Source organism: Bacillus sp. FJAT-50079 (assembly GCF_018343515.1).
Lineage (GTDB): Bacteria > Bacillota > Bacilli > Bacillales > Bacillaceae_C > Lederbergia.
Window position 1 is genome coordinate 230,686 of record NZ_JAGYPD010000007.1, and the last position, 57,671, is coordinate 288,356.

The window sequence follows — 57,671 nt, forward strand, 5'->3', positions numbered from 1 at the left end:
GAACTCGATAAAAAAGGACTAATGATGTACGGACAAATGACAGCGGGAAGCTGGATCTATATTGGATCCCAAGGAATTGTTCAAGGTACGTATGAAACGTTTGCCGAGCTTGCAAAACAGCATTTCAGTACTACGTTAAGAGGGACAATTACCGTGACGGCAGGCTTAGGAGGCATGGGTGGTGCCCAGCCACTGGCAGTGACGATGAACGGAGGTGTCTGCATCGCGATTGAGGTAGATGAAACACGGATTGATCGTCGGATTGAAACGCGTTATACGGATGTAAAAGCCACTTCCCTTGATGACGCGATTCGACTTGCTCAGGAGGCAAAACAAACGGGGAGAGCATTATCAATCGGTTTATTGGGTAATGCTGCTGATATTTTACCAGAGATGATCGCTCGTCAATTTATTCCAGATGTGCTGACAGATCAGACTTCGGCGCATGATCCACTAAATGGCTATATTCCATCAAAAATGTCATTAGAGGAAGCAAATCTGCTTCGCCAATCGAACCCAAGTGAGTATGTCAAACGATCAAAAGCATCGATGGCACAACATGTTCAAGCGATGCTTGCCATGATGGAAAAAGGAGCCGTCACATTTGATTACGGCAATAATATCCGACAAGTTGCTAAAGACGAAGGAATTGAAAATGCGTTTGATTTCCCGGGCTTCGTCCCTGCTTATATTCGTCCGCAGTTTTGCGAGGGGAAAGGACCTTTTCGCTGGGTCGCACTCTCAGGTGATCCCGAGGATATTTATAAAACGGATGAAGTCATATTACGGGAATTTAGTTATAATACGCACCTATGCAATTGGATTCGAATGGCTCGAGAAAAAATACAGTTCCAAGGGCTGCCTTCTCGTATTTGTTGGCTCGGATATGGTGAACGTGCCCGCTTTGGAAAAATCATTAATGATATGGTTGCAAGCGGTGAGCTAAAAGCACCGATCGTCATCGGTCGTGACCATTTAGATTCCGGCTCGGTCGCTTCGCCTAATAGAGAAACGGAAGCGATGAAGGATGGTTCCGATGTCGTCGCAGACTGGCCGATTCTTAATGCGATGATCAATGCAGTTGGGGGTGCGACATGGGTATCGGTACATCATGGGGGAGGAGTCGGTATGGGCTATTCCTTACATGCAGGCATGGTCATTGTCGCAGATGGAACGAAGGAAGCGGAAGTGCGGCTGGAGCGTGTGTTAACGACGGACCCTGGCATGGGCGTAGTAAGGCATGTCGATGCAGGCTATGAATTAGCGAAAAAGACGGCGAGGGAAAAAGGGATCAATATTCCAATGATGAATCAAAGGAATGATCAAGTATGACAAAACCTATATGGATTAAACATGCAAGCGAGTTAGCGACGTTAGATACAGTTGTGAAAACTGCCCGGACGAGGGAAGCAATGTCAGATCTCGGGCTAATAAAAGATGGAAGCTTATGGATGGAGAATGGCGTTATTCAGGCAGTCGGTACAACACTTGAATTAGAAAATAAGTACTCGACACGCGCGAAGGAAGCAGACATCATTGATGCTTCTGGTCATCTTGTTACACCGGGTTTAGTCGATCCTCATACTCACGTTGTGTACGGTGGAAGCAGGGAAAGAGAATTTGAAATGCGCCTTGAGGGCGCAACTTACATGGAGATTATGAATGCAGGCGGCGGGATTCATGCAACGACTCGCATGACAAGGGAAGCATCGGAGGAAGATTTGTTCATGCAAGCTTCGCGTCGTTTAGATTCTTTTTTACAGCATGGGGTAACGACGGTCGAAGGAAAAAGCGGATATGGGATGAATTTAGAAACAGAGTTAAAGCAACTTCGTGTCATGAAAAAGCTGCAAGAGAGTCATCCCATTGACCTTGTATCCACTTTTATGGGCGCTCATGCTGTTCCGGCAGAATTTAAGGGACGGGAAGATGAATACGTTGATTTTTTGATTGAGGAAATGTTGCCAGTCGTTGCTGAAGAAAAGCTGGCCGAGTTTAATGATGTTTTTTGTGAAAAAGGAGTGTTTACGCCCGAGCAGTCAGAAAGAATTTTAGAAGCGGGTAAGCGGTACGGGTTGATTCCTAAAATTCATGCTGATGAGATTGAGCCGTATGGCGGAGCGGAACTTTCCGCTAAAATTGGAGCGATTTCAGCAGAGCATTTATTAAAAGCATCCGAAGAGGGCATTCAAGCGATGGCGAAAGCCGGCACAATCGCCTGCTTGCTTCCTGCGACAGCACTTTATTTGCGTGAGGAGGCGGCTCGCGGTCGGCGCATGATTGATCAAGGAGTAGCCGTGGCAATTTCCACAGATTGCAACCCGGGGTCATCACCGACCACTTCGATGCCGCTTGTGATGAATTTAGCTTGTATATCTATGCGACTCACACCGGCAGAGGCATTAACTGCCGCCACTTATAATGCTGCATGTGCAATTAAACGTCAGGATCGCATTGGCTCTCTTGAAGTAGGAAAGCAGGCTGATGTCGTTTTATGGAATAGTAAAAACTATCAGCAATTACAATATTTATTTGGTGTAAACCATGTGAAATCCGTATGGAAAAAAGGGATTCAGGTGGTGGGATAAATGGAGAATCATTGGCTTAAACCACCTGAGTGGTCATGGAATCTAGAAGGGGAGCGTGATTTTGTACATCAATGGGTGCGCCCATTTGAAAAGGTAGAAAGACCCGATCTGATTCTATATGGGGCACCACTTTCTCGCTCTTCAATCAGTGTATCAGGCGCTTCCTTATATCCAAGCGAATTTCGCCGGATGTGGAAAGGGTTTGCCACATACAATCTCGATGAGGATACAGACTTGTCTACTTATCAAGTGGCAGATGCCGGTGATGTTGTCATGCACACGACGGATATTTTGGAATCACATCGGCGGATTGAGGAGGCAACAGCATTTCTCGTGAAAAAATTCGCTAGTCATGTCACATGTATGATGGGTGGTGATCATTCAACGACTGCGTGCGCTGTCCGTGGTATTAAACAAATTTTCCGAGAAGAGACGATTGGTCTTTTACAGCTCGATACACATCTCGATGTTAGGGACCCAGCTGAACTAGGGCCCGCAAATGGGACGCCGATTCGGCAGCTTGTTGATGGCGGTATTGTGAAGGGAGAGCATGTGCATAACATTGGTTTACATGGTTATTTTAATGCCAAACCATTAATCGCATATGCGAAAGAACATCGCATCAATATGGTGACATTAAGGCAGGCACGTAAGAAAGGGATCGTTAAAACAGTTAATGATGCGCTTGCCTGTTTAAAAGAGGAAGTCGATCGGATTTATGTAACGGTCGATATGGATGTGCTCGATATTTCTAGCGCCCCAGGAGTTCCTGCCTCTACTCCGGGTGGAATGACTGCGACTGAGCTATTCGATCTTTTGCTTGAAATCGGAAAGCATAAATTTGTCCGGCATATTGATTTCGTTTGTCTTGATCCGACAAAGGATTCAGCTGCTTCTGAAACGGTAAAAATCGGTGTATATGCATGGTTGCAATTTATCACTGGTCAAGTCGTTCAACAGGCAAAGAAGTAATAGATGTGTACGACATCCGGATCTTATTATCGTCACAAATAACAAAAACCGGAAGCTGGTGCTTTCGGTTTTTTAAAATGTGAAAAATGATTCAGCCTTTTCTATAACATTCTTCATATGTTTTAATATAAAACCCCTTGGCAGAGGACCATTCTGCAAAAAATATTTCTTCTATATTCGAGTGTCCAGCTTTTTTAAGCTCGTTCTTCAGCCATTCGCTCGTTTTTCCCGCGAAGTGAAGAATTTCTATTTTTATTTTACCCTCATCAATAAGGAGAACAGTTGGATCTTCATCCTTCACATGATGCTTAAGCATTTCCGCAGTAGGCGGTTCAGCGCTTATATGTTTCTTTATGCTTATATTGCCACCTGGTTCAAGATAAAGATCACGTACTTCCTCCAAGGAAAAAACACCTTGTTGCCGAACCATTGTCCGAAGCTGCTCCATATCTAGGTGATTCTTCTTCATTGCTTCTAGATCGAGCTGACCGTCCCTTATAATGAGGGACGGTTTACCTTTAAGCAGTGTTTTTATTTTTTCGTTTTTGATTGCGACGACTTCGATCATATAAATAAGTACAGCCCAAATAATAAAAGCAAATAGCAACCTTCCAATTGTTGCTTTTGGATCGTATAAGCTTTCCTCTAAAATGCCGCCTAAAACGAGCGCGTAGACAAAATCAAATGGGGTAAATTGTCCCATCTCCTTTTTCCCGAGCAATCTTGTCACGATAAGGAGAGAAGCAAGACCCAGTATTAATTTTATTCCCGTATCGACGTATAACATACGACATCCTCCTTCTTAAGATAATTGATATTTACCACAGAAAAGCAATTGCTAAGCCTTTTCTTTTGCGAATGGGCGGTCACGGCTCAAAGATGTGTGTATGATCAGAAGGCGTGATATGATAATGACAAGATAAAACAAGGGGAGGATTTCCAATGTCCCAATTAAGTAGAAAAGCGCTGGCGAGCAGACACTTAGAAGAATACGCTCATTTTTTCAGATGCCCGCTATGCCATCAATCGATGTCTTTTGATAATCAATCAATCGTTTGTAGCGAGGGGCATAGTTATGACTTGGCTAAAAAGGGCTATATACATATGCTGGCACAATCGGTTCAAACGAAATATGATAAAGAATTATTTCAGTCACGCAGAAGAATCGCTGAGAGTGGCTTTTTTACTCCGTTAATTGAAGCAATCGGTAATGTGATCAATCAAAGCCAGGAGCAAACACCGATCGCTGTTTTTGATGCTGGCTGTGGCGAAGGTTCGCATTTAGCGCAAATTCAAGAATTCGTTTCATTTGATACGATCGGATTTGGGGCAGACATTTCCAAAGAGGGAGTGCAGCTAGCAGCTAATAATGAATCCAAGAGCATATGGCTTGTCGCTGACCTAGCTAATTGTCCACTTGCGAGTGAAAAATTTCCATATATCCTCAATATTCTATCGCCATCTAATTATTCGGAGTTTAGCAGGATGCTAACGGATGACGGATTGTTAATGAAAGTTGTTCCAAATCAAGATTATCTGAAGGAACTGCGTGAGTTTTTCTATGAAGAGAGAGAAGCGTTTGACAATGAAAAAACAATCGGGCGTTTTGAAGAGAATTTCGACCTTATCAAGATTGAAAATATTAATTATCGTTTAACTTTACAACAACCGCTCTTGTCTGATTTAGTGAAAATGACCCCTTTATCTTGGTCGGCAAATGAAAAAGAACTAAAAGAAATCCATGCGCGTTCAGGAATGGATATTACGGTAGATGTATCCGTGTTGATCGGCAGAAAAAAGTCCAAGAAATAATTTAAAAATGTAACCTTCTTTCGAAATGTTCCGTCAAACAAGTAAAGAGATAGGGGGCATTCAAATGAAGAGAAGGATATTGGTACTCTTTTTTTCTGTTCTATTATTGGTTGCATGTAGTGCAAAGCATTCCAATGACAGTAAGAGTAGTGATTCATCACAAGGTGTAATGGATATTGCGAGAGAATCACAGTCAGATTATGCGGTCGGAGTGGGTGAGAAGGAAGAAATAGCAGTCGCACCAGATGTACAGATAGATGAAGATACAGCCTCAACTTTAACTTCAGCGGATCGGATGATTATCCATCGAGCATATATGCAAATGAAGGTGAAAAAACTCGATCAGGCTCAACAGGCATTCGAAAAAAAGATTCACGAATATGGTGGGTACATTGTTGAGTCAAATGTGTATCGAGAGAGTGATAAAACGATGAGTGGACGGCTTAGTGTACGAATTCCGGAAAAGCATTTTCAATCCTTTTTAAGCTTTGCGGAAGAAGAAGCAGTCGAAGTCGTAGAACGTAATGTCAGCGGACAGGATGTCACGGAAGAATATGTAGATTTAGAATCTCGTCTAAAATCGAAGCGTGTAGTCGAGGAACGGTTGCTTGAATTTATGGGTGAAGCAGATAAAACAGAGGATTTATTGAAAATCTCTAGTGATTTAGCAAAGGTCCAGGAGGAGATCGAAGTCCTCGTTGGACAGATGAAATACCTCGAGAATCAAACTTCATTTTCAACGATTGATATGTATATGATTGAAAATAGTGTTATTGTTCCGGACATCGATAATGATCTTAATACGTGGGAAAAAACAAAGAAACAATTAGCGACGAGTACGAACTTTCTACTTGCGAGCGTTTCCGGTTTAGTTGTTTTCTTGATAGGAAACCTGCCAGTCATTTTGATTATCTTACTTCTTGGGGCAGGGGGGTATTTTCTCGTTAAAAGATCAAGAAAGAAAGAATAGAGGGGCTCATAAAAGGCGGGGATTCTTTGATCCACCGCCTTTTGTTATTGGCTAAGGGTACGCTCCCAATAAAGATCGACTGGTATGAACAAACCAACCTTTCCATGTAATTCATGTTTTAACGTAGCGAATACAATGCCAATGACTTCTCCATCTTCATTTAAGACAGGGCTACCGCTATTTCCTCGATACACAGGTGCTTTCATCATCATAACAGGTTCTTCCCAGCTTGCTAGTTTCAATTCACTGATAAGCGTTCCTTCATTAGCAATACCTGTGAAACGCAACGGATTGCCAATGAAATAAATGGGCTCTCCTGCTTCAAAGTCCGGTTGCTTTGCAAGCTGTAAAAAAGGAAGATCGGCAGCGTTCACTTTTATGATAGCGAGATCAATGTCTGGATATGCTTGAACAATATCCGCTGTGAAATGGCCGTGATCCGGAAATTCAACTACGACCTTTTTATTTCCTTCGACGACATGATTATTTGTAAGAATTATCCCGTCAGCCGATATGGAAAAGCCTGTTCCTTTACTATTATTCGTAGCAATGACGACTACGGACTTTTTATATAAAGCGATATCTTCCTGTGACGATAATCGAGCAGATGTCTTTAAAAATTCCAATGCTGGAATTGAGTAGATTTCAAAAATCACTACAAACGTATTGATAACGAGCACAAAGGACATTAACCATAGTATCCATTTTATAAAAGGTCTTTTTCTGCGAGGATTCATATTCTCTTTGCCTACATTGGAAAGAGCTTCACGTTGCGCTTCTAATACGAGCTTTTGCAATTCTTCATCATCTATTACATCAATAATATCATCATCGGGTTGTTTTTCATTAGTACTCATATACTCACGCCCTTATGGTAAACATATCTTATTTCATACCATTATACACAATGAAGTTAGGTGACAGATGCAAAGACCTTGAAAGATTGCTAATTAGTAAATAAGGCTAGTAATTGAGAATGAAAGCGTATTCCATGAGCTTTATTCATCGTTAAATCAATATTTGATCGCACAGTAAAACGTAACAAATAATACATAATTATAATATATACGAATGAATTACTGTGTATTCCTTGACAATTAATCTCCTTTATATAATAATAGGTATCGAATTAGAATTATTATAGTTAAGAAATAATAACAAATAGTAATCGATTATTTGTTATTGGGGTTTGATTCTACGATTTTAACCTATAATAACTACTATATAGTTCTAAAAAACCATCAGGAGGCTATTTTACTATGTCACTAATTGGAAAAGAAATTCAACCATTTGCAGCATCAGCTTACCATAGCGGTAAAGGCGAGTTCATCGACGTTACCGACGAAAACTTAAAAGGACAATGGAGTGTGGTTTGCTTCTACCCAGCTGACTTCACATTTGTATGTCCGACTGAACTTGGAGATCTTCAAGATCATTACTGGACTTTAAAAGACCTTGGTGTTGAGGTGTATTCTGTTTCTACAGACACTCACTTTACTCATAAAGCATGGCATGATCACTCAGAAGCGATTAGCAAACTTGAGTATATTATGATCGGTGATCCTTCACAAAAGATTTCTCGTAACTTTGATGTACTAGACGAGGAAACAGGTCTAGCAGATCGCGGTACGTTCATCATTGATCCAGACGGTGTTGTACAAGCAGTTGAGATCAATGCAGGCGGCATTGGCCGTGATGCAAGCACATTGGTTGGTAAAATTAAAGCAGCACAATATGTTCGTAATAACCCAGGCGAAGTTTGCCCAGCAAAATGGGAAGAAGGCTCTGAAACATTAAAGCCAAGCCTTGACCTAGTAGGTAAAATTTAAGGGGTGCAATAAAAAAATGGTACTAGATGCAAATTTAAAAGCACAATTAGCCCAATATCTTGAAATGATGGAAGGCGATGTGCTTCTAAAAGTAAGTGCGGGATCGGATAAGATTTCTCGCGACATGGTGGCTCTAGTGGATGAACTAGCCACCATGTCTTCCCATATTAAAGTTGAAAACACACAGCTAGAAAGAACACCGAGCTTTAGTGTGAACCGAAGTGGTGAAGATACAGGGATTACGTTCGCTGGTATTCCACTTGGTCATGAATTTACTTCATTAGTGCTTGCACTATTACAAGTAAGTGGAAGAGCGCCAAAAGTTGATCAAAAGGTTATTGATCAAATTAATAGTTTGGAAGGAAAACTTCACTTTGAATCATATATTAGCTTAAGCTGTCAAAACTGCCCTGAAGTTGTACAGGCACTAAACATCATGAGTGTGATCAATCCGAATATTTCGCATACAATGATTGATGGCGCAGCTTATAAAGAAGAAGTTGAAAGCAAGAACATTATGGCAGTACCAACCGTTTACCTAAACGGTGAGGAATTTGGCGGCGGCCGTATGACAGTGGAAGAAATTCTTGCTAAGCTTGGCAGCGGACCAGATGCTTCTGAGTTTGAAAATAAGGAACCCTATGATGTACTTGTTGTTGGCGGTGGCCCTGGTGGCGCAAGTGCGGCCATTTATGCAGCTCGTAAAGGGATTCGTACAGGTATTGTAACGGAGCGCTTTGGCGGTCAGATTCTTGACACAGCTGCGATTGAAAACTTTATCAGTGTCAAGCGCACAGAAGGTCCAAAACTTGCAGCAAGTCTTGAAGAACATGCAAAAGAGTACAATATTGACATCATGAATTTACAGCGCGCTGTTCGTTTAGAGAAGAAAGATCTAATCGAAATCGAACTTGAAAATGGTGCCGTTCTAAAAAGTAAAACGGTCATCCTTTCAACTGGTGCTCGCTGGCGCAATACTGGTGCACCTGGTGAAGCGGAACTTAAAAACAAAGGTGTAGCTTATTGTCCGCATTGTGACGGTCCATTATTTGAGGGCAAAGACCTAGCTGTTATTGGCGGTGGTAACTCAGGGATTGAGGCAGCAATTGACCTCGCAGGGATTGTGAAACATGTAACAGTTCTTGAATTTATGCCTGAATTGAAAGCTGATGCGGTACTACAAGATCGTCTATATAGCTTGCCGAACGTTACGGTCATTAAAAATGCTCAAACAAAGGAAATTACTGGTTCCGAAAGCGTCAATGGCATTACGTATATTGACCGTGATACAGAAAAAGAACATCATATCGAGCTAGAGGGCGTATTCGTTCAAATCGGTCTTGTACCAAATACAGATTGGTTAGGCGATACGGTTGAGCGCAATCGCTTCGGAGAAATCATTGTAGATAAATACGGAGCAACCAATTTACCAGGCGTATTTGCTGCAGGTGACTGCACAGATTCCCCTAACAAACAGATTATTATCTCAATGGGATCAGGTGCGAACGCTGCTTTAGGTGCATTTGATTATCTTGTTAGAAATTAAAAAACGCATATGAATAATATGATTTTCGTTCAACATGTACCATTAGAAAGTCACTTTACAATCTGATTGATAGTAAAGTGACTTTTTTATCGTAATCTTCACTTCAATTAACTGAATCTATCAATATCCTATATTTAGTTAAATATGTCTCGCATAAAGAAGCATATTAATTAGGTTATTATTTGTCTTTTGCTAAAATGGGAATAATAGTTGAATATCATGAAATGGAGGAATTGAGCATGAAGTGTAAAATTAACAGAAATGCAGCGAAGGTATTAACTAACATGTTAAGCACTGAAGAAGGCGAAGGAAAAATGGTTCGAGTATTTATTACATATATGCATGGGGATCATGCGCATTATGATATTAAGCTTGATACACCGACAGAATATGATGAGATTGTTAAAACAGATAAAGGAATCGATATTTTGTTGGATACACGCGAAGAATTTTTAGATGGAGTGTGGATCAAATATTTTTATGTTCCAAAAGAAGGTTTTGAAATTAATAATCCATCAAAGGAAAAAGGTGGGCATCATCACCATTAATGAGAAGAGTTTGCTTGAAGGATTTCCAGCAATGGATGTTTAGAATGGGTTGCCTATGCAATAGAAATTGAATAACAATAAAAGCACACAAATGCGTGTGTTTTTTTATTTGATTTTAAGCCCCTTGCTGGCCTATATATAAATGAATTCGAATGCTTCATCTCTAAAACAGCAAGCAGCTTTTAGAGGAATCTGTAAAATGGGATGTTGTTCATTTCTAGCGGTGTCTACGGAAATGGAAAAGGAGAAGTTCGATTTACTTGATGGTCGAGGCATCATTCTAATTTATATATGAATCAACGTGGACAAATTAGAATGGTTGTCTTCTTTTTTGTAAGTGGATGGTGATTTTTCCGTTTTTTCTATAAAATAATAGAAAAAACGATAAAAACTAATGAAAATTAATATAAAATACAATCATTATGCAAAGGGAACACCATGTTTACGAGTAGCATGATTGAATCACGGAAAGCAGTTGAGAAAATACAAACATATTCTCCTAGAAATCAATAAGGGATTAATAATTAGGTTTAGAAGGCACTTGAATTAATTACAAATATAAAGATTGCGTAAATTAATCGCTATCTGGATACTATTAAAAAGAATTAACTTAGGATGGATCTTTTGTTTTCGAATATTAAATGGGATTATGGAACCCCTTCGCTCATAAATGATCGTCTTCATATTTCTAAAAAACATTATAAAAAGAGAGGATCATTTGTATGAACGTTGCGATGGCCATGTTATGTCTTATATGGGGATTTAACTTTGTTATCATGAAATTAGGGAATGGGGCTTTTCCCCCTGTTCAGTTTGCAGCTTTTCGATTTTTGCTCGGTGCGATCATCCTCCTAGCTGTATGCTTTTTAAAAAGAATCCCTCTGCCGAAAAAATCGGATATAAAGTGGTACGTTCTTTGTGGGGTGCTTCAAACGACTTATTTTAATATTGCTATACAAATATCACTTAACTATGTCAGTGCAGGTCTTACATCTGTGCTGACTTACAGCATGCCGCTTTTTCTTTCGATCATGGCTCATAGGTGGATTCCAGGTGAAACGTTGACGAGAAGGAAGACATTTGGAATTGTGCTAGGTATTGTTGGTTTATTTCTTGCCATGAATATCCAGTTAGGCGGAGCCTTTTGGGCCGTGTTATTGGCATTAAGCTCCGCTATTTCTTGGGCAGTGGCCAATTTACTTTTTAAATTAAAATTAAAGCATTGTGATACGATTCAATTTACTACATGGCAAATGGTGATTGGAGCAGTAGGATTATTAGTATATTCGCTTTCGTTTGAAAACGGGGAGTCGCATTGGGGAATCATGCCGATTGTTTATATTCTATTTTCAGGGGTTATCGCATCCGCTCTAGCGTTTGTAATGTGGAATCATATTTTAAGTCGGACAGAAGCTAGCAAAGCATCCGTATCTTTATTGCTTGTACCCATCGTGGGTGTTATTTCTGGAATCATATTTTTGGATGAAAACTTAAAAATAGCTACGTTAGCGGGGATTTCACTCGTACTTGTAGGAATATGGATTGTAAATAGTAAAGGGAAAGAAATTCGTAAGGGCGAATCAAATGTTGTGGATAGAGCACGATAAGTAACGCTAATTAGAATGACGACAAGTAAGTTGGTTACAATTCCGAATTTGTAGGTAATGGAAGTTTTAACAGTTGCTTAAATTTACTTAGTTGTGCCGAACGTAAAATGCTTTACGTTCGGTGCAATATTCAAAATGCATACTACATGCGTCATTTTTAAGCAATGGAGTTCATAACTGGCTAAGGATGTGATCTTTTTGGAAAGGGACGATGATGAAATGGTTACGGAAATTCAACTTAATGATACGAAAATCGGAATCACACAATATGAAGAAATAGAGGATAAAGGTAGAACTCAAATATCAGTAACTTTTTATGTTACAAGTGACGACTATCATGACGTAACAACACTTCTTTACAAAGGAACATTTGATGTAATAGTACCCGAGAGACATCTTGAGTTCCGCGGAACAATCCAAACATATTCAACGTCTATTACGAATCTATACGAAAAAGGACAAATCGGAGAATATAAACTGACTTTAAAAGAAGTGGGAAAATAGTAAAAGACAACGTACAGACAGGATTTATCCTTTCCCTCCACAAAAATTCCCCTTCCATCAGGCGGGGGATTCATCCGTTTAAGGTTTGATTATTTATCTCTCAGGCGCTTTATATCTTCTTTAGGTGGTAAAACAAACATGCGGGATTAAGTTTAACTTATTTGAATGGGTATAATATGTAAGAATGGAATTTTAAATTAGGGATCTTGTTTGGACAGATTACTTAAAGGAGAATGTATATGTTTACTTATGACGCAATAATCATTGGATTTGGTAAAGCGGGAAAAACATTAGCTGGTAGACTCGCCAACGCAAATTGGAACGTAGCGATGATTGAAAAAGATTCCAGCATGTATGGCGGAACTTGTATTAACATCGCATGCATCCCTACAAAGGTACTTGTCCAAGATGGATTGAAAAAGATCCCCTATGGTGATGCAATTGAAAGAAAAGATACGGTAGTGGAAAAGCTACGAAAAAAAAATTACAAAAGTTTAGCTGATCATAACAATGTTACCATTTATGAATCTGAAGCCCGATTCCGCTCAGATAAAGAAGTGGAAATAGAAATAAATGGAAAATTAGAAGTTTTAATTGCCGAACACATTTTTATTAATACAGGTGCAACTAGCAATATTCCCCCGTTGAAAGGTGACCTGACTTCAGATAAAGTCTATACAAGTACGTCTCTGATAGAGCGTAAACAGCTGCCGCAACAATTGGCAATTATAGGGGGAGGATATATAGGTATGGAATATGCCTCTATGTATCAAACCTTTGGGGCGGAAGTAACTGTAATAACACCAGAAGAGGAACTATTGACTCGCGAAGATCGTGAAATCGCTGCAGAAGTTCAGAAGGTAATGGAAGAAAAGGGCATTCGTTTTATATTTGGGGTCAAAGCACAGGAAATAATAGAGGAAAGTGAAGATAAGGTATCGTTGTCTTTATCCAATGGTGAACATGTAAGTGCAAATGCAGTACTACTTGCTACTGGTAGAAAAGCGAATGTGGAACATCTTGGTCTTGAAAATACGTCGATTGAACTTACAGAAAATGGAGCAATTAAGGTTAATGACCATCTTGAAACAACGGTGAATAATATATGGGCTCTCGGTGACGTGAAGGGCGGTATGCAATTTACGTATATATCCCTAGATGACTACCGAATTGTTGAGAACTTTTTATTTGGTAACAAAAAGTATTCTCTCAAGAGTCGCAAAAATATTCCCTATTCCATGTTTATTGATCCGCCTTTATCTAGGGTGGGGCTAACAGCCAAAGAAGCGGAAGAAAAGGGTTATGAAATCGCTGAAGGGAAATTGTCGGTTGCATCACATCCGCGAGCACATGTAATTAATGATCTTCGGGGATTGTTTAAAGTTGTCATCGATAAAAGAACGGATAAAATTCTAGGTGCCAGCCTGTTTGGACCTGAGTCACCAGAATTGATCAATCTTGTAAAACTAGCAATGGATTTAGATGCCCCTTATACCTATTTAAGAGATCAAATATATAATCATCCGGTAATGAGTGAATCATTCAATACCCTATTCACGGTAAATTAATAACCCTAATATTTTCTAATTTATAATAGTGCACTTTATTTAATGTGCTTTTTTCGAAAACAAGAACTCGGATATCAGCTTAAACAAGATGATATCCGAGTTCAACTATTATTAGTAATTTAATGTTGTTAACTGTGTCATTTCCAGTAAGGATATCTTTCGTTAAAGGATATCCCGCACCCATAAGATGTAAAACTTATTCTATGGATCCATCAATAAAATACCAGTTGTTTGTGGATTAATGTTCATTCTTTCCAACTCCTATTTATTTTAGTCTGCTGTTTACGAATCATATCGTAACATTAATCAAACCTGCCGCGGTAGCGCAATATCGGGCATTTCTGACCAAGGAGATTGGATTTATTTTTTCAAAACTATTTTGCTGACAACGATCATGCAAAAAACACTTATAATAAAAAAGCCTAATTTCTCAATAGGCAGGTGAGAAATTAGGCTATTACTTCATACTTCATATTAAACTCTTGTAATGATACGCCAATTTTAAAACTGGTTTATTCTGTTTCAACCCCGAATAGCTTACTATCTACAGCAAACAACTGGCTTCCGCTAATCACAAGTACAGCTGCCATTGATAATAACGCTATATCTAATTCATAGCCCGCTGTTTCAGCACCCATGAAACCAGCCGATAATTTAGCTGTAAAGATAGCCCCAAGCATCACTAAAGCAATTAATGCTGAAAATACTCTCGTTCCAAATCCTAAAATTAATGCAATTCCTGCCAGCAGTTCAATGAATGCAACGACATAACCTAGGAAGCCTAAAACGCCGATACTTTCGAACCAACCCGCTACATTGCCAAGCCCCATTTGAAATTTTGCAATCCCATGGATTAGGAAGGTTACCCCTAAAACTAATCGAAGAATTAATAAACTCCATTCATATTTACCCATATTATTCATGCTCCTTGTTTAAAATTTATTCTGTTTCAATTTTTGTTCATGTCATGCTCTGTTTTATCTCACTGTTTTTAATGCGCCACTCCAAGCAACAACTTCATCAAGCATTGCGTTCACATTATCTAAATGAAGTGCTTGTGGTTTAAAGTCCGTTCCATTTTCAAAATCAGTAAATAAAGATAGTGTTGGATGTGTGCGAACATCAGCAATTTTTAATTCGCCGCAGATACCACGTAAATGTTCCGCTGCACGCGCACCGCCAGTCGACCCGTAGCTAACGATCCCAGCCGCTTTGTCATTCCATGGTTCACGGGCAAAATCAAGCGCGTTTTTCAATGCTCCTGTAATACTGTGGTTGTATTCTTGAACAATGAATACAAATCCGTCTAAGTCAGATAATTTTTTATTCCAATCTACAATCCCTGGTTCCGTTCCATCGGTTGTTCCTAAAAACGGTAAGTTAAAATCAGCAATATCTACCATTTCATAATGTGCATCGCCGCGTTTTTCAGCAATGTCTTTCACCCATTCTCCTACTTGTGGACTTACGCGCCCTTGACGTGTGCTCCCTAAAATAATTCCAATATTTAATTTTTCATTTGTCATTGTTTCTTCCTCCTTATTTGAACTTCCAAAAAGTTTATTAAAAAAACCCATTTTACTCACCCATACTTTCTTTAATAGTTAATGATTGTTTGCACTTGTTGCTTTTCTAACGATTGGCGCGACCTCTGTCGCTAATAACTCAATCGTTTCAGCTACTTTTTTAAATGGTAAACCACCGATATCCATCTGTGCCATGAAACGTTGATGCCCAAAGAGTTCATATTGCCGCAAGATTTTTTCGACAATCTGTTGTGGGTTTCCTACGAACAAAGCAGTATCAGCAGCGGCGATTTGATCAAAATCTGCTCGTGACATCATTCCACCACCAATCCCGCGCTGACGGTTTACAACGGACCAATAATTAGAATAATAAGGATAGAATTCCTCCTTGGCTTGTTCGGATGTCTTGGAAAGATAGCCATGACCTGTAACACCAATTTTGAGATCTTCCAAAGCATGACCGGCCTCAATCCCCGCTTTGCGGTATATATCAACCAATGGCTTAAATCGTGCAGGATCACCGCCTAAGATCGCTAATGCCATTCCAACTCCCAACTTTCCAGCACGAACAGCACTGCCTGGGGTTCCACCAACACCAACCCATACTGGTAATTTCTTTTGAAAGGGGCGAGGGGCAATTTCAGCATTTCTTAATGATGAGCGAAATTGTCCATCCCATGTCATTCTCTCGTGTTCATTAAGTTTTAAAAACAAATCAATGTTCTCGGAGAACAAGGCATCATAGTCATCTATGTCATAACCGAAAAGAGGGAATGATTCGATAAATGCACCCCGGCCCGCAATGATTTCAGCTCGACCATCCGATAACAAATCCAATGTAGCAAAGTCTTCAAACAATCGAACGGGATCAACAGTGCTCAACACAGTCGTTGCACTTGTCAATTTAATTCGTTTGGTCTTTTGGGCGATGGCAGCCAAGACGACGGGAGGTGAGGATGTAGCATAGTCTAATCGATGATGTTCACCAACCCCGAAAATATCTAGTCCCGCTTCATCAGCAAGCTTTGCCGCCTCGATGATCTCTTTCACTCTTTGTCCTGCTCTAATCGTTTTGCCAGTAAACGGATCGGCGATTATATCTCCAAGTGTATACAGACCGATTTCAATTCCTGAATGATTTCCCATAGTCGTTTATGTCCTCCATCTATTCTTCAAACGATTAAATAAATACGATTTCCGGAAGGGTCTGTTGCAACGGTCGAACCATTTTCTTCTATAACAGAAGCACCAATATTTTTTAACTGAGCGATCATTTCTTTTTTCTTTTCCTCATTTGGAAGCATTAAAGTAAATGATTCAAGGCCGGCGCTGTCAGGGGATGGCGTGGGTGCTCCTACTCCATTCCATGTATTTAAACCAATGTGATGATGATATTTTCCATCCGAAATGAACAGTGCTTGTGTGCCGTATCGGTTTACGACTTCAAATCCAAGCCCCTTCGTATAAAATTCTTCCGTCTTTATTAATTCAGAAACATGCAAATGGATATGCCCCATAACCGTTTCAGCGGGTAGACCATTCCATGCCTGATTAGCCTCAGATAGAAGGTCTTCGAAATCTAATGGATCAACTGTCATTGCAACTTCATCGTTATTCCAATCCCATTCGGAAGGAGCACGATCGATATAGATTTCAATTCCATTTCCATCCGGATCAGATAAGTAAAGAGCTTCACTTACCAGATGGTCAGAAGAGCCAAACTGTAAACCAATTTTTGCGAAATGTTGTACGATCCCAGCTAAATCAGAGCGTTTAGGCAGAAGAAGGGCGAAGTGATACAATCCGGTCGTTCTTCTTTGCTTAGGAATGATGTTATTTGGTTGTTGAATGGATAATAATACTGTTTCTCCATCCGCAGTTAGGCTTGCGGATCTTTCGGTACGCTCAAATACCTTAAATCCGATTACCTCTTCATAAAAATCTAATGATTGTTCTAAGTTTTGTACCTTTAAGTTCACTTGACCTACAAATGTAATAGGTTCACGATGAAAACTCATATTTGCTGCCTCCTGTTCATATTCAAAACAACGATTTGTTTGTTAGTTGGTTACTTTACGTAAGTAAGTATATGATTAAAACTTACATTAGTCAAGTAACTAATTTATAAAAAACAATTTAATTATTTGCCAATACCAGTTATACTTTAAATAAGGAGATGATTACATTGGAGAAATCGATTTGTCCAAGATTTGAAATGGCTATGGGTTTATTGAGCCAAAGATGGACAGGTTTAATTATTTACCAGTTATTATCTGGTCCGCAGCGTTTTTGCAGTATTGAATCATCCATCGGTATTAGCGGCAGAGTTTTATCAACGAGGTTAAAGGATTTAGAGAATGAGGGAATTGTTAAGAGGGATGTTTTTCCAGAGACGCCAGTTCGAATTGAATACTCCTTAACTGATAAAGGAAAATCGCTAAGACCACTTATGCATGAAATGGAAAAATGGTCACAAGATTGGTTAGAAGCATAATAGGTCATGCCTAAGCCGAGATATTTTGATATTTATAGACTTTCCTCACGCTCATCCCACTTTTTCAAAAGTGAAATGAGCGTTGGGGATTAGATACATATGTTCAGGTACAATAGGAACAAAAAAGCCATCGTCAACTAAAATGGACGATGACTTTTGGGTTTAATGATCATTGTTCGAGTTCTTTGCGAATCTTTAGGCGGTAGCCTTCACTACCTATACTGAAGGATAAAAAGTTCAAACTTTTCAACAGTCTGGCTACGCATTGTTCCTGCTGGAAAATTAGAAATTGCTGGCTTTTTCACCTTCCGCAGAAACAGGCAAAAAATTAGGGCTGTGGCATTGCCACAGTCCCCATTTTACTTGTGTCACCTGTTTATAGTCATCTCTTCTACCGATACTTTTCTCAACTTCGCTGACACTATGCTATTGATGGCATTCATATAGGCTAAGGCGCTGGCTTTTAATATATCGGTGTCCGCTGCTTTCGCGATATATTTTTCACCATCATGTTCGATTAGGATTTTCACTTTACCAAGTGCGTCCTTCCCTCTTGAAACACTGCTAATATCATATTCCACCAATTTGACTTTGATCGTTGTAATCTCTGCAATCGCTGAATACAGGGCATCAATCGGTCCTGAACCGACAGCGCTTGACTTGAATACTTCGCCTCCCTTACGGATCTTGACACTTGCGCTTGGGAAGCTCGAGTTGCTGATAACTTGCAGATCTTCAAATTCAAAAAAATGGTCGCTGTAATTTGTCGTATTCGTTTTGTCGTGCTTTTCATAATAATTTTCAACAATCACATATAGATCATGATCATATACTTCTTTTTTCGCATCTGCCAATGCTAGGAATCCTTCAAAAATCCCTTCAAAGTCCTCCGCGTCCAGTTGAGAGAACCCTAGTTTTTCAAGTGCATTTTTTACGGCATGCCGACCAGAACGTGCAGTCAGGACGAGCTCCATATCATCAAGTCCTACTTCTTCAGGATGCACAATTTCATAAGCATCCCGTGATTTCAGCAGACCATCTTGGTGAATACCTGATGAATGGGCAAACGCATTATCTCCCGTAATGGCTTTATTCACCTGTACGTCAAGTCCCATAAAACTGGAAACTAGGCGGGAAGTGTTCATGATCTCCTTTGTGTTAATGCGTGTGTCTACATTATAAATGGCACTCCGGGTCTTTAACGCCATGACCACTTCTTCCAATGCTGCGTTGCCCGCACGCTCCCCAATACCGTTGATCGTGCACTCCACTTTATCAGCACCATTTTTGACAGCTGCTAATGTGTTGGCAGTTGCCATGCCTAAATCATTATGGCAATGAACACTTAATAACACATCTGGATTTAAGTTTTTCATCCGATCATTTAATTTATAAATCATCGCACCGAATTCTTCAGGTTCCGCATAGCCTACCGTGTCTGGTACGTTAATCATTGTCGCGCCTGCCTTCATGACAGCCTCAATCGTTTTCCACAAGTATTCGAACTCCGAGCGAGAAGCATCTTCCGTTGAATATTGCACTTCAGGCAGTAAGGTTTTCGCATATTTTACTGCATCTACGCCAATTTGCAGAATTTGGTCTTTGGATTTACTGAACTTTTTCTCTACGTGAATGTCAGAAGTGCCGAGAACCATGTGGATCATTGGATTTTCCGCACCTTTCACTGCGTGATAGACGGAATCAATATCTGCCTGGACTGCACGCGCGAGTGCAGTAATCATGATGTCACTTGTGTTCCCTACTTTTTGGGCAACCGCCTGGACCGCGTTGAAATCACCTTGGGAAGATGCTGGGAAACCAGCTTCAATAATATCGACACCTAATTTTTTCAGTTGCTGCGCAATCTCTACTTTTTCATAAAGATTTAATTTCGCACCAGGTACCTGCTCGCCATCTCGTAACGTTGTATCAAACACCCATATTTTTCTGCCCATTTCTCTGCACTCCTTCTATATTAATTTTGAAAAACAAAAAACCCCGTCTCTATATCGAAATATAGAGACGAGGTTAAACTCGCGGTACCACTCTAATTGATCTGTCGCTAGAGACAGATCCACTTATCAGCAGCCATCACTGCCTATCCCGATAACGGAGGAAACCGACATCCCTTACTTTGGAAATTTCAGGGAGTGACTCCTGGATGAGTTCAAAATGTGCACCTGCCGATTTTCACCACCCATCGGCTCTCTACAAGGACACAGTCATTTTTACTAATTCCATTCTTAGTCTGCAAATTATATTGATTGCAATAGTACATTGATTTTTTTGAATTGTCAATTGTTTTCATGAAGATTATTTACTTTTATGGATGCTGCTTGGAACTTCCGGGAGATAACAAGATTATCTAATTAAGTGGTGCTTACACATTTGTAAGGGAGTCATTTATTAACATATGTTTAGATGCTGGATTTTATGAAAAGCATGTAGCAGTCTTACCACAACTATTCAAAAAAACACATGTGGCCCCTTTCCCGTCAAACCCAAATAGAAAACCTCTCTCATTTATGCGATAATGAAAGAACAAACGTTTCATTACTAGGGAAAGGGGTGTACTGATGAAACCAGTTATCCTTGCTGAAAAACCATCACAAGCGAAAGCGTATGCTGACGCTTTTTCAGTTAAAGCACGTCACAAAACGCATATTGAACTAAATCCTTGTGGTACATTCCCGAACGGAGCAATTATTACATGGGGAATCGGGCATTTAGTCGAGCTAAAGGAGCCGAAAGAATATCGTAAAGAGTGGGCATCTTGGAACCTAGCATCTTTACCAATTATGCCAAGCAGGTACGAATATAAGGTATCTTACGATAAGAAAGTGCAGTTCAACTTTATTAAACAATTATTTAATGATCCTTCTATTACGACTATTTTAAACGGCTGTGATTGTGATCGGGAAGGGTCTAATATTTTCTATTCGATTTATTACATGACCGGTGCAAAAAACAAGACAATTAAACGACTCTGGATTAACTCGCTGGAAGTTGACGAAGTAAGAAAAGGGTTTAATAATCTTCAAGATAATAGAAAAGATTTACAGCTCTATTATGAAGCGAAAACACGACAAATTAGCGACTGGCTTGTTGGGATGAATGGGAGTCGGCTTTATACCCTTTTATTGCAGCAAAAAGGTTTCAATGAAAGTCTTTCGATTGGACGGGTGCAATCTCCAACGGTGTATCTCATTTATCAACGACAAAAGGAAATAGAAAATTTTGTTTCTACTCCATTTTATGAGATTGAGGGAAATTTCACTGCTAAAAATGGTACGTATAAAGGCAAAGTAAAAATCAAAAGCGATAAAAAAGAGGAAGTCCAACAATTATTAGAGCAACATCATATTACGGAGCAAAATGAAGGAATGATAAAATCTGTAACGAAGAAGGAAAAGCGTACCAAATCTCCAAAATTACATGCTCTATCAACGCTTCAAGCCGTAGCAAATAAGAAGTGGAAATACAGCCCTGCCAATGTGCTAAAGGTTGTACAAGGGCTATATGAGAAGAAACTCGTTACTTATCCACGAACGGACACACAATTTATTACGAATAATGAATTTGCTTATCTGGCAAACAATGTGGAACGTTATCAACAAATTGCTGGTGTCTCGTTCCCGGTCGCTTCAAAGCGGCCGAATAAACGGTATGTAGACAACTCCAAGGTTCAGGAGCATTATGCGATCGTTCCGACAAAAAGCATTCCAACTGAGAAGAAGCTCCAAGGATTATCGATTCAAGAGCGCAATTTATATATTGAAATCTTAAAAACAACGCTCGCTATGTTTCACTCAGATTATATTTACGAAGAAACAAAAATTATTACTGATGTGAATGGACTTGAATTTGAAACAACTGGACAAACAGAAATTAGCAAGGGATGGAAAGAACTTTTCTCAGATTCGAAAAGAGAAGCTGCGAATAGAAAAAAAGAAGCCATTCAAGCTCTTCCCATGCTTTCAAAGGGTGAAAAAGTATTAGGTATCGTCAAAATGATAGAAGGAATGACAACACCCCCTAAGCCATACACAGAAGGTCAATTAATCGGAATGATGAAAACGTGTGGAAAAGTAGTTGAAAACGAAGAAGAGATGGAGATTTTAAAAGCAGTTGAAGGTCTGGGAACTGAAGCGACGCGAAGTGGAATTATTGAGACGATTAAAAAGCATGGATATATTGAGGTCGATAAAAATATTGTCAGCGTCACAAAAAAGGGAGAAATTCTTTGTCAATCGATTGAAGGAAATCTTCTTTCCAGCCCGTCCATGACCGCAAAGTGGGAGGCATACTTAAGAAAAATTGGGAACGGTGAGGGCTCGTCAGAACATTTTATATCTACTATTGCCAAATTCATCAATAAATTAATTCAGGAAGTTCCCAGTCAATTAAAAGTCGGAGCGCTAGAACAGAATATTGCGGCTATCCAAAAAAATAGTGTGATTGCAACTTGCCCTACTTGTAAAAGAGGAGGTATTGTTCAAAGGAAAACATACTATGGATGCACGGAGCATGCAAATGGCTGTAAACAAACTTTTCCAGGGAAAATGCTAGGAAAGAAATTAACGGAAAAGAATATTAAAGATCTATGTACAAAAGGGAAAACGAGTGTCATAAAGGGGATGAAATCGAAAGCTGGAAAGAAGTTTAATGCGTCCCTAAAATTTGAAGGGGATAAAATACAGTTTGAGTTTGTAAATAAGGTTTAGACTGTGTCTATTTAAAAGCATATTCAAATCTAACATCTCATTTTCTATATTATTTTCATATCGTAAATGGCATCGAATGTTCACTTGGCTACCATTAATTAACGATCATAAGAAGGGGCTGTCCAGAAAGTAGGTGAAAACTGACTTTCCTTGATAGCCCCTTTTCACATCTCCATTAACCTAAATGTCAATTTTCGGCAGGTTCCGTTGATTGGAGAGGAAGGCGGCGACACCTGCGGGATGTGCGAGAAAGGTGAGACATTGCAAGGAGTATTTTAGGAACGAAGCCTAAAGTCGCCACATCGTGTGACAACGGCTTCGTGACCAACATTCTGTTCGCCCGAAGCGGCTTACCGCTCGCCCGCGGTAAGCGTCCGCCTGGAGCGGAAATCAATAGTATGAATAAATCCTTGAATTAGGAGGGCTTTCTCAGTTTGTTTTTCTCCACCAGCTTCAATTTAGTGACTTATTGAAAAGTCCCTTTTGTTTATAAATATCACTTTTGGTAAACCTAATAACAATTACTCGCAAAACGTTAAAGGCGGGAGCAACGATGTTGTTAAACGATAAGATGCAAACAGAGGTCATTAGCTGGATCATTGAAGAATTACGATCAACAAATGATTTCGTACAGAAACCGATAAGCATGGACGAAAAGCAAGGGCTATTACTCTATATAAAAACGGTTGTTGATCCGATTCAATTACAGGAATGGATTATTAAACCCTTTTTCGAAATGTCTTCAGAAAATCATATTGCTGCCTATTTGTCCTCTTTGCCGCAGCAACAGAAGATTCAATCGAAGAAACAAATGCTGATGGAGATGACAAAAGGCTGTGTTGTCATCGTCATACATAATCGAATGTTTTTATTAGATATTAAGAAAGTAAATACGAGTGAAGTTCAGGAAACAGGCTTAGAACAAACGCTTCAAGGAGGAAATTTAGGACTAAGTGAGGATATCGAAACAAATATTAATCTCATTCGTAAGCGTTATCATCAGCCTTCATTACTTGTTGAAATGTTTGTGATCGGCCATAAAAATAATCAATCGCTTGCGATTATGTATGACAATGAGACAGTGGATCAGAAGGTACTTGAAAAAGTAAAAAAGAAAATAGAATCTCTTGATAAGATGGTCATTCAATCGTCTTTGCAACTTCAACTAAATTTAAATGATGAAAAGCGTTCGTTGTTTCCAACGATGATGATTACGGAACGAACAGATCGTATTATCTACAATCTAGCCGGTGGAAAGATTGTGTTTATTTTAGATGGGAATCCGTTTGTTATTATGGCACCTGTCGTCTTTTTTGATTTTATAGCGACAGCGGAGGATACGTATCATTCTTATTGGGTACGAATATTTCTCGTCCTCCTTCGCTATTTTGGTTTATTTGTTTGTGTTGTCCTTCCGGGATTATACGTAGCAATTATTTCCTTTAATCCTGAAGTTTTGCGCGTTGAACTGACATTAGCAATTGCTGGCAGTCGAATTGGTGTGCCATATCCATCCTTTTTTGAAGTGTTATTTATGTTAATTTTTATGGAATTATTGACCGAGGCGAGTATTCGTCTGCCGAAGCCAATTAGTGCAACAGCTACAACCGTCGGGGGGCTAATTTTGGGAACAGCGGCAACGGAAGCTGCGTTAACATCGAATATTATGATCATTATTGTCTCGGCAGTTGCCATCTCCACTTTTGTTATCCCGATTAATGAAATGAGCTTTTCGATAAGGATTGTCAGATTTGGCATTTTATTGTTCGCAACAATTTTTGGGCTAGCTGGATTAGCACTTGCGTCGATTGGATTTATTATGTATTTAACGAGCATTGATAGTTTTGGTCAGCCATATTTAAAGCTATTTATTCAAAGGGGCAGGTCAGAAGTTCAAGGTGTAAAACGATGAATCGATATTTTTATTATTTTACCTTTGTCAATATGATAACGAACATTATTACAACAGTTCCGATGATTTTGCTTGGAGCGCGAATGAAAGGCGCTATTTTCTCGATTCTTCTTGCAATTGTAGCGGGACTATTCATTATGTATTTTTTTGTTAATTTTTTTAACGACTTTCCTGGAGAAGGACTTCCAGAATTATTGAAAAGGTATTTGTCGAAATGGATTTCTACTCCACTTTTAATTTATCTTGCCTTTACATGGCTTGTTGGAGGCTTGATCCCTTTTATTACATATACCTTCTTAATTAAGCGATTTTTGACACCCGAAATGCCATTGCCGTTGATTGCGACATCCTTTTTGCTGTTTATTTCATTTGGGGTCCTGATGAAACCAACAAGTGTACTTTACACGATTGAAATTGTCTTCTTATTGGTCACTCCATTGATTTTATTACTTCTTTTAAAAGCGTATGGTAGCAAGGATCTTGAATGGGATTTTGTGAGGGAATCAATTATGTATATTTGGCATATGCCAAATTATGCCGCATTCTCGGCTGCTATTTATATTTTCTTAGGGTCTGCAAATCTCATTATTTTTAATCGACTGTTCACGAATAAACAAACATTTGCTGGTAAACAGCTACTTATTATTGGTCTTGCCGGTTTTTTCATTTTAATTACAACGTATTTTATTCCGATTGGATATAATGGCTTCGAGCATATTGACGAAATCGTTTATCCTTGGAATATGACAAGTGATTCTTTACGTATGCCATATGGAATCGTTGAACGGGTGTTGTATATGTTTTTGCTTTTCTTTTTAGCGATAACCTTTTTAAGCATGCTAATGATTTGGCACGTTACAATCGAAGTGTTCAAAAGCATCATTTGGTTCGAACGTTTTAAGTGGAAAGGACATAACTTAACCCCGTTTCTATTTATTCTTTTCCTTTGGGCGGTCAGTTTAAAAGTCGTTACGTATTTAAATGAATATGAGCTTGTGAAGATGACGAGTTATTTTTTTAATGGGCTGCCGATTTCCTTTCTTATGATGCTCCTTGTTTTTAAATGGATAAAAAGGAGGGCATTATCTTGAAAAAGAGAACGATCATTTTTGTTGTCATTCATTTACTCGTATTCACCTTTTTACAGACAGGCTGTGCATTTAAGGATATTGATAAACGTCTTTTTGTGATGGCCATTGGGATTGATTATACTGAAAATGAACAAAATCCATATCAAATCACGCTTAAATTGGCCCTCCCTTCAGGACAGATTAGAGAAGCGGCTAAAGCAAAATATACGTATTTAACAAAAGAAAGTGACACTTTAGCGGGGGCTATTCGAATTATAAAAACACATGTAGACAAGGAAATTGATTTTGGACATACTCGAGTCATTGTTTTTGGAGAAGAAGTGTTAAAACGTGATTTAAAGGATGTTATGGATTTTTTTCTTAGAAGAAGTGATATTCAAGTCATCTCATGGGTTGCTGTTGGAAAACCAACGGCAGAAAAGGTGTTAAGAACAGAGCCGCCTTCCGAAATGGCTGCGTCAAATGCCTTATTTAACTTTTTCGCACAAAATGGTGTGGAGAGCTCCTATATTGTGACGACTTATTTATTCGATTTTCGACGAAGAGTATTAGAAAACGGGATTGATCTCATTTTACCGATTCTTCAAGTGAATGGAAAGAGCACTATTTCCATTAATAAATCGCTTATTTTAAAGGAAGAAAATAAGGTTTTAGAACTAACATCCGCACAGACAAAGCGATACAATGTGTTAGCGAATCGAGGAGAAGAATTTGATTTAGAAGTGAAAAAGAAGGGTTTAACGTTTTTAATGAAGGTAGATAAGGTCAAAACGAATTATAAAATTTTAACCCCCGCTAACGAACGTCCAATTTTAAAAATGAACGTAAAGATTTTTGGGATTATTGAGGAATCGAATCAGCCGTTATCCCCAGAAAAATTAGATGAATACAGCAAAATTGCAGGTGAAAGAGCCAAAAAGAACCTTCAAGAGCTGTTATTATTATTTCAAGAAAACAATGTCGATCCGTTAGGGTTTGGCTTGCGATACAAGGCAACGAGAATTCATAATACAGATACGTTTGCAGAGTGGCAACGGATTTATCCTAATATTAAATTTGATCTTTCTATAGAAGCTACGATTAAAAGTACGGGAACAATTAAGTAATTCCTTGCATATTCTCACTTCAAGGAAAATTTAGTGACTATCAATGGACGAAAGGTTTAGATCGGCTTGTAACGAATTTTAACTTATTGCGACTCCCGATTATAGGGAATAAAGTGAATAAAGCCCATTAAAAATACTGCATGGGCTTCTAAGATTTAGCACATAATAAATATGATTTTTTAAAAAGGGAGGAATCGTATTGCAAAATCAGCAGGGGCCGATGCATGAAAACATGCAAACAGGGAAGGTCAGTCAGCAATTTAACCATGGTGGGCATGAAATGTTCGATGTGCATGAAGTGTTGTCGGGAACAATCGGCACATTGGATCTGTATACACTTTTGCGCCCACATGTACAAGACCAAGAATTACTAAGCATTCTTGATCGACAATACCAATTTATTCAAGGCGAATACAATACGACAGTTGATTGTTTTAAATCGGGCCAAGATCCCGCTGTACCAACGCAAAGCTATAAAATGACCCAAGGGAATGATTTTGTATACGGGTTAAAACCATCCCAACCGAAAAAGCCGATTCAATCAACAAATGAGTTGAATGATGGCTGTATTTCCGGATTAATGCTTGGGTCGGTAAAAGCCTCGGCTTCAGCAAAAACGATGGCTGCACTTGAGGTAACAAACCCAGTCGTGCGCCGCGTGCTTGCTGATTCTGTACCAAACTGCATTGAAATGGCATATGAGCTGTCGATTTATCAGAACAAGCATCATTATTATCAAGTCCCACAACTTACACAGCAGGACATGCAGCAAATGCTCAATTCATTTGCGCCAGCACAAGTACAACCCCAAAATATGCAAATGAACGCGCAAAACCCGAATATGCCACATTAATAAATGAAACAGGGGCCGCACATGTATAGTGCGGCTTTTTATATTTTTAAGGGAGATAAGCATTGTTTTGTTTTTAGGGAAGCGGGTAAATTAGATGAAATAACGCTCTGAAGGAGGAAAATACAATGAGTATCATTTGGACCTTGTTCATAGGAGGTATTATCGGTTGGTTCGCCGGACTGCTTATTGGACGTGATGTGCCTGGAGGAATTATTGGAAATATTATATCCGGAATTATCGGTTCTTGGTTAGGAACTTTAATTCTTGGTACATGGGGACCAGAAGTTGCTGGATTTGCAATTATTCCTGCAATTCTTGGAGCTATCGTTGTGGTTCTTATTCTTAATGCAATCTTACGTGGGACAAGAAAGCTTAATAGAAAGTTATAAAATAAGCAGCTATATTATAATGGAGTATTTTTAATTTAGCTTCGTCCTACTAGTTGTAAGAAGGAACGAGGCGAAATAATATGAAGCGAAACCATACGATGATGCAATTTTTTGAATGGCATGTAGAAGCTGATGGCTCTCATTGGAATCGTTTAAAAGAACTTGCACAGGAGCTGAAAAACAGAGGGATTGATTCAGTGTGGATTCCACCTGTCACAAAAGGTACATCTCGAAAAGATACAGGATATGCTGTCTATGATTTATATGATGTGGGAGAATTTAACCAAAAGGGGACGGTCCGCACAAAATACGGGACAAAAGAGGAATTGCTTGATGCAATTAAAGCGTATCAAGATCACGGCATTAATGTTTATGTAGATATTGTTATGAATCATAAAGCAGGAGCAGATGAAACAGACGTTTTTCAAGTAGTGGAAGTAGATCCACAGAAATTGAAGAAGATGGATTTGCAACCTTTCCTGTTAACGGAGGCAGTGTATCGGTATGGGCACTTCCGGAAGAAGACGTAAAGGCAAGACTCATTTGCCGATTTTTTAACCTATTAGCTTTAGAACGTCTTCTTTGGAAGTTGTAAGTGAGATGTTTGCAAGAGATCCCCCATCAGATTTAACCTTTGGTGTTATCAAAAGTCTGCGAGGACTTCCACTGCTTGGTCTGCATCAATTCCTTCTAAGATAAGCACAAAAGAATCTCCCTTTCTTAACGTTAAGAAAAAAGAAACGAGTGATACTAACGTTTTTCCTTTTGTGAACAACCCATTTTTACATAAAAATAGATTCGATTGATAGGATTTCACTTTATTGAAAAGTTGATAAACTTTTTCAAGGTTAATAGGTTCTTTATATGTAAATGATTTTGACTGAATAACTTTCATTATTGGCGGGCTCCTTTCTGTATGTACGGTAATGCTTTACCCCTAAACCCAATTTTATAAACTTAATATAAAAGGCATTGGGAAGTAGGAATTCCCAATGCCTTTTCTCGATTAATACCCAAAAAAGCCACCTATTCTGGTAGCTTTCCGTTCGTTAATAGTTTAATTTAAACCATTCTGCTGCTTTTTCCACTTCACCGATCGTCAACTGGTGACCATGATACTCCCAATGAAGTTGAACTTCGGCACCTGCTCCTTGCAACAATACTTGCAATTCTTCCGATTCTTCTGGTGGACACATTGGATCATTTTTTCCAGCACCAATAAAGACCGATGTACCAGTTAAATCAGGTAAATCAATTCCTCTTCTTGGTACCATCGGATGAAAAAGAATCGCTCCCTTTAAGCTATTTTGAAAGTGGAAGAGCATGCTAGCAGCGATATTTGCTCCATTAGAGTAGCCAACCGCAACGACATTGTCGCGATCAAATCCGTATTCTTGCGCACTATCATCTAAAAATTGCTTTAATTCCTCTGTGCGGAAGATCAAATCTTCTTCATCGAAAACTCCCTCAGCTAATCTGCGGAAAAAGCGCGGCATGCCGGACTCCAATACATTTCCTCTTACACTTAAAATGGAAGAGTTCGCTGAGATCATTTTGCCGATCCCGATTAAATCTTGCTCTGTTCCGCCTGTACCGTGTAGAAGAAGTAGGGTAGGGGCATTTTTGTCTTGACCTTCTTGAAAGATATGGTTCAAAATAAAAACCTCCAATTAATTTGTGTATAAATTGAAATAAATACATACATAAAATGCGGAAAGTAACACCGTAGACTTTCATTCTAGGCGGACGCTGGGGGCGCTGAGCCCCCGGGAGTCGTTGCCACTCACTCTGATCAACTAGGTATGAAATGATCATATTAATTTCAACTTATATAGTTAATGGACTTAAACGAGCTTCGATTTGTTCGTGCTTTGCTTCTAGAAAAGTGGATGGGCGAGTGATTCAGCTAGCTGATCAATACGTCCGTCCATATTAAATCTTAGCCCGTCTGTCGCTAGCTCAAATAGAATTCCATTTGGTTTTCTAAAGTGAGAATTATGTCTTGAATTCAGGATAATTGTACAGTTTTTTTAATCCGTTGTCAAATGGAGATGATTTTCTATTAATAGAGGCTGGGACAAAAGCATTTTATCAAACCCAAATACGAACGATAGCAACTGCAAATAACTCGCTCGGAAATATACTTCGCTTTCGGTGGGCGGCTGGTGAGTCTCCTCGTGCTATGCACGCGGGGTCTCACCGATGCCTTTCCTCCCGCAAGAGTCTACGTATATTTCCTACGCTAATGTAATGAACTGTTCTCCTATGGACTTGATTACTTTAGATATGTCCCAGCCTCATGATCAGAGTTTTCTTATATGAAAATTATCTTCGAGTAAAACCCAGTTTTGCGGGAATGGATAGCCAAGCACCCAGTAACTAATGCCTTGTAACTGATAATCCTTCACTAATTGAAACTTTGCTTGGGCACTGCGAGCATCTTCAAACCACACTTCATGGCGGCGACCTTGTTCGTCTGTATAATGATAGAACGGTGTTTGTGTCACTGGGTCGTATTGAATTTCAACCTGATATTTAGTTGCCCGTCTAATCGCTTCTTGCATATCAAAAGTTTCTGCCTCCATTCCTTGGACGTGGGGGAGAACCCAATCTCTTGCATAAAGTTGAAAACCCATGAAGATCTTATTTCGCGGTATGACTGTTACCGCATAATCGAGTACACGCTTTATCTGATTAAGTGGCGAAATTGCTTGAGGAGGTCCGAGACGATAACCCCATTCATAGGTCATTAATATAACGAAATCGACAATTCGTCCATGTGCTGCATAATCAATTGCCTCATATAAAAGCCCTTTTTGTTCAGAGCTCGTCTTAGGTGCAACAGCCGTTGATACGGTATAGCCAAGTGGGTGGAGACGGTTCACCGTTCGCTGTAAAAATTGATTATAGAGCTCTCGGTCCGTTTGCCGCACATTTTCAAAATCGATATTTAATCCGCGATAGCCTTTTGCTTTCATTGTATTGACGATATTCGTAAGCAATCGATCCTGTAACTCGGTACTAGCAAGAATCGTATGTGCGAGCTGTGTTCCAGGCTCTGTTGCACTAAAGTTTGTAAGAGCCATAAGAGGGACAATGTTCATTTCCTTTGCCGTTTGAAGAATTGCGGCATCGTTAAGCGAGGTCAGTCCACCATCTTCCTTCATTGAATAAACAAAGGGGGATATATACGTTAACTGACGGCCAACCTCGCGAACTTCTTCGGCTCCAACCTCGCCCATATTCATGACATAGGCGTTTACATCAATGGTTGTCTTAGCGAAGGGGATTGTGAGAACAGTCCCGATAAAAAGATTCGGTTGTTGCAGATTGTTGGCTGCCATGATCGCTTGTACAGTGACACCATAATATTGTGCAATTTGTCCGAGTGTTTCACCTGCTTGAACCGTATGAATTCTTGGAGGAATAATTAACACAGTTCCGATATTTAGACTGGAAGGATTGGTAAGTTGATTTGCTTGAATGATCGCTTGCACAGGAACACGATACATTTGGGCAATTTGCCATAATGTCTCCCCGCGCCGAACGATGTGCTCAATGGCAGCAATCGGTATGACGAGGGATTGGCCGATAAGCAATTGATTTGGGTTTGGCAACTGATTCACGTTCATAAGTTGTTGGGTTGTTATGCCATACCGATGGGCAATATTCCATAGTGTTTCCCCGCGGCTAATAACATGAATGATCATAAGGAATCACTCCTAATTTTGGTCATGTAACTACTATATGCGCGGGGAAACGATGAAAGACTTATGACCTTCTATGAATGGATTGATGAGAGTGCTTGAATGGCAATGCCGTTCGCTTTAAATGTATCATTGATGATCTTTGCGAAGGTTAAAGCATGTTTGCCATCGCCGTGAATGCAAATCGTATCGACATGGATCGTAATATCACTGCCATTTACCGTTGTAACAAGCTGGTCTTTAACCATTTTAAGCGCTTGTGCAATCGCATCATCAGCCTGATTGAGTACCGCATTTCCGTCTTGGCGTGACGTCAATGTACCGTCGTTTTGATAGGTGCGGTCAGCAAAGGCTTCATTTGCGGTTTGTAATCCTAGTTTATTCCCAGCTTGAATCAGCTCACTTCCAGCAAGGCCATATAAAATCATTTCCGGATTTAACTGATAGATTGCTTCGGCAATCGCCTCAGCTATTGCAGGTTCAACGGCTGCCATATTATATAATGCACCGTGCGGTTTCACATGGGTAAGCCGACTACCGTTCGCCACAGCAAATGCATGTAATGCTCCAACCTGATATAACATAAGCTCATATGTTTCACGAGGGGAGATGTCCATTTTACGTCTGCCAAAACCTTGTAAATCAGGGAGAGATGGGTGGGCACCGATATTTACATGATGCTCGATTGCAAGGCGAACAGTACGATTGATGATTGTAGGGTCCCCTGCATGAAAACCACATGCGATATTCGCAGAAGTAATATAGCGCATTAATTCGTTATCATGTCCGAATGAATAGGGGCCGAAGCCTTCTCCCATATCACAGTTTAAATCAATTCGTTTCATTTGCTAAATCCCTCCATTTTAAGGCGCATGCTGTTTTTACTTTCAGTAGTAAGCGATGATCAGCTAGTAATATATTTTGCGCTTCCTCCAGTGATATTTCTTGGAATTGAACTTGATCACCTGGTCGCATTTGACTAAGCCTATTTAAATCATGCTGAATGACCTCGCCAATTTTCGGATATCCCCCAGTTGGCTGGCGATCTGCCATTAGTATAATCGGCTGACCATTTGGCGGGATTTGGATTGAGCCGAATGCTGTTCCTTCTGTGATCAATTGTCTGTTATGTTGGAAAGGGATTGGCCATCCTGATAAACGATAACCCATCCGATTGGAAGCAGGGTCGATTGTATATTTTTCTTGGCAGAAAGATTGCCTTGCATCATTCGAAAACCAGTCTGCTTGTCTTCCTGTTATAAATCGAATCGGCTTGCTATTGTCCCGAAAATATTTTTCTATTTGAAAGGAAGTTTTCCAAGGAGCAGGAGCAATTGTAGTGGAGCAATGAATCGGCAATCGGTCACCTGGAACAAGGGCTTGTCCGTTGTTCCCTCCAATTTTCGCCTGCACATATGTACTTCGACTATTGAACATCGTTGGAATGGCAAATCCCCCTTTTACAGCTATGTAGCATCTTACTCCTTGTTTTGCTGCTCCAAAGGTTAATTGATCCCCTTTATACATTTGAATCGGTTTTCCATGTTTCAACGCATTTCCATTTAAACATGCTCCCATCTCGGCACCAAATATGGAAATGACCGCATGCTGCTCACAAAGAAACGTCGCTCCAATCATGGTCATCTCAATAACTGCTTCCTGAGGGTCATTGTGAAGAATGATATTGGCCAGTTGTGCAGCAAATCGATCCATCGCCCCACCAGCAGGGATGCCAAATGACTGTCCGCCAACTCTCCCTAAATCTTGAATCGTCGTAAACATTCCGCCTTTCATTACTTTCAACGCCATGATTTTCCCTCCAACGAGTGAAACTCTTTTTTTGAAATAGGGGTGAATTGCACACGATTTCCTGGTTGTAATAACGCAGGAGGGTCATTGCTAATGTTAAATAAATCGATCGGTGTTCGCCCGATAATTTGCCAGCCGCCCGGACTTGCAAATGGGTATATACCTGTCTGTTTCCCGGCAATACCGACCGAACCTTTAGAAATTTGCAAGCTTGGTATGTTTTTTCTTGGAGTGGCAATTGCTTCGTTCATTCCGCCTAAAAACGGAAAACCAGGGGCAAATCCAATAAAATAAACATGGTAAATTTGTTCACTATGTATGCTTATGACTTCGCTCTTTGTTAGGTGATGGGAATGAGCAACGAATGCTAAGTCTGGAGAAAAGGGCTCTTCATAACAAACAGGTATCTCAATCGTTTGATCATGAACGGTTGTTAATGAATGAGTCGTCTGCAGCCTCTCTTTGATCTCTTCCTTTACTTTTTTATATGGGAACGGGCCGCCAACTTTAATTGGATCATAGAAAATAGTGAGCGTCGTATAGGCAGGAACGGCTTCTAGAAATCCAGAAAAAGGTTTCATCTCAATGACTTGTTTCCATACTAGTAGGCTATGATTTTTATTAAGCTCGATGTCTCCTCCTAAATCGATGACAATCGCTGAGTCGCCGAGCGGCGAAAAGATTTCATCCTTCAAAAGATCCACCTCCGTTCTCATCATTAGTTCGATCTTAGCATGTTATGAAAAAAAGCGGAATGAAAAAAGAGGCCGTCTTGAGACGACCTCTAATCGTATTAGCGAATAGAGATATAGGCAATTCCAATGACGATTGCCAATATAATTCGATAAATAGCAAAAGGTAATAATTTGATCCGGCTAATTAATGCAAGGAAAAAGCGGATTGATAACCATGAGAATAAGAACGCGCTAATAAAACCAACCGCAAAAAACGGCAAGACGTCCACTGTTAAGACATCCATTTTCTTAATTAAGGATACGGCACTTGCACCAAACATGATCGGCACGGCCATAATAAAAGTGAAATCGGCTGCCGCTCGATATTTTAGTCCCATTAACACCCCGCCAGAAATGGTAGCACCTGAGCGAGAAAAACCTGGCCATAATGCGATACATTGGAATAAACCAATTAAAAATGCTTGCTTATATGTAACGCCATCAAGAGAGGTTGCTTCATAATGGTAATGAGTCTCTTTCATCCGTTTTGTTTTCCAATCCGCCAAAATCATAAGAAACGAACCAGCTACTAATGCAACGAGCACCCATTCAACGGTAAAGAGATGCTTGTCAATAAAATCTTCAAACGTAAGACCGAGAATAGCAGCAGGCAATAACCCGACAATAACATGGGTTAATTTTAAACGTTGATCAGAAGGAATAGTTTCCTTTCCTCTATTAACATTTACACCTACTAAACTCCAAAGACGAGACCAAAAGACGATAACAACGGCCATGATCGATCCGAGCTGAATCACCACTTTAAACGTGTTAGCGATTTCGGGGGCTCCTAAAATTTCCACTGATTTTAACAACATATCATCAACGATGATCATATGTCCTGTTGAGGAAACAGGAGCAAACTCCGTGAGCCCTTCTACGATACCTAGAATTAACGCAACGAATAAATCCCAAATATTCATTCTTTATTTCCTCACTTTCATTACAAAACCTAATTTTACCGTTTTACGATAGAAAAGAAAAGGGGAAATTTCAATTCTAGCATACATAAGGATAGACGTATCTTACTTCTATTGGGACTACAACCGTGAAAAAATGTTTTTCTTCTTTCTCTGGATTATATATTATGAAGCTAGGCAGAAATGTAGTATAATTTATCTTATCATGGTCTGTCCGAATATATATTTTAGCAAGAAAAATCTAAATTACAGGGGGTGTACACCTTTCGTTGAAAGGTGAACCATTTGGACATAGTTAGTTTACTTTTAATTGCCATATTGATTGCTTTAACAGCTTTTTTTGTAGCAACAGAATTTGCCATCGTCAAAGTACGCAGCACTCGTATTGATCAGCTTATAGAGGAAGGGAAGCCCGGAGCGAAAGCAGCTAAACATGTCATTACACATATGGATGAATATTTATCTGCCTGCCAGCTTGGTATTACTGTAACTGCGCTTGGCATAGGTTGGCTTGGTGAGCCTGCGGTCAAAAGCTTGATTGACCCATTGTTTGCAAGTCTACATTTAGATCCTAACGTATCTAGGGTAATTTCGATTACGATCGCCTTCTTATTTATTACATTTCTCCATGTTGTTGTAGGTGAGTTAGCGCCGAAGACGGTTGCCATACAAAAGGCAGAAGCCGTATCTTTGTTCTTTTCAAAACCACTCATCTTATTTTATCGCTTGCTATTTCCATTTATCTGGATTTTAAATGGATCAGCGCGTTTAATGGTAAAAATGTTTGGCTTAAAGCCGGTGACAGAGCATGAGGGATCACATTCGGAGGAAGAACTGCGAATTATTATGGCTGATAGCTATAAAAGTGGAGAAATCAATCAATCGGAATTGATCTACATGAATAATATTTTTAAATTCGATAATCGCATCGCTAAAGAAATTATGGTGCCAAGAACGGAAATGATCTCGCTTTCAACCGAGGACGACATAGAAGAATGGTTTAAAATCATTCGAGAAGAGAAACTGACCCGTTATCCTGTCTATGAAGGTGACAAAGATAATATCATTGGGATTATTAATATTAAAGATATTTTAATGGAGCAAATTAAAAATTCCGGACCAGACGGTAAATTAAAAATTACACAGTTTTTAAAGCCAGTTATTGTCGTTATCGATACGATTCCCGTGCACGATTTATTGCTGAAAATGCAAAAGGAACATACGCATATGGCAATTTTGTTAGATGAATACGGAGGAACTTCAGGGCTTGTAACTGTTGAAGATATTATTGAGGAAATTGTCGGAGAAATTCGCGATGAATTTGATACCGATGAGAGAGCAGAAATAACAAAAATCGCTGATGACCATTATTCGATTAGTGGAAAAGTACTCATTCATGAAGTGAATGATTTACTTGGCTCTCATTTATCGGATGAAGAAGTCGATACACTCGGAGGGTGGATTTTATCGCAAAACTTTGATATTGAAGAAGGGGAAAGCATTCACTTCGATGGCTTTACATTTACAGTAAAAGAAATCGAAGGTCACCAAATTCAATTTATTGAAGTAAAGAAGGAAGAAGCGATCCAAGTATCGCAAGAAGCCGAAATGGGATAAAGTATATGAATAAAAAAACGAAGCTGTCCGAAGGGCAGCTTCGTTTTTTTAGAAATCTGTGAGTGTCTAAAATCGATCAATAGTTCTTACAATCTACTTGTTTTTTTACAAATTGTTAGCTATTTATCGTCGTTGACAATCATATATGATTTCCAATATGATATACATATGAATATGAAAGAAAATAAACAACAGAAGGCTTATCGGATCATTAAATCAAGGATTGTGGAGAGGGTTTATGCACCTGGTCAAAGGCTTGTGATTGATCAACTCGCCAAGGAGCTTGCTAGCAGCTCGATTCCAATACGTGAAGCGATTAGACAGTTGGAAGCGGAACGGCTCGTTCACTATCAGAAAAATGTGGGCCCCATCGTTGCACGTGTTAATGAGTCGGAATATTTGGAAAGTATAAAGCTTTTAGCAGTATTGGAAGGCTATGCAACGGCGCTTAGTGCACAACATTATCCGCCGGAAAAACTGTTAATGTTAAAGGATAAAAATAAGCGAATGAAGGAGGCGCTTGCTGAGTTTGATTTTTTGATATTTGCAAAAATGAATTCCGAATTTCATATGCTTATTTATGAGGAATGTGGCAACAACATGTTAATTGCAACAATAAAAGATTTATGGGAGAAGCTCGATACGATTCGCGGTCCTGGCTCAATGCTGTACTCTGTTCGTGTTAAGGAGTCCATTCAAGAGCATGAAATTATCATCGAATTTTTAAAAAATCAAGCCCCTTTTGCAGAGGTTGAAGCAACGGTGCGTAAGCATAAGCTAGCAACTGCCGCTGATTTCGAACGGCGGCGAACGAAAAGTAACTAATAAAAATGATAGCGTTTTCAAACGACGAGTGAGGAGGGGAAAAACGTGAATATTGCGGAGGCGAAAGAACGTTTTAAAGGATCGATCTGTCCTGTAATTACTCCGTTTAATGAAGATGAAAGCATTGATGTTGATACATTTAAACAGTTAATTGATTGGCAGATTACAAGTGGAAGTCACGGAATCTCTGTTACAGGGACGAGTGGGGAGCCGAGCTCGCTTTCGGTAGAAGAACGAGAACAAGTAATGGAGATTGCAATGAAGGCTGTAAATGGACGCGTTCCATTTATTCCGGGAACAGGTTCAGTGAATTATCGGGAAGCATTGCGATTAACGAAGGCGGCTCAAGAGATGGGAGCGGACGGGGCGATGGTGATCGTTCCATATTATAACCGCCCCAATCAACATGCATTGTATCAACATTTTAAAACCATTGCTGATTCCGTAGATATTCCGATTATTTTATACAATATTCCAGGCAGAACCGCTGTTAACTTAGAGGTGAGCACGATTGCTAGACTTGTAGAGGATTGCCCGAATATTATTGGCATTAAAGAGTCCAATAAGGACTTCGAACATGTTAACCGAGTATTGCTCGCATGTGGCAGAGACTTCAATTTGTATTCAGGGATTGAGCTATTATGCTACCCAATGCTAGCGATTGGCGGCGCTGGCCATATTAGTGCCACAGCAAATGTAGCACCAAAGCCAGTTGCGGAAATGTATAACGCTTGGACTGAGGGGGATGTAAAACGAAGCCAAGATTTGCATTATAAAATGATGCCGTTAAATGATGTTCTTTTCCTTGATACAAATCCCGCCCCAGTGAAAGCAGCACTAGGAATGATGGGGAAAATTAATCCGATCATACGAAAGCCGATGCAATTGCCATCAATAGACATTCAAGAAGAAATCCGCGCAACGCTTATGCAATATGCGGAATTAAAAGAAGCTATTGGAGGGAAGTGATTGTAGTGGAAATTAAGCATTATATTGCTGGGCAATTTGTCCATTCGAGCAGCGGCCAGTTTTTTGATAATCGTTCCCCATATACAAATGAAGTAATTAATCATGTATCGATCGGTGAAAAAGCGGATATCGATCAGGCTGCACAGGCAGCAAACCAAGCTTTTCACATCGGTCCATGGGGAAAAATGAAAATATCTGAACGGATGGGTTATATTGAAAAAATTGCCGAGCTCATCGATCAGCATATCGAGGAAATTGCTGTCCTAGAAGCGACGGATACAGGTCTGCCGATTGCGCAAACGAAAAAAATGGTTGCGCGAGCAGCAGAAAATTTTCGCTTTTATTCTCGCATGGTTCAAACAAGGCTTCACGGTGACGCCTATATGCAGGATGATGAGTTTCTTAATTATACCGTCTATAAGCCGCTCGGTGTCATCGGTTTAATCACACCATGGAATGCACCGTTTATGCTAGAAACATGGAAAGTTGCTCCCGCATTGGCAACGGGAAATACTGTGATTTTAAAACCAGCCGAATTATCGCCGCTCACGGCGAATAAACTAGCAGAAATTATTCATCTCGCCAATCTTCCAAAAGGCGTATTCAACGTTGTCCATGGTTTTGGTGAAACAGCAGGAAATGCACTTGTCCAACATGAATTGGTAAAGGCAATCTCCTTTACGGGTGAAACGACTACTGGTTCAACGATCATGAGAAACGGAGCACATACGTTAAAAAAAACATCCATGGAGCTCGGAGGAAAATCACCTCTGATTGTATTCGATGATGCCGATCTCGACCGAGCTCTTGATGCAGCAATTTGGGGAATTTATTCCTTCAACGGTGAGCGCTGTACAGCTAACTCAAGAATCTTCCTCCATAAAAAAATCAAAACACCATTTATCCAAGCAATGAAAGAAAGAATCGCAAACATAAAAATAGGTGAACCGTTAGATCCATCAACCGAGCTAGGGCCGCTTATTAATAATGAACATGTCCAAAAAGTAAGTAAATATATCGAAGTTGCAAGAAAAGAAGGTTGTGAGATCATCCAAGGAAAGATTCCAGAACACATTGAATCGATAAATTTCATTCCCCCGACACTTTTACTTGGGGCAAAAAATGAAATGGTTGTTTGTCAGGAAGAAGTCTTTGGCCCTGTGATGGCTGTCATCGAATTTGAAAGTGAAGATGAAGTTGTTCAGATGGCGAATGATGTGAAATACGGTCTAGCTGGCTACGTATGGACGAACAATATTAAGCGAGGTCACCGGGTTGCTCAAGCGGTTGATGCAGGCATGCTTTGGATTAATGCACAAAATGTTCGTGATTTAAGAATCCCGTTTGGTGGCTCAAAGGCAAGTGGAATTGGCAGAGAAGGTGGACATTACGCAATGTTTGAGTTTTATACGGAACCAAAAGTCATTCACGTTGCACTTGGAGAACATCATATTCCGCAATTTGGTAAGTAAAAACGGGGAGGGTTCTGCAATGCCGGCAAAAACAGGTAAAGAATATATTTCGCGTTTAAAATCAGCAAACAACAACGTATATATTCACGGTGAAAGGGTCGATGATGTAACGCAACATCCCGCCTTTAAAAATGTCATCCAATCGATGGCGGATCTCTATGACCTTCAATATGAAAAATCAGAGAAAATGTTATACACTTCACCGATGTCAGGTAATCAAGTAGGGATGACGTTTTTACAACCAAAAACAATTGACGATCTGATTGCACGGAGAGAGGCGATTACAGAGTGGGCACGCACGTCAGGCGGAATGATGGGGAGATCTCCTGATTACTTAAATGCCGAAGTGATGGCAATGGGAACAGCGCATAGCTTTTTTGCGGAATCTGATCCAATGTTTGCGGAAAATGCGAAAAACTATTATGAGTACGCTCGAGAAAATGATATTAGTTTGACACATACACTCATCCATCCACAAGTAAACCGAGCAAAAGCACAGCATGAACAAAAAGATGCGAATGTCGCCCTTCATCTCGTTGAAAAAAGAGGTGAAGGAATCATTGTTGATGGTATCCGTCTTTTAGCTACCCAAGGTGGAATTACGGACGAAATTCTAGTCTTTCCATCGACAGTGAAAAAAGCAGGTGAATTAGATGACCCATACTCACTTGCATTCGCTATTCCAAACAATACTCCGGGTCTGACGTTTATTAGTCGGGAATCGTTCGATTACGGAAAAAGTACATGGGATCATCCACTATCTTCTAGATTTGAGGAAGGAGATGCGATTGTTTCATTTGAGAATGTGCTTGTTCCTTGGGATCGAGTGTTTGTTTGCGGTAATTCCTCAATATGCAATCGCACATTTGCTGAAACGAATGCTGTTGTGCATATGTCCCACCAAGTGTTAGCGAAAAACATCGTGAAAACAGAATTTCTTTTAGGTGTTGCCCTTAGTGTGATGGACGCAATTGGAATCGATCAATTTCAGCATGTCCAAGATAAAGGCATGGAAATTATGTTGACGCTTGAAACGATGAAATCACATTTATTTAAGGCTGAACATAATGCAAAGCTAGATAAATGGGGGATGATGACCCCTGATTTTGAGGCGCTGAATGCAGCGCGAAATTGGTATCCAAGGGTGTATCCGCGGCTTGTAGAAGTTTTACGCATTCTTGGTGCCTCTGGCTTAATGGGAATTCCAACGGAGGCTGATTTTGAAAATCCTGAAATTGGACCGATTATTGAGCGTGGACTTCAAGGGAAAAATCTCGATGGATATGAACGTGTACAGCTCTTTAGACTAGCATGGGATTTAACATTAAGTGCATTTGGCAGCAGACAAATGCATTATGAGTATTATTTTTTTGGTGATCCGATTCGGATGGGCATGACGTATTTTTCTAGTTATGAAAAAGAGCCATATCAAGAATACGTCTCACAATTTTTAAAAAGAAGCTCTCCAACAAAGCCGAAGGAGGGGGGAAGTAAGTGACCTTTAATATTATTCGCTGTGCAAGGGCGATCTTACATGTGACCGATCTGGAAGCATCGAAAAAATTTTATGTAGATGTACTAGGATTTATTGAGACAGAGGCGGATGAAAATCATCTTTATTTACGAGGATTGGAAGAACGAAACCATCACAGTCTTTTATTAAAGAAAGCGGATAAGCCAGCCGTTGAGGCACTTAGCTATAAAGTGTCGGAAGAATCTGATTTGGATGCATTATTCGAGCTTTTTACGGAGAAAGGCTATAATATAAAGTGGAAAGAAGAAGGAGACCAGCATGCAGTTGGTCGATCACTTTATGTTCAAGATTTATCCGGATTGCCACTTGAATTTTTTGCAAAAATGAATCAGGTAGAGCGTCTGATACAACGTTATGATCTATATAAAGGTGCCCGAGTTCAACGAATTGATCATTTTAATTGTATGATCGAGGATGTGGAAGCCGCCCATCAATTTTATATAAAAGAATTAGGCTTTGCCTGTTCGGAGTATACCGCAGCAGAGGATGAAAAAATATGGGCGTCATGGCTTCATCGGAAACAAACGGTACATGATCAGGCATTTATGAATGGCGATGGTCCACGTTTACATCATGTTGGTTTTTGGCTGCCAGATCCATTAGCGCTCATACATGCTTGCGACGTTCTTGCATCAACAGGCTATACAAAAAGTATTGAAAGAGGCCCGGGCCGCCACGGGTTATCCAATGCTTTTTTCCTATATGTGAGGGATCCAGATGGGCATCGAATCGAGCTTTATACTGGCGATTATTTAACGAGTGATCCGGACTTCCAGCCAATCCGTTGGGATATTAATGATCCGAGAAGACAAAGCTTTTGGGGGCATATTGCTCCTGATAGCTGGTTTCAGGAAGCATCTGTTGTGCTTAATATTCATTCGAGTAAAGAAATGCCTGTCACTAAGCCGAAACTAAAGCAGCAAAAGCCAGAATTTATTATTTAAAGGGGGCGGCCCCTTGTAGAAGGGAATGTTATAGATGGATGACCGCCTATTTCGCACAGCAATGGGGAAATTTGCAACAGGGATAACCGTGATTACAACAAAAAAGGATGAGGACATCTATGGGATGACAGCAAATGCGTTCGTTTCCGTGTCGCTTAACCCAAAGCTCGTACTCGTTTCTATTGGTGAGAAAGCGACAATTAATCCGCTTATTAAAGAGGCGGGCACGTTTGCAGTAAGTATTTTGAATGAAGATCAAGAAGAGTTTTCCGCCTATTTTGCAGGGCAAATAAAAGAGGAAAGAAACATTGATTTTGATACATTTAATGGAATGCCAGTGTTAAAAGATTCATTGGCGAATATTACATGTAAGGTTCATCAAACGGTCATTGCTGGGGATCATACATTGTATATCGGCGAAGTAACGGATTTACGAATGCAAGATGGAGATCCATTGCTTTACTTTGGAGGTAAGTATAAGAAGTTGAATTAATTGGTTCCCGGTTTGTTCCATGCTGTTAAAGCGAGAGCAACCGGGTTTTTTTCTAGCTGAAGGAAGGAGGATGGGGATGAAGGCGGTAGTCGGAACGGTTTATGGGGTTTTACTTAATTTTCAAGGGAAGTATGATGAGATAAAGGGGCAAATGAGCTGCCCTCCTTATCAAAAAGAACCGGAGGCACCGATCTTATACATTAAACCACGGAATACAGTCAGCGAAAATGGGAGACCAATTCCATTACCGAAGGATGTATCAGAGCTCGAAATAGGTGCGACGCTCGGAGTTGTTATTGGGGAAAAGGCAACGAAGGTAACGTATGAAAAAGCCCTGACTTATATCGCTGGCTATGTCGTTGTTAATGATGTCAGCATCCCTCATCATCATTATTTTCGACCAGCTCTTAAGCAGCAAGCACGAGATGGATTTTGTCCGGTTGGTTCATTTGTTGAACAGGATCAAGTGGAAGATCCGGGGCAATTAGACATTCGCGTATTTGTGAATGGAAAATTGCTACAAGTAACGAGTACTCGTAATCTAATTCGTTCGATTCCGCAATTGCTCGTGGACATTACTGAGTTTATGACGTTATACGAAGGCGATCTTTTACTTGTAGGGACAGCAGAAGGGGCACCGCTTGCAAAAGAAGGAGATATTGTACGTATTGAGATTGAATCCATTGGCAGTTTGGAAAATCCGATTGTTGCTGAATGGAGGAATTTATAATGAAACGAGGAAGGGTAAGGTACGGTGATGCGATATACGAAGTGTGCGAAGTAGCCGGTACTATTCAATTTCTTGACGGACGTCTCGTGCCAGAAGGGGAAGTTATCTGGTTGCCACCTGTTGAACCAGAAACCGTCTTCGCACTTGGGTTAAATTATGCAGATCATGCTACCGAGCTTGAATTTAAGCCACCCGAAGAGCCACTCATCTTTCTAAAAGGCCGAAACACGTTTATCGGTCATCATGGTAAAACGAAAAGACCAGCAAATGTCACATACATGCATTATGAATGTGAGCTTGTAGTCATTATTGGCAAGAAGGGTAAAAATATTAAACGTGAAGACGCTTATGATTATGTTGGTGGCTACACGATTGCGAACGATTATGCGATTCGCGATTACTTGGAGAATTATTATCGACCTAACTTACGTGTGAAAAATCGCGATCATACAACACCGATTGGGCCATGGTACGTTCATAAGGAGGATATTGCTGACCCGATGAATTTACAGCTACAAACGTATGTAAATGGTGAATTAAAACAAAAAGGCTCAACTCAGGATATGGTATTTGATATTTGTACGCTCATAGAGTATATAAGTAGTTTTATGACTTTAAACGTAAATGACATAATCTTAACAGGAACACCAAAAGGAACAGAAAATGTCGTTGAGGGCGATCAAGTAGTGACAAATATCGAAGGACTTGGAAGTTTAGTGAATACGATTGTGGGAGAGGTGTAAATGCCGCATATCATCGTTGAATATACGAGTAATATTAAATCCGAAGCTGAGATCCATCGTTTATTAAAAAAGATCAATCTATCACTTTTTTCCCACGGTAATCTTTTTCCAATCGGAGGAATTCGAACACGTGCAATCGAATTACATGATTATGTAATTGCAGATGGGAGCGAAGATGATGCATTCGTTCATATTACGCTAAAAATTGGTGCTGGGCGTACGGAAGAAGAAAAGAAACATGTGTGCGATCGATTATTTGAGGTCGTAAAAGAGCATTTCCGACCTCTTTTTAAGAAAAGATTTATTGCATTATCGTTAGAGTTATATGAGTTTAGTGAAGCTGGGACATATAAATGGAATAATATTCATACTCGATTTAAAAATAATTGAAGCGATTTGATAATTATCTAATGAAAAATAATAGCATTGCAAGCACAGGAAAGCAGGCCGCCATCAATATGATGACAGCACTGGCAAATTTATTGCCACTTTTCCAAAGTGACAAAGCATACGTAAATGTGTAATACATTAAATATAAGGCGAGAGCGATGATTAAGTATTTCATTATAATCATTCCTTAGGGATTTTCTTAATTGTTTCAGGTACTAGCTGTTCACCGAGACTTTCAATTTTTATTTTATAATGCACATTTACATTTGCTTTAGAATATTGATAAGTCCAATCATAGTTATCATAGTCTTTGATTGTCCAAAATGTTCTGCGTGCTTCCAAATACCATAAAAAGGGTTCACTTTTAAATTCTGTTTGCGTCCTTTTTATAAGGTTCATCGCTTGCTTCTCCAAATCTTTTTTTATTGCCTTTTTCAATTGTGTTTGTTTCCCAATATCAATAGCATAGTCAGTAAGACTTGGATTGGATAAAACTTGAATTCTGATCGGGACGGTTACATTGATATCTGGTACATCCCCTTTTGTATTGATTTTTACTTTGGTACTACCATTTTTGATCATTCGGACCGTGATTCGATAGTCCTCCTTAATGGGATCAGGAAATGATTGGATCACCGAGTGAGCCAATCCTCTTGGCCTTAGAAATAAAGCCGTTCTCGTTTCTTGCCCTGTTAATGTACCGATCATTTTTCCATTTTTTAAAACGGCTGATCCCATGATTTGTGCAGGATCTCCTGATTTTTGAGGGATTTCGCCTGCAACATAATCATCTTCATTAAGTTCAAGCTTTTCCTCTTTTTCCGTTGTGGCATAAATTGCTAGGAATAGTTCACCTGACAACCGTTGAAAATAACGGGTTAAATTCGAATAAGGGACATATCCTGTATCTCGCCATCTTTGCTGCATGAATGCATAATATTTATGTGGCCTTGTTTCTAATTTTGGTTTATTTTTTTTTATAAATTCGCTTGCCCTTTCTTTCGTAACAATTAGGTTATTTTCTCTTCGAACTTCTGGATCAATAACCGCTGATCCGATAATATGGTGGGATAATTTTGTCTTAGCTAAATCCTCACCAATAATAATGATCCGCAAGTGATCGAAGCTTACCTTTCTTGATAGCACGCTATTTACTAGTTCTTTCGCTGAGAGAAGATCAGGCGCTGTTACAGTCACAATATCACTCGGCGGTTCGTTTTCGGCAGTGCTCGTATCAGAAGAACCGACTTGTGGATTAGCGACTTGAAAGGTGACATCAATTAAATGGTCTTCTTTGGCCTTATCTAAACCAATGACGACGGCGTAATCTCTTTCTTCCAATTCAAGTTTCCCCCAGCAGCCTGAAAGCAGCAAAGGAATCATACTAATGAGGAGTATTTTAAGTGCTTTCATGCTTTGCTCGCCCCTTCCACCAGTCTATTGCTGACAATAAGAAAGGAAGTAATATGAGAATAAAAGAGCTAACTATAAACAAGTATTCCCGATATTTGATTAAGACAAAAACATTGTCAGGCAATAAGGCAGCAATGAAAATGAATCCGGTAATTGGCATGATTAAAGGCTCGAATTTTTCCAATCTTATTGTTCCAGCAAATAAGAAGGTAACCAAATATAAGTAAATCGAAAACCGAATGATGGATCCAATCATCCAAAAAATAAAAAATACACCTTCGACATGTGATAAACTTTCCCCGAATTCGGCTACCCTCGTTAATTGCTGATGGGGATAAGCCATTTTTATTGTGGACGGATAATCAAAAACCATCACATAGAGAGCGAGAAATAAAGCTAACTGAATACATGAAATAATGAAGCCGATCATAGATGCAAGCCGATAGCTTTTATAGGAACGACTAAACGTGAAAAAAGCAGATAATAAAATTAATTCACTAAAAAGGGCACTATGGGTTATGCTTGTTTGTGCCAACTGTTTTAACCCCGGCCCGGCGATTGGAAAGATGCGAAGGAAGCTTACTTCTTTCCATACAGAAATCACTAAGATAAGGAATAAAAATTCAATCGTTGGAATGATTAACCATGCCGCACGGCTAATCACCTCTAACCCACGTTTAGCAATGAGAAATGTAGTGAACAGGAAAAAAAATAATAAGACAGGAACGGGAACTTCTGGAAAAAAAACCGTATTGACAATGCTTATATAGCTTCTACTACTTATTATCACACCGATAAATAGTGTGATAAATAAACAGCTCGTAATAATAAGCCCCAGATATTTTCCATTTAAGTGATAGATAAGCTCAATTAAGCCTTTTTCATGCTTCTTTAATAATCTTAATAAAAGAAGAAATGGGCCTCCAATCGTGATTAAAAAGATGAAAGGCATCGCCCAAGCCGCGTTTTCCCCACCTATATAAAGCTGATTCGGAGTTGCATCGGAAAGTTTCATTCCGAGCGAAAGCAAAATAATCGAGGTTAATTCCCTTGTCCCGATTTTTCCATCTGCCACTTTGATCATGATTCCGCATTCCCTTCGGGTTTTGGTGACCTAACTTTGTCTTTTGGAGACGTAGAAAAAGGTCGTAACCATTGCTTCCAAGCCGGCGGTCGAAGGAGTAAATCTTTCGATGACGGGAAATGGGGTGATAATGGTGCTAAAAAAGGCACACCGAATGATTTAATCGAAACAAGATAAGCAATTAAAAAGGCTAATGTAATTGAAAATCCAAAAAAACCTAGAAAAAATGTTACGAATAAAAAGGTAAAACGCAGCATCCGTACAGCGATGTTCATGCTTATATCGGGAATTGTAAATGAAGCTAGGCCAGTGATTGCAACAATAATGACGAGAATCGGGCTAACAAGATTTGCCTGTACGGCCGCTTGACCGAGAATGAGTGCGCCAACAATGCCGATCGTCGTCCCAAGTGTATTTGGAACACGTACTCCAGCCTCTCGCAAAATTTCAAATGTCACTTCCATAATTAATATTTCAAAAAAGATCGGAAAAGGAATTCTCTCCCTGGAAGCGGTAATCGCTAACATTAAGTCGGTTGGAATCATTTCTGAATGATATGTCGTTACCGCGATATAAAAGGAGGGAGTGAAAAGGGCAAGCAATAAGGAAATAAAGCGAATCATCCGAATAAAGTTTCCGTAAGCCATCCGTAAATATTGGTCTTCTACCGTATGAAATAAAGACCAAAAAGTAATTGGTACAACAAGCGCGGTCGGTGAGTTCTCCATCAGCAATACGACATGCCCCTCTTGTAAAAAAGCAACCGTTCGATCAGGTCGTTCGGTTTCTAAGGTGGAGGGGATGATCGAATAGGGCCGCTCCTCAATATGCTGCTCTAATGTTGAAAGGGTTATAATTGAATCTGTGCGAATCTTATTCAATCTTTTTTTTACGTCTTCAACGATCGAAGGATCAGCAATATTTTTTAAATACATAATAGAAACTTGTTGGGGCGCGTGTTCTCCAATTTCAGCAAACTCACACATTAAGTTTGGATCACGTAATTGTTTGCGCAAAAGGGAACGATTAATAGCAACGGATTCGATAAAAGCCGCTTTTGGTCCTTTAATGACCGTCTCGGTTGACGGTTCCGCTACGGAGCGATTTTCAAATTTAGCCGTATCGATCGAGATCGCTTTCGCTTCTCCATCAATGATCAAAATGGTGTTTCCGTTCAATAAGTCTTTTATTGCATCGGAGAATGTTGAAATATCTTTCGCATTTCCAGTTGTAAGTACACTTTTCATAATCGTAGTAACAAAATTCGCATCCGCTTCAATTGATGGCCCCGTATTACGAAGCAAAGGGTCGATGATATGTTCATCCACAATATTTGCATCGATTGTTCCTTCAATGGAAAAAGCCATTAATCGTTTTTTGTAAAATGGTAGGTAAAGCTCGCGCATTTGTAAGGCGTGATTAATTGGGTAGGAAAACGCCTCTTTTAATCGATCTACGTTGAAAAGCATTTCCTTTGTTAATGCTTCAGGTTGCTTTTCATTATGTTGTTCCTTTTTTGCTGCTTTAAAAAATGCCACGATGTTTGCCTCCAACCAGTATTCATTTCATAATGTAAGTTTGAGCGAATTTGTTAAAAACATACATCTTCAATCATAAAAAATAAACCCGAAACGATGGAGGACCATCAACATTCGGGTTTATTACATACTTATTAATGACCTTTTTGTTCTTTTGGCCGAGGCGTTAAGCCGAGTTCCTTTTTTTCTTTGTTTAAAGCTTTATAAAGCGAGAGCATCATTAAAATCATAATAAAGGAAAATGGAAGCGCCGCAATAATGAGCGCATTTTGAAGTGCTTGTAAGCCACCGCTATATAAGAGAATGGCTGCCATTGCAGCTAGAATGATCCCCCATGCCAACTTTATTCGATTCGGTGGTATTAAAGATCCGTACGCCGTCTGCATGCTGAGAACAAAGGTTGCCGAATCAGCCGATGTAATGAAGAAAATCGCAATTAATACAATTGCCAGGACGGATAAAAGCGTAGAAATTGGCATCTCACTAAAGATCGAAAACAAAACGGTCTCTGTTGGAAGTTGAGAAAAATCGATGCCTGATGTCTTTTGAATATCGATTGCAGTCGTCCCAAATACTGCAAACCAGATGAAGCTCACGATCGTTGGCAGTAAAAGCACCCCGATCAGGAACTCCCGTATCGTTCTTCCTTTTGATACCCGAGCGATGAAAATACCGACAAACGGCGACCAAGAAATCCACCATGCCCAATAAAAAATAGTCCAATTATCAATCCATTCACGATATTGGTCCGTTCGAAGCGGCGCAATTCGGAAGCTCATTCCAATAATGTTTTGAATATAACCTCCAATTGTATCCGTAAATAAATTTAAAATAAATAAGCTTGGACCTAAAATAAATACGAGCCCTAAAAGAAGAACAGCTAGTATCATATTTGTGTTACTTAAATATTTGATCCCCTTACTTAATCCAGACCATGCGGATGAAATAAATAGAGCGGTAACGATGATAATAATGATCAATTGAACGATAAAATTATTAGGAATTCCAAATAAATAAGCAAGTCCGCCGTTGATTTGTGTAGCGCCGAATCCTAATGTCGTGGCTACACCAATAACGGTTGCGGTTACGGCGATTACATCGATTAATGTGGCAATTTTACTGTTTACATATTTCCCTAATATAGGGCTTAATGTAGCGCTAATTAATCCTGGTGCACCTTTGCGGAAATTGAAATAGGCTAAAGAAAGTGCAACTAAAGCATAAATTGCCCAGGCATGAATTCCCCAATGGAAAAATGTAAATCTCAATGCATCTTTAAAAGCCGCATCTGTACCTGGTTCAGCTAGTGGTGGACTACCAGCGAAATGAGAAATAGGCTCAGCCGCACCCCAAAATACAAGTCCGATCCCCATTCCCGCACTGAATAACATCGCGAACCATGTTGGCTTCGAGTATTCTGGTTTTTCTCCAACCTTCCCTAATCGTATATTTCCAATGGGACTAAAAATAAGAAAGACACAAAAGAAAACAATGACCGATACTAAAATTAAATAATACCAGCCGAAGGTAGATGTAACGAATCCTTCAATATTGGAAGTCATCGCTTCGAAGCGATTCGGTGAAATTACACCGAAGAGAACAGCGATTAATAATATGGCAAACGAAATCCAAAATACATTTGATATATTTTTCATCGTATCTCCTTTCAATGAGAGAGGATAGAGAGATGATTTTAGTTTCTCATCTTAATGTAAATTCCATTCTAAATTGGGTTTCTTTATTGTTTAAGTTTCAATACCCTCTCCACTCCATTATTGAAACCTCAATTGACCGTAACTAGTCCGCTATTTTGCGGTGTGGGATTCCTGCAAAACATCATTCATTTTTAAGACCATACGAATGAAGACATCAATGATAGAAGTGTTTCGTATTCTTCATCGGTGTCAATGTCGAAAAAAAGCTCTTTTTCAGTGAAAGGTAAAATCTGCCCGTTTGTAAGGAATTCGCCTTTTAATAGTGCCCTTGCTCCTTTGTCACCTTGTAAATGAAGCAACTGTGGATACATCGATGCCGAAAATAAAACTGGAGGCATAATCACTTCATTAAACGAAGCTGCGACAAATGTAGTCTTTTTTTTCCTCATTATCGTGAGTAGCTCTTCAAGCATTGCTGCTGTAATTAATGGTTGATCAGCGAGCATAATCATTGCTGCTTCTGCCTCAATTGCCTCTACTTGTTTTATCCCACATTTCAATGATTCAGATTGACCTAGATGTGCAGTAGGACAGTCAACAACTACACATTTTTTATGTGAAAATAATTCAGGGGGTAACCATTCATCCACTCTCTTTTTTCTTGTAATAATAAAAATTTGATCAAGTGAAGTCTTTAAGGCTGTTTTCAGTGCGAGGCTCCCTAATGAACCATTTTGGGTAGGGAGAGATAATTTATATTTCCCCATCCGGCGACTGCTGCCTGCTGCAAGATAAATACCAGCTACTTTCATGCCTGCCTCCGATTTTTGACAGCGATTAATTGGGCGACAATGCTCACAGCTATTTCCTTTGGCCCTTCTGCATCGATCGATAAACCAACTGGTGAATGGAGCCAATCGGGAATGCTTCCATCCATTAATCGTGCTGTTCTCTTCTTTGAACCTAGTATGCCAATATAAAATAATTGTAAATCTTTCAAAATACGAAGAATCTCTATATCACGTTGAAAATGATGTGTCATAATAACGACGGAATCGAGTGGGGTTAACTCGATTCTTTTCATTAATTTTTCTACTGAATCGACTTGAATCGTTTCCGCTGAAGGGAAATAGACAGGCGAACAAAGCGCCTCGCGCCAATCAAGTATATGTACTGAATACTCTGCTTCACTTGCTAAATAGGCAAGTGGACGAGCATCTTCTCCTGCACCGATAATATATAAAGATGGTTTCGGCCAAAGCAGCTGAAGGAAATAATCTTCCTCAGATATTAATTTTGAATAACGACAAAACGGAGGTGCGGCAAGCAGGATGCTTTCCCAAACATCCGGAATCTCTTGATCCCATTTACCAAAAGTGCCCTTATCGGAATTAAGAAAAACGTATTGATCAACGTTTTTGACGGACTGTATATAAAGAACAGGCTTTTTTTCTGTAAAACATTGATAAACAAACGATAGGGATTGGCGAAATGTCTCATCCACATCCCGTGCAAATACGGAAATAATTCCATTGCAGCCTACTCCGACTCCCCAGCCAAGATCATTTTCAGAACTTAAATCATACTGGTATACTGCGGCTGCACCTGTATTAAACACTTCTTCAACTCGGCTTTGCATATCATTTTCCAAGCATCCTCCGCTTAAAAGTCCCATCCTTGATCCATCTAGCCGAAAAAACATGCTTGCTCCTTCTTTTCTATATGAAGACCCATCCACATGGAAAATGGTAGCGAACACGGTTGGTTGATTGTCATTCAATACAGACGTAATCATTTCGTGGATATGTCCCATCTTTAAAATAACCCTTTCTTTGCTTTTACTAGCTAATATTCCCTTCTCGCGCCGCTCTTAGCCATTGATTGATAGATTTGCTGACAAAAACGGAAGTGAATATATTTTTGGAAAAAATGGATACCATACCTATATCTAAGATAAATAGGAGAGGTTCCTGTGGATACATACTTATTATCTGTTGTACTAGGAATTATTTTTGGCTGCATATCAAGGTTTGTTTTACTGAGAACGGATTTCCGTCAGTATCCTACATATCCACAAGGGAGAATCATTCATTTATCATTTGGATTTATTGCGGCGTTTATTGGCTCGGTTGCCGTTCCGGCTGTTTTGGAATCTGATTGGGCAGCAGTGACGTTTCTAGGTCTTGCCGCCACTCAGTTTCGCGAAGTGCGCAAAATGGAGAGGGACACGCTTGAAAAGGTCGACCAAAAAGAATTGGTTAAGCGCGGCTCCCCATTTATTGAAGGGATGGCGCAAGCATTTGAAAGCAGAAATTACTTAGTCATGTTTACCGCACTCATTACATCATTGTTTTCCGTCTTTCATCCACTAGCAGGGATTGTTGCCGGCGCGATCATGTTTGCTGTTGTAAAGTGGAAAATGTCGGGGGCATTATTACTCACTGTTGCACATATTTCCGAAGGTGATATTCGTTTTGAAGGACCGAATCTTTATGTCAGTGACATTCATATAAAAAATGTAGGATTGGATACAACAAGAAAGGCGATACTGGAAAGAGCGGTAGGTGTAATCGTCACACCGAAAAATGAAAATGCGGTCGTTACTCTTTCACACCTAGGTCAAAGGCAAGCGATGTTACACCATGTTGCTAATGTTCTCGGTGCTTATATTGATTCCGGAGAGCCAGCATTTATTCCGTTATCGAAGCGTGATATGGATGATGGCAGAATTGCGTTGTTTATCATGCCGCAGGAAAAAGACTTTCAACAAATCAAAAAAGTACTTGAACATGTGCCTGTCCTTGATAGTGCAATTCGTTTGCCGAGTGAGGCGGATAAAGGAGTTGGAAATAAATGAGTGAGCATGCAGTGATCATCGCCGTCGTTACAATGAACGAAGGAAGGGTCCAAGGCGGAGGCGCTCCAATCTTTATCGTGAAAAATAAAGAGGAAGTACAAACGGTAAGCACAAGTTTAGAGAAGATTATGGATGCGTCTGCTCACGAAATCGATGAGTCAACGATGATCATCGTTGCTCGTTAACGCAATGAGGAGGGATTAACAATGTGCAATAAGCCATGGACGAAAATTGGCAAGCCAGAAAAAAGAATTGACGCGAAGGAAAAAGCTGCTGGCACGGTCAAGTATTTGGGGGATTTCACCGCACCTGGGCTTTTACACGCAAAGCTTACGACAAGTACATATGCACATGCAAAGATCAAATCAATCAATACGGATGAAGCATGGAAAGTTCCCGGGGTACGCGCAATTGTGACTGGCGAATCATTTCCATATCATATTGGACCTATATTAGCGGATCGACCGCCTTTGGCCTTTGAAAAAGTGCGCTATTACGGTGAACCGATAGCGATCGTTGTTGCCGATCATGAATATCAAGCGAAGCAAGCAGCCTTAAAAATTATGGTTGAATATGAGCCGCTTCCGATTGTAAATTCTGTCCAGCAAGCATTCCAAAAAGATTCCCCATTGGTGCATGAAAACTCGGGGCAATATATGAAAATCATTAGCAATGTATATCCTGTTCAAGGGACGAATATTGGCAGCCATATTAAAATTCGCAAAGGAGATTTTTTCACGGCTTGGGGAAGCTGTGATGAAAAGATAACTGCTCATTTTTCCTTTAATCTATCCGACCATGTTGCATTGGAAACGCGGAGTACGAGAGTGGAAATCAATCCGAACGGGCAAGTCATTGTTCATTCCTGCACACAATCACCCTTTACAATTAAAAAGGTATTAAATCAATTTTTTAATATAGAGGTCGGCAATATTATCGTCCACGTTCCAATGCTTGGCGGTGCCTTTGGCGGGAAAGGAACGGTCCAGCTCGAGCCGCTCGCTTATTTAGCATCGAAGGCAGTTGGCGGAAAACTCGTAAAATTGGATTATGATCGTGAAGAAGATATGATCACCGCCCCGGGACATATCGGACTTGATGCGACGATCAAGCTAGGAGCCACGAAGGACGGAAAAATTGTGGCAGGCCAATATACATTTTTGATCGATTCAGGCGCCTATACAGACCAAGCGGCTGGAATTACGCGGGCGATGGCGCTTGATTGTACAGGCCCGTATTATATTCCAAATGTATGGTGTGATTCGTACTGCATGTACACGAATCATCCATTTGCTACATCCTTTCGGGGATATGCCCATCCTGAGCTTACGTTTGCGGTTGAAAGAACGATGGAAATGCTTGCGAGGCAATTGAAGATCGACCCGATTGAGCTGCGACTTTTAAATATAGCGAAGCCTGGAAACACGTCGCCAACGCAATCAGCGTTAACAGCGAACAATATTGGTGATGCCGCTACATGCATCGATCGTGTAAAAGAACTGATTCAATGGGATGAGGGCAAACGGGTAGAGGTAAACGAACATAAGGTGAAGGCGAAAGGATTAAGTGTATTTTGGAAAACATCAACGACAGCAACAAACGCCCAATCAGGTGTTGTTATCACGTTTGAAGCTGATGGGAGTGTAAATTTGAATTGTGCGGCAATCGAGCTTGGACAAGGGACGAAAACAATTCTCGCGCAAATTCTCGCGGAAAAATTAAATATCGGCCTCGATAAAATTCATGTCAAAATGGAAACGAATACGCAATTTGATCCCCATCAATGGCGCACGGTCGCAAGCAGTACGACCTTTTTAGCTGGAAGGGCAGTGCTTGCAGCCGCTGAGGATGCGATCAATCAATTGAAAAGAACAGCTTCCATCGTATTGCAATGTTCCGTAGAAGATTTGGACGTCGGAAATGGTCGAGTGTACTTAAAACCGAATCCAGAATATGGGGTAGAAATAAAAGACATTGCCCTCGGATATAAATATCCAAATGGTCATTCGATCGAAGGGCAAATACTAGGTCACGGAAAACATATTCAACGACATTTAACACCAATGGATAAAGAAACGGGATTCGGTCAACCGGGTCCATGGTGGTCCGTTGGTTCCCAAGCAGTCGAAGTAGAGTGGGATACCCGGGATTTTACGTATACAATTTTAAAAGCGGTGACCGTACTCGATGGTGGTACGATTATTAATCATATGACAGCAACCCAGCAAATGCGAGGAGGGATGTATTTAGGTTTAAGCTTTGCTAGCCGCGAATCGTTTCTTTTTAACGAGGAGGGAATCGTTCTTAATCCGCAGTTGCGGACGTATCCGATTATCCGCTTCGGAGAGCAGCCTGAATATGTCGTTGATTTTATCGAAACGCCAACGGTGGATGGCCCGTACGGAGCGCGCGGCATCGGAGAATATGGTGTGATTGGGATGCCAGCAGCTCTTGCCAACAGTCTTTCGACAGCAGCACAAGTGGAGTTAAATGAATTACCGCTTATACCAGAACAGATATGGAAAACAATCAAGGAGGCTGGCCACTCATGATTCCATTTGATTTTGAATATTACAGGCCAGCCTCTATAAAAGAAGCAATCGAAACATATGAACAATTACAAGCTGATGGAAAAACGATCGTCTATATTTCTGGAGGTACTGAATTTATTACCTTTTCACGAGTAAACCAAATGAATGCAGATGCGGTCATTGATATAAAAGGCATTCCTGAGTGTACGTTACTTGAAGAACAAGATGATCAACTCGTCATGGGATCAGCTGTTTCCTTGAATACAATTACAGAATCGGGCCTTTTTCCATTGCTCGGGGAAAAACTAAGACGCATTGCCGACCATACATCGAGAAATAAAATTACGATTGGTGGAAATTTGAACAGCCATTTCATTTATAGAGAAGGAGTTTTACCCTTGCTTATTTCTGATGCGCAAGTAAAAATCGCGGGAATGGACGAGGAAGAAATACTTCCATTGGAAACGCTCAAGCTTGAACAAGGACAGTTTCTCACACAAATTTTCGTTGATAAAGCATACGTTGATCTGCCTTTTAAAAATGTGAAAAAGACGAAAGTTTCTACGGTTGCTTACCCGATCGTCTCGATCTCTGCTCTTGTAAAAGAGAAGCAGATGCGCGTGGCAATGAGCGGCGTATGTGAATATCCGTTTCGGTCAATAGAGATTGAGCGGGTGATCAATGATTTCTCACGATCAGCGGAAGAACGGGTGAATGAAGCGATCGGGGTATTGCCCGGACCAGTTATCGGAGATATCGAAGCGTCCGCCCCATACCGTGAATTCGTTTTGAAACAAGCATTAAGTGAAACCATCGCGGCATTAGAGGGGGAGATCCAATGATCACAAATGGAAAATTGAAAACCGTTGTGCAATTGAATGTGAACGGGGAAACGAAGGACGCAATGATCCGGTCCGCGGACACACTATTACATACATTGCGGGAACAGCTCGGTTTATACGGAGCAAAGCGCTCGTGCGAGAACGGCGACTGTGGGGCGTGCACGGTTCTCGTCAACGGCAAGCCGATGCACTCCTGCCTTTGCTTAACGATCGAGTCCACTGATCAAATGATTACAACGATCGAAGGATTAATGGACTCTCCGATACAAAAACAATTCATTGATAAATGGGCGATCCAATGCGGCTTTTGCACACCTGGATTTATTTTAAATTGCCACGCTTTAGTGAACACTCATCCAAATGCAAGCGATGAAGTGATCGAAGAGTGGCTGCAATCGAATCTTTGTCGCTGTACTGGCTATCAGGAAATAAAGGATGCGGTGAAATCAGTTCTGAATGAGGGGGTAGCAAATTAAAAATGGTTACTCGCGAAGTGAAGAAACATAACTAATTTAGAAAATACCCAATTAAAAAGAACCAGGCAGGATTTTGTCTGGTTCTCTCCAATTTTATCCCTTTTTAAAGCTCTGGTTTTCACTATTTAATGTTTGGATGAGCTGCAATGTTTGGGCCGCTTGCTCAATTTGCTGTCGCACTTGCTCTAATTGCTGTTTTTCGGCAGTTGTTGCCTGTGTAACGGCAATTCCTTGCATTTGATTAAGCTGTTGTGTCGCTTGTTGAAGTTGTTGCTGGGCTTGTTGCAATGATTGGATATCTACCATGGAAGCATTTTGCTGGATCGTTTGCTCGGCCTGCTGCATTGCT

The 57,671-nt window shown here is 40.0% G+C and carries 55 protein-coding genes, 1 pseudogene and 1 other annotated feature (2 of these 57 only partly in view); of the genes and pseudogenes, 34 read left to right on the plus strand and 22 right to left on the minus strand.

Annotation, left to right across the window (positions count from 1 at the left end; translation table 11 throughout):
• The 3 genes in view from hutU to KHA95_RS19375 are tightly spaced (each overlapping or abutting the next) and all read left to right on the plus strand, a layout consistent with a single transcriptional unit that may run on beyond the window.
• Nucleotides 1-1,332: the 3' portion of a urocanate hydratase gene (hutU, locus tag KHA95_RS19365; protein WP_213139203.1), read on the plus strand. The gene continues 348 nt to the left of window position 1, outside the view; the window shows 1,332 of its 1,680 coding nt (coding positions 349-1,680); its start codon lies off the left edge, out of view; its stop codon occupies nt 1,330-1,332.
• A complete protein-coding gene (hutI, locus tag KHA95_RS19370) occupies nt 1,329-2,588 on the plus strand; it encodes an imidazolonepropionase (protein WP_213139204.1) in 1,260 nt (419 codons plus the stop codon). The genes hutU and hutI overlap by 4 nt, the downstream gene beginning before the upstream one ends.
• Nucleotides 2,589-3,560, plus strand: coding sequence for an agmatinase family protein (locus KHA95_RS19375; protein ID WP_213139205.1), 972 nt, complete (start codon nt 2,589-2,591; stop codon nt 3,558-3,560).
• 91 nt (nt 3,561-3,651) lie between these two features.
• Here KHA95_RS19375 and KHA95_RS19380 read toward each other — a convergent pair whose 3' ends face one another.
• Nucleotides 3,652-4,347 carry a DUF421 domain-containing protein gene (locus KHA95_RS19380; RefSeq protein ID WP_213139206.1) on the minus strand — a complete coding sequence of 232 codons (696 nt, stop codon included), beginning with the start codon at nt 4,345-4,347 and terminating at the stop codon, nt 3,652-3,654.
• Nucleotides 4,348-4,502: 155 nt separating this feature from the next.
• On the opposite strand from KHA95_RS19380, the gene KHA95_RS19385 reads away from it, so the two are divergent.
• Both KHA95_RS19385 and KHA95_RS19390 read left to right on the plus strand, forming a co-directional pair.
• A complete protein-coding gene (locus KHA95_RS19385; RefSeq protein WP_213139207.1) occupies nt 4,503-5,372 on the plus strand; it encodes a putative RNA methyltransferase in 870 nt (289 codons plus the stop codon).
• Nucleotides 5,373-5,436: 64 nt separating this feature from the next.
• On the plus strand, nt 5,437-6,342 hold the full coding sequence (locus KHA95_RS19390; RefSeq protein ID WP_213139208.1) for a DUF4349 domain-containing protein: 906 nt from the start codon (nt 5,437-5,439) through the stop codon (nt 6,340-6,342).
• A gap of 44 nt (nt 6,343-6,386) precedes the next feature.
• Here the strand turns inward: KHA95_RS19390 and KHA95_RS19395 are convergent, their stop codons facing one another.
• Entirely contained in the window at nt 6,387-7,199 is an 813-nt protein-coding gene (locus KHA95_RS19395; RefSeq protein WP_213139209.1) for a S1C family serine protease, read from the minus strand.
• Nucleotides 7,200-7,601: 402 nt separating this feature from the next.
• On the opposite strand from KHA95_RS19395, the gene ahpC reads away from it, so the two are divergent.
• The 6 genes from ahpC to KHA95_RS19425 all read left to right on the plus strand — a co-directional run bounded on the left by ahpC (nt 7,602) and on the right by KHA95_RS19425 (nt 13,944).
• A complete protein-coding gene (gene ahpC / locus KHA95_RS19400; protein WP_213139210.1) occupies nt 7,602-8,171 on the plus strand; it encodes an alkyl hydroperoxide reductase subunit C in 570 nt (189 codons plus the stop codon).
• A 16-nt stretch (nt 8,172-8,187) separates the two neighbouring features.
• Nucleotides 8,188-9,717: an alkyl hydroperoxide reductase subunit F gene (ahpF, locus tag KHA95_RS19405; RefSeq protein WP_213139211.1), complete on the plus strand. Its 1,530-nt coding sequence runs from the start codon at nt 8,188-8,190 to the stop codon at nt 9,715-9,717.
• A 239-nt stretch (nt 9,718-9,956) separates the two neighbouring features.
• A complete protein-coding gene (locus tag KHA95_RS19410; RefSeq protein ID WP_213139212.1) occupies nt 9,957-10,265 on the plus strand; it encodes an iron-sulfur cluster assembly accessory protein in 309 nt (102 codons plus the stop codon).
• A 722-nt stretch (nt 10,266-10,987) separates the two neighbouring features.
• Nucleotides 10,988-11,872: a DMT family transporter gene (locus KHA95_RS19415; protein WP_213139213.1), complete on the plus strand. Its 885-nt coding sequence runs from the start codon at nt 10,988-10,990 to the stop codon at nt 11,870-11,872.
• A gap of 219 nt (nt 11,873-12,091) precedes the next feature.
• Nucleotides 12,092-12,376, plus strand: coding sequence for a DUF3219 family protein (locus tag KHA95_RS19420; RefSeq protein ID WP_213139340.1), 285 nt, complete (start codon nt 12,092-12,094; stop codon nt 12,374-12,376).
• Nucleotides 12,377-12,615: 239 nt separating this feature from the next.
• Nucleotides 12,616-13,944 carry an FAD-containing oxidoreductase gene (locus tag KHA95_RS19425; protein ID WP_213139214.1) on the plus strand — a complete coding sequence of 443 codons (1,329 nt, stop codon included), beginning with the start codon at nt 12,616-12,618 and terminating at the stop codon, nt 13,942-13,944.
• A 512-nt stretch (nt 13,945-14,456) separates the two neighbouring features.
• Here the strand turns inward: KHA95_RS19425 and KHA95_RS19430 are convergent.
• The 4 genes from KHA95_RS19430 to KHA95_RS19445 all read right to left on the minus strand — a co-directional run bounded on the left by KHA95_RS19430 (nt 14,457) and on the right by KHA95_RS19445 (nt 17,488).
• Complete coding sequence (locus tag KHA95_RS19430; RefSeq protein ID WP_481748460.1) at nt 14,457-14,858, minus strand: DoxX family protein; 402 nt, start codon at nt 14,856-14,858, stop codon at nt 14,457-14,459.
• Between the two features lie 63 nt (nt 14,859-14,921).
• On the minus strand, nt 14,922-15,521 hold the full coding sequence (locus KHA95_RS19435; RefSeq protein WP_213139216.1) for an NADPH-dependent FMN reductase: 600 nt from the start codon (nt 15,519-15,521) through the stop codon (nt 14,922-14,924).
• A gap of 27 nt (nt 15,522-15,548) precedes the next feature.
• The gene (locus KHA95_RS19440; RefSeq protein WP_213139217.1) at nt 15,549-16,616 is read right to left on the minus strand and encodes an LLM class flavin-dependent oxidoreductase; all 1,068 of its coding nucleotides are present in this window, start codon (nt 16,614-16,616) and stop codon (nt 15,549-15,551) included.
• A gap of 26 nt (nt 16,617-16,642) precedes the next feature.
• The gene (locus KHA95_RS19445) at nt 16,643-17,488 is read right to left on the minus strand and encodes a VOC family protein (protein WP_213139218.1); all 846 of its coding nucleotides are present in this window, start codon (nt 17,486-17,488) and stop codon (nt 16,643-16,645) included.
• 167 nt (nt 17,489-17,655) lie between these two features.
• Here KHA95_RS19445 and KHA95_RS19450 point away from each other — a divergent pair, with 167 nt between their 5' ends.
• Nucleotides 17,656-17,964, plus strand: coding sequence for a winged helix-turn-helix transcriptional regulator (locus KHA95_RS19450; RefSeq protein WP_283248187.1), 309 nt, complete (start codon nt 17,656-17,658; stop codon nt 17,962-17,964).
• A gap of 368 nt (nt 17,965-18,332) precedes the next feature.
• Here KHA95_RS19450 and KHA95_RS19455 read toward each other — a convergent pair whose 3' ends face one another.
• On the minus strand, nt 18,333-19,919 hold the full coding sequence (locus KHA95_RS19455; RefSeq protein ID WP_213139220.1) for a 2-isopropylmalate synthase: 1,587 nt from the start codon (nt 19,917-19,919) through the stop codon (nt 18,333-18,335).
• Between the two features lie 60 nt (nt 19,920-19,979).
• Nucleotides 19,980-20,218 (minus strand) — a binding site (T-box leader).
• A gap of 322 nt (nt 20,219-20,540) precedes the next feature.
• Between KHA95_RS19455 and KHA95_RS19460 the strand changes: the two genes are divergently transcribed.
• The 7 genes and pseudogenes from KHA95_RS19460 to KHA95_RS19490 all read left to right on the plus strand — a co-directional run.
• Nucleotides 20,541-22,688, plus strand: coding sequence for a type IA DNA topoisomerase (locus tag KHA95_RS19460; RefSeq protein ID WP_213139221.1), 2,148 nt, complete (start codon nt 20,541-20,543; stop codon nt 22,686-22,688).
• A gap of 553 nt (nt 22,689-23,241) precedes the next feature.
• Nucleotides 23,242-24,600, plus strand: coding sequence for a spore germination protein (locus tag KHA95_RS19465; RefSeq protein ID WP_249317101.1), 1,359 nt, complete (start codon nt 23,242-23,244; stop codon nt 24,598-24,600).
• On the plus strand, nt 24,597-25,691 hold the full coding sequence (locus tag KHA95_RS19470; RefSeq protein WP_213139222.1) for a GerAB/ArcD/ProY family transporter: 1,095 nt from the start codon (nt 24,597-24,599) through the stop codon (nt 25,689-25,691). The genes KHA95_RS19465 and KHA95_RS19470 overlap by 4 nt, the downstream gene beginning before the upstream one ends.
• Nucleotides 25,688-26,797, plus strand: a complete 1,110-nt coding sequence (locus KHA95_RS19475) for a Ger(x)C family spore germination protein (protein ID WP_213139223.1) — start codon at nt 25,688-25,690, stop codon at nt 26,795-26,797. The genes KHA95_RS19470 and KHA95_RS19475 overlap by 4 nt, the downstream gene beginning before the upstream one ends.
• A gap of 199 nt (nt 26,798-26,996) precedes the next feature.
• A complete protein-coding gene (locus KHA95_RS19480) occupies nt 26,997-27,650 on the plus strand; it encodes a spore coat protein (RefSeq protein ID WP_213139224.1) in 654 nt (217 codons plus the stop codon).
• A 125-nt stretch (nt 27,651-27,775) separates the two neighbouring features.
• Nucleotides 27,776-28,039 carry a GlsB/YeaQ/YmgE family stress response membrane protein gene (locus tag KHA95_RS19485; RefSeq protein WP_213139225.1) on the plus strand — a complete coding sequence of 88 codons (264 nt, stop codon included), beginning with the start codon at nt 27,776-27,778 and terminating at the stop codon, nt 28,037-28,039.
• An 80-nt stretch (nt 28,040-28,119) separates the two neighbouring features.
• Nucleotides 28,120-28,518, plus strand: a pseudogene (locus tag KHA95_RS19490) (alpha-amylase family glycosyl hydrolase); the annotation flags it as partial.
• Between the two features lie 164 nt (nt 28,519-28,682).
• On the opposite strand, the gene KHA95_RS19495 reads toward KHA95_RS19490, so the two are convergent.
• From KHA95_RS19495 to KHA95_RS19525, 7 genes are all read right to left on the minus strand, one after another.
• Complete coding sequence (locus KHA95_RS19495; protein WP_213139227.1) at nt 28,683-28,934, minus strand: HPr family phosphocarrier protein; 252 nt, start codon at nt 28,932-28,934, stop codon at nt 28,683-28,685.
• A 154-nt stretch (nt 28,935-29,088) separates the two neighbouring features.
• Complete coding sequence (locus KHA95_RS19500) at nt 29,089-29,694, minus strand: alpha/beta hydrolase (protein WP_213139228.1); 606 nt, start codon at nt 29,692-29,694, stop codon at nt 29,089-29,091.
• Between the two features lie 648 nt (nt 29,695-30,342).
• Nucleotides 30,343-31,749, minus strand: a complete 1,407-nt coding sequence (locus KHA95_RS19505) for a glycoside hydrolase family 18 protein (protein WP_213139229.1) — start codon at nt 31,747-31,749, stop codon at nt 30,343-30,345.
• 71 nt (nt 31,750-31,820) lie between these two features.
• Nucleotides 31,821-32,591 (minus strand): LamB/YcsF family protein, encoded by a 771-nt coding sequence (locus KHA95_RS19510; protein ID WP_213139230.1) that lies wholly within the window; start codon nt 32,589-32,591, stop codon nt 31,821-31,823.
• The gene (locus KHA95_RS19515) at nt 32,578-33,555 is read right to left on the minus strand and encodes a 5-oxoprolinase subunit C family protein (protein WP_213139231.1); all 978 of its coding nucleotides are present in this window, start codon (nt 33,553-33,555) and stop codon (nt 32,578-32,580) included. The genes KHA95_RS19510 and KHA95_RS19515 overlap by 14 nt, the downstream gene beginning before the upstream one ends.
• A complete protein-coding gene (gene pxpB, locus KHA95_RS19520) occupies nt 33,546-34,250 on the minus strand; it encodes a 5-oxoprolinase subunit PxpB (protein WP_249317103.1) in 705 nt (234 codons plus the stop codon). The genes KHA95_RS19515 and pxpB overlap by 10 nt, the downstream gene beginning before the upstream one ends.
• Before the next feature lie 98 nt (nt 34,251-34,348).
• Nucleotides 34,349-35,212 carry an undecaprenyl-diphosphate phosphatase gene (locus tag KHA95_RS19525; protein ID WP_249317105.1) on the minus strand — a complete coding sequence of 288 codons (864 nt, stop codon included), beginning with the start codon at nt 35,210-35,212 and terminating at the stop codon, nt 34,349-34,351.
• A gap of 282 nt (nt 35,213-35,494) precedes the next feature.
• Here KHA95_RS19525 and KHA95_RS19530 point away from each other — a divergent pair, with 282 nt between their 5' ends.
• The 10 genes from KHA95_RS19530 to KHA95_RS19575 all read left to right on the plus strand — a co-directional run bounded on the left by KHA95_RS19530 (nt 35,495) and on the right by KHA95_RS19575 (nt 44,926).
• Nucleotides 35,495-36,826 (plus strand): hemolysin family protein, encoded by a 1,332-nt coding sequence (locus KHA95_RS19530; RefSeq protein ID WP_213139232.1) that lies wholly within the window; start codon nt 35,495-35,497, stop codon nt 36,824-36,826.
• Between the two features lie 168 nt (nt 36,827-36,994).
• Nucleotides 36,995-37,651, plus strand: a complete 657-nt coding sequence (locus KHA95_RS19535; protein WP_213139233.1) for a GntR family transcriptional regulator — start codon at nt 36,995-36,997, stop codon at nt 37,649-37,651.
• Between the two features lie 45 nt (nt 37,652-37,696).
• Nucleotides 37,697-38,620, plus strand: coding sequence for a 2,4-dihydroxyhept-2-ene-1,7-dioic acid aldolase (gene hpaI / locus KHA95_RS19540; protein ID WP_213139234.1), 924 nt, complete (start codon nt 37,697-37,699; stop codon nt 38,618-38,620).
• Nucleotides 38,617-40,092, plus strand: coding sequence for a 5-carboxymethyl-2-hydroxymuconate semialdehyde dehydrogenase (hpaE, locus tag KHA95_RS19545; protein WP_213139235.1), 1,476 nt, complete (start codon nt 38,617-38,619; stop codon nt 40,090-40,092). The genes hpaI and hpaE overlap by 4 nt, the downstream gene beginning before the upstream one ends.
• A gap of 19 nt (nt 40,093-40,111) precedes the next feature.
• Nucleotides 40,112-41,590, plus strand: coding sequence for a 4-hydroxyphenylacetate 3-monooxygenase, oxygenase component (gene hpaB / locus KHA95_RS19550; protein ID WP_213139236.1), 1,479 nt, complete (start codon nt 40,112-40,114; stop codon nt 41,588-41,590).
• Nucleotides 41,587-42,570: a 3,4-dihydroxyphenylacetate 2,3-dioxygenase gene (gene hpaD, locus KHA95_RS19555; RefSeq protein ID WP_213139237.1), complete on the plus strand. Its 984-nt coding sequence runs from the start codon at nt 41,587-41,589 to the stop codon at nt 42,568-42,570. The genes hpaB and hpaD overlap by 4 nt, the downstream gene beginning before the upstream one ends.
• A 34-nt stretch (nt 42,571-42,604) precedes the next feature.
• Nucleotides 42,605-43,063, plus strand: coding sequence for a flavin reductase family protein (locus tag KHA95_RS19560; RefSeq protein ID WP_213139238.1), 459 nt, complete (start codon nt 42,605-42,607; stop codon nt 43,061-43,063).
• A gap of 76 nt (nt 43,064-43,139) precedes the next feature.
• Nucleotides 43,140-43,793: a fumarylacetoacetate hydrolase family protein gene (locus tag KHA95_RS19565; protein WP_249317106.1), complete on the plus strand. Its 654-nt coding sequence runs from the start codon at nt 43,140-43,142 to the stop codon at nt 43,791-43,793.
• Nucleotides 43,793-44,536, plus strand: a complete 744-nt coding sequence (locus tag KHA95_RS19570; RefSeq protein WP_213139240.1) for a fumarylacetoacetate hydrolase family protein — start codon at nt 43,793-43,795, stop codon at nt 44,534-44,536. The genes KHA95_RS19565 and KHA95_RS19570 overlap by 1 nt, the downstream gene beginning before the upstream one ends.
• Complete coding sequence (locus KHA95_RS19575) at nt 44,537-44,926, plus strand: 5-carboxymethyl-2-hydroxymuconate Delta-isomerase (protein ID WP_213139241.1); 390 nt, start codon at nt 44,537-44,539, stop codon at nt 44,924-44,926.
• A 13-nt stretch (nt 44,927-44,939) separates the two neighbouring features.
• Here the strand turns inward: KHA95_RS19575 and KHA95_RS19580 are convergent, their stop codons facing one another.
• The 7 genes from KHA95_RS19580 to KHA95_RS19610 all read right to left on the minus strand — a co-directional run bounded on the left by KHA95_RS19580 (nt 44,940) and on the right by KHA95_RS19610 (nt 52,429).
• A complete protein-coding gene (locus KHA95_RS19580) occupies nt 44,940-45,101 on the minus strand; it encodes a hypothetical protein (RefSeq protein ID WP_213139242.1) in 162 nt (53 codons plus the stop codon).
• A 5-nt stretch (nt 45,102-45,106) separates the two neighbouring features.
• Nucleotides 45,107-46,339, minus strand: a complete 1,233-nt coding sequence (locus tag KHA95_RS19585) for a Ger(x)C family spore germination protein (RefSeq protein ID WP_213139243.1) — start codon at nt 46,337-46,339, stop codon at nt 45,107-45,109.
• Nucleotides 46,326-47,423 (minus strand): GerAB/ArcD/ProY family transporter, encoded by a 1,098-nt coding sequence (locus KHA95_RS19590; RefSeq protein ID WP_213139244.1) that lies wholly within the window; start codon nt 47,421-47,423, stop codon nt 46,326-46,328. Before KHA95_RS19590 ends, KHA95_RS19585 begins: the two co-directional genes overlap by 14 nt.
• A complete protein-coding gene (locus KHA95_RS19595; protein WP_349305504.1) occupies nt 47,420-48,961 on the minus strand; it encodes a spore germination protein in 1,542 nt (513 codons plus the stop codon). The genes KHA95_RS19590 and KHA95_RS19595 overlap by 4 nt, the downstream gene beginning before the upstream one ends.
• 134 nt (nt 48,962-49,095) lie before the next feature.
• Entirely contained in the window at nt 49,096-50,616 is a 1,521-nt protein-coding gene (locus tag KHA95_RS19600; protein WP_213139245.1) for a glycine betaine uptake BCCT transporter, read from the minus strand.
• A 191-nt stretch (nt 50,617-50,807) separates the two neighbouring features.
• Nucleotides 50,808-51,428, minus strand: coding sequence for an NTP transferase domain-containing protein (locus KHA95_RS19605; RefSeq protein ID WP_213139246.1), 621 nt, complete (start codon nt 51,426-51,428; stop codon nt 50,808-50,810).
• Complete coding sequence (locus KHA95_RS19610) at nt 51,425-52,429, minus strand: XdhC family protein (protein WP_213139247.1); 1,005 nt, start codon at nt 52,427-52,429, stop codon at nt 51,425-51,427. Before KHA95_RS19610 ends, KHA95_RS19605 begins: the two co-directional genes overlap by 4 nt.
• Nucleotides 52,430-52,588: 159 nt before the next feature.
• On the opposite strand from KHA95_RS19610, the gene KHA95_RS19615 reads away from it, so the two are divergent.
• The 5 genes from KHA95_RS19615 to KHA95_RS19635 are packed head-to-tail and all read left to right on the plus strand — an operon-like array spanning nt 52,589 to nt 57,322.
• On the plus strand, nt 52,589-53,473 hold the full coding sequence (locus tag KHA95_RS19615; RefSeq protein ID WP_213139248.1) for a YIEGIA family protein: 885 nt from the start codon (nt 52,589-52,591) through the stop codon (nt 53,471-53,473).
• The gene (locus KHA95_RS19620; RefSeq protein WP_213139249.1) at nt 53,470-53,658 is read left to right on the plus strand and encodes a capping complex subunit for YIEGIA; all 189 of its coding nucleotides are present in this window, start codon (nt 53,470-53,472) and stop codon (nt 53,656-53,658) included. Before KHA95_RS19615 ends, KHA95_RS19620 begins: the two co-directional genes overlap by 4 nt.
• A 21-nt stretch (nt 53,659-53,679) precedes the next feature.
• Nucleotides 53,680-56,025 (plus strand): xanthine dehydrogenase family protein molybdopterin-binding subunit, encoded by a 2,346-nt coding sequence (locus KHA95_RS19625; protein ID WP_213139250.1) that lies wholly within the window; start codon nt 53,680-53,682, stop codon nt 56,023-56,025.
• Nucleotides 56,022-56,846, plus strand: a complete 825-nt coding sequence (locus KHA95_RS19630; RefSeq protein WP_213139251.1) for an FAD binding domain-containing protein — start codon at nt 56,022-56,024, stop codon at nt 56,844-56,846. The genes KHA95_RS19625 and KHA95_RS19630 overlap by 4 nt, the downstream gene beginning before the upstream one ends.
• Entirely contained in the window at nt 56,843-57,322 is a 480-nt protein-coding gene (locus KHA95_RS19635; RefSeq protein ID WP_481748461.1) for a (2Fe-2S)-binding protein, read from the plus strand. The genes KHA95_RS19630 and KHA95_RS19635 overlap by 4 nt, the downstream gene beginning before the upstream one ends.
• 93 nt (nt 57,323-57,415) lie before the next feature.
• Here the strand turns inward: KHA95_RS19635 and KHA95_RS19640 are convergent, their stop codons facing one another.
• A protein-coding gene (locus KHA95_RS19640; protein WP_349305505.1) for a hypothetical protein crosses the window boundary here: on the minus strand, nt 57,416-57,671 show its 3' portion. 110 nt of this gene lie beyond the right edge of the window; only the last 256 of its 366 coding nucleotides appear in the window; the start codon falls outside the window, past its right edge — the gene reads right to left on this strand; its stop codon occupies nt 57,416-57,418.

What these genes read in the sequence shown, in the direction of transcription:
- KHA95_RS19470 (WP_213139222.1), top strand. Translation starts at nt 24,597, where the DNA reads ATGAATCGATATTTTTATTATTTTACCTTTGTCAATATGATAACGAAC.
- KHA95_RS19495 (WP_213139227.1), bottom strand. Translation starts at nt 28,934, where the DNA reads ATGAAAGTTATTCAGTCAAAATCATTTACATATAAAGAACCTATTAAC.
- KHA95_RS19590 (WP_213139244.1), bottom strand. Translation starts at nt 47,423, where the DNA reads ATGATCAAAGTGGCAGATGGAAAAATCGGGACAAGGGAATTAACCTCG.
- KHA95_RS19425 (WP_213139214.1), top strand. Translation starts at nt 12,616, where the DNA reads ATGTTTACTTATGACGCAATAATCATTGGATTTGGTAAAGCGGGAAAA.
- ahpF (WP_213139211.1), top strand. Translation starts at nt 8,188, where the DNA reads ATGGTACTAGATGCAAATTTAAAAGCACAATTAGCCCAATATCTTGAA.
- KHA95_RS19635 (WP_481748461.1), top strand. Translation starts at nt 56,843, where the DNA reads ATGATCACAAATGGAAAATTGAAAACCGTTGTGCAATTGAATGTGAAC.
- KHA95_RS19510 (WP_213139230.1), bottom strand. Translation starts at nt 32,591, where the DNA reads ATGAAACGAATTGATTTAAACTGTGATATGGGAGAAGGCTTCGGCCCC.
- KHA95_RS19625 (WP_213139250.1), top strand. Translation starts at nt 53,680, where the DNA reads ATGTGCAATAAGCCATGGACGAAAATTGGCAAGCCAGAAAAAAGAATT.
- KHA95_RS19515 (WP_213139231.1), bottom strand. Translation starts at nt 33,555, where the DNA reads ATGGCGTTGAAAGTAATGAAAGGCGGAATGTTTACGACGATTCAAGAT.
- KHA95_RS19485 (WP_213139225.1), top strand. Translation starts at nt 27,776, where the DNA reads ATGAGTATCATTTGGACCTTGTTCATAGGAGGTATTATCGGTTGGTTC.
- KHA95_RS19420 (WP_213139340.1), top strand. Translation starts at nt 12,092, where the DNA reads ATGGTTACGGAAATTCAACTTAATGATACGAAAATCGGAATCACACAA.
- KHA95_RS19560 (WP_213139238.1), top strand. Translation starts at nt 42,605, where the DNA reads ATGGATGACCGCCTATTTCGCACAGCAATGGGGAAATTTGCAACAGGG.
- KHA95_RS19525 (WP_249317105.1), bottom strand. Translation starts at nt 35,212, where the DNA reads ATGAATATTTGGGATTTATTCGTTGCGTTAATTCTAGGTATCGTAGAA.
- hutI (WP_213139204.1), top strand. Translation starts at nt 1,329, where the DNA reads ATGACAAAACCTATATGGATTAAACATGCAAGCGAGTTAGCGACGTTA.
- KHA95_RS19415 (WP_213139213.1), top strand. Translation starts at nt 10,988, where the DNA reads ATGAACGTTGCGATGGCCATGTTATGTCTTATATGGGGATTTAACTTT.
- KHA95_RS19610 (WP_213139247.1), bottom strand. Translation starts at nt 52,429, where the DNA reads ATGGGACATATCCACGAAATGATTACGTCTGTATTGAATGACAATCAA.
- KHA95_RS19455 (WP_213139220.1), bottom strand. Translation starts at nt 19,919, where the DNA reads ATGGGCAGAAAAATATGGGTGTTTGATACAACGTTACGAGATGGCGAG.
- KHA95_RS19580 (WP_213139242.1), bottom strand. Translation starts at nt 45,101, where the DNA reads ATGAAATACTTAATCATCGCTCTCGCCTTATATTTAATGTATTACACA.
- KHA95_RS19460 (WP_213139221.1), top strand. Translation starts at nt 20,541, where the DNA reads ATGAAACCAGTTATCCTTGCTGAAAAACCATCACAAGCGAAAGCGTAT.
- KHA95_RS19410 (WP_213139212.1), top strand. Translation starts at nt 9,957, where the DNA reads ATGAAGTGTAAAATTAACAGAAATGCAGCGAAGGTATTAACTAACATG.
- KHA95_RS19465 (WP_249317101.1), top strand. Translation starts at nt 23,242, where the DNA reads ATGTTGTTAAACGATAAGATGCAAACAGAGGTCATTAGCTGGATCATT.
- KHA95_RS19565 (WP_249317106.1), top strand. Translation starts at nt 43,140, where the DNA reads ATGAAGGCGGTAGTCGGAACGGTTTATGGGGTTTTACTTAATTTTCAA.
- KHA95_RS19385 (WP_213139207.1), top strand. Translation starts at nt 4,503, where the DNA reads ATGTCCCAATTAAGTAGAAAAGCGCTGGCGAGCAGACACTTAGAAGAA.
- KHA95_RS19380 (WP_213139206.1), bottom strand. Translation starts at nt 4,347, where the DNA reads ATGTTATACGTCGATACGGGAATAAAATTAATACTGGGTCTTGCTTCT.
- KHA95_RS19375 (WP_213139205.1), top strand. Translation starts at nt 2,589, where the DNA reads ATGGAGAATCATTGGCTTAAACCACCTGAGTGGTCATGGAATCTAGAA.
- KHA95_RS19505 (WP_213139229.1), bottom strand. Translation starts at nt 31,749, where the DNA reads ATGATCATTCATGTTATTAGCCGCGGGGAAACACTATGGAATATTGCC.
- KHA95_RS19390 (WP_213139208.1), top strand. Translation starts at nt 5,437, where the DNA reads ATGAAGAGAAGGATATTGGTACTCTTTTTTTCTGTTCTATTATTGGTT.
- KHA95_RS19395 (WP_213139209.1), bottom strand. Translation starts at nt 7,199, where the DNA reads ATGAGTACTAATGAAAAACAACCCGATGATGATATTATTGATGTAATA.
- KHA95_RS19570 (WP_213139240.1), top strand. Translation starts at nt 43,793, where the DNA reads ATGAAACGAGGAAGGGTAAGGTACGGTGATGCGATATACGAAGTGTGC.
- KHA95_RS19445 (WP_213139218.1), bottom strand. Translation starts at nt 17,488, where the DNA reads ATGAGTTTTCATCGTGAACCTATTACATTTGTAGGTCAAGTGAACTTA.
- KHA95_RS19600 (WP_213139245.1), bottom strand. Translation starts at nt 50,616, where the DNA reads ATGAAAAATATATCAAATGTATTTTGGATTTCGTTTGCCATATTATTA.
- KHA95_RS19575 (WP_213139241.1), top strand. Translation starts at nt 44,537, where the DNA reads ATGCCGCATATCATCGTTGAATATACGAGTAATATTAAATCCGAAGCT.
- KHA95_RS19585 (WP_213139243.1), bottom strand. Translation starts at nt 46,339, where the DNA reads ATGAAAGCACTTAAAATACTCCTCATTAGTATGATTCCTTTGCTGCTT.
- KHA95_RS19620 (WP_213139249.1), top strand. Translation starts at nt 53,470, where the DNA reads ATGAGTGAGCATGCAGTGATCATCGCCGTCGTTACAATGAACGAAGGA.
- KHA95_RS19535 (WP_213139233.1), top strand. Translation starts at nt 36,995, where the DNA reads ATGAATATGAAAGAAAATAAACAACAGAAGGCTTATCGGATCATTAAA.
- KHA95_RS19435 (WP_213139216.1), bottom strand. Translation starts at nt 15,521, where the DNA reads ATGGGTTTTTTTAATAAACTTTTTGGAAGTTCAAATAAGGAGGAAGAA.
- KHA95_RS19605 (WP_213139246.1), bottom strand. Translation starts at nt 51,428, where the DNA reads ATGAAAGTAGCTGGTATTTATCTTGCAGCAGGCAGCAGTCGCCGGATG.
- KHA95_RS19440 (WP_213139217.1), bottom strand. Translation starts at nt 16,616, where the DNA reads ATGGGAAATCATTCAGGAATTGAAATCGGTCTGTATACACTTGGAGAT.
- hpaB (WP_213139236.1), top strand. Translation starts at nt 40,112, where the DNA reads ATGCCGGCAAAAACAGGTAAAGAATATATTTCGCGTTTAAAATCAGCA.
- KHA95_RS19630 (WP_213139251.1), top strand. Translation starts at nt 56,022, where the DNA reads ATGATTCCATTTGATTTTGAATATTACAGGCCAGCCTCTATAAAAGAA.
- ahpC (WP_213139210.1), top strand. Translation starts at nt 7,602, where the DNA reads ATGTCACTAATTGGAAAAGAAATTCAACCATTTGCAGCATCAGCTTAC.
- KHA95_RS19430 (WP_481748460.1), bottom strand. Translation starts at nt 14,858, where the DNA reads ATGGGTAAATATGAATGGAGTTTATTAATTCTTCGATTAGTTTTAGGG.